The 56,828-nt window shown below is 58.4% G+C and carries 55 protein-coding genes (1 of these 55 running past the window's edge); 22 read left to right on the plus strand and 33 right to left on the minus strand.

The window, feature by feature from the left end; translation table 11 throughout:
• Positions 1–391 precede the first annotated feature (391 nt).
• The 3 genes from G5149_RS13320 to G5149_RS13330 all read right to left on the minus strand — a co-directional run bounded on the left by G5149_RS13320 (position 392) and on the right by G5149_RS13330 (position 2,427).
• Positions 392–1,438 (minus strand): NAD(P)H-dependent flavin oxidoreductase, encoded by a 1,047-nt coding sequence (locus G5149_RS13320; protein ID WP_421212610.1) that lies wholly within the window; start codon positions 1,436–1,438, stop codon positions 392–394.
• Entirely contained in the window at positions 1,435–1,713 is a 279-nt protein-coding gene (locus G5149_RS13325; RefSeq protein WP_058053285.1) for a hypothetical protein, read from the minus strand. Before G5149_RS13325 ends, G5149_RS13320 begins: the two co-directional genes overlap by 4 nt.
• 72 nt (positions 1,714–1,785) lie before the next feature.
• Complete coding sequence (locus tag G5149_RS13330; RefSeq protein WP_005343399.1) at positions 1,786–2,427, minus strand: ribonuclease T2 family protein; 642 nt, start codon at positions 2,425–2,427, stop codon at positions 1,786–1,788.
• 197 nt (positions 2,428–2,624) lie between these two features.
• On the opposite strand from G5149_RS13330, the gene G5149_RS13335 reads away from it, so the two are divergent.
• Positions 2,625–3,185: a carbonate dehydratase gene (locus G5149_RS13335; RefSeq protein ID WP_005343397.1), complete on the plus strand. Its 561-nt coding sequence runs from the start codon at positions 2,625–2,627 to the stop codon at positions 3,183–3,185.
• 189 nt (positions 3,186–3,374) lie between these two features.
• Here G5149_RS13335 and G5149_RS13340 read toward each other — a convergent pair whose 3' ends face one another.
• Entirely contained in the window at positions 3,375–4,283 is a 909-nt protein-coding gene (locus G5149_RS13340; protein WP_019446189.1) for an SAM hydrolase/SAM-dependent halogenase family protein, read from the minus strand.
• Between the two features lie 178 nt (positions 4,284–4,461).
• Between G5149_RS13340 and G5149_RS13345 the strand changes: the two genes are divergently transcribed.
• From G5149_RS13345 to G5149_RS13355, 3 genes are all read left to right on the plus strand, one after another.
• Entirely contained in the window at positions 4,462–4,926 is a 465-nt protein-coding gene (locus G5149_RS13345) for a hypothetical protein (RefSeq protein WP_337073518.1), read from the plus strand.
• A 156-nt stretch (positions 4,927–5,082) separates the two neighbouring features.
• A complete protein-coding gene (locus G5149_RS13350; protein ID WP_421212680.1) occupies positions 5,083–6,558 on the plus strand; it encodes a GGDEF domain-containing protein in 1,476 nt (491 codons plus the stop codon).
• A 97-nt stretch (positions 6,559–6,655) separates the two neighbouring features.
• Positions 6,656–7,906 carry a DEAD/DEAH box helicase gene (locus G5149_RS13355; protein WP_421212611.1) on the plus strand — a complete coding sequence of 417 codons (1,251 nt, stop codon included), beginning with the start codon at positions 6,656–6,658 and terminating at the stop codon, positions 7,904–7,906.
• Between the two features lie 83 nt (positions 7,907–7,989).
• Here G5149_RS13355 and G5149_RS13360 read toward each other — a convergent pair whose 3' ends face one another.
• Positions 7,990–9,261: a hypothetical protein gene (locus G5149_RS13360; protein ID WP_421212612.1), complete on the minus strand. Its 1,272-nt coding sequence runs from the start codon at positions 9,259–9,261 to the stop codon at positions 7,990–7,992.
• Positions 9,262–9,549: 288 nt separating this feature from the next.
• Here G5149_RS13360 and G5149_RS13365 point away from each other — a divergent pair, with 288 nt between their 5' ends.
• The gene (locus G5149_RS13365) at positions 9,550–10,974 is read left to right on the plus strand and encodes a DASS family sodium-coupled anion symporter (RefSeq protein ID WP_124241738.1); all 1,425 of its coding nucleotides are present in this window, start codon (positions 9,550–9,552) and stop codon (positions 10,972–10,974) included.
• 104 nt (positions 10,975–11,078) lie between these two features.
• On the opposite strand, the gene G5149_RS13370 is transcribed toward G5149_RS13365, so the two are convergent.
• The gene (locus G5149_RS13370) at positions 11,079–11,843 is read right to left on the minus strand and encodes a CphA family subclass B2 metallo-beta-lactamase (protein ID WP_245148366.1); all 765 of its coding nucleotides are present in this window, start codon (positions 11,841–11,843) and stop codon (positions 11,079–11,081) included.
• Between the two features lie 964 nt (positions 11,844–12,807).
• Here G5149_RS13370 and G5149_RS13375 point away from each other — a divergent pair.
• On the plus strand, positions 12,808–13,662 hold the full coding sequence (locus G5149_RS13375) for a DUF4238 domain-containing protein (RefSeq protein ID WP_421212613.1): 855 nt from the start codon (positions 12,808–12,810) through the stop codon (positions 13,660–13,662).
• Between the two features lie 164 nt (positions 13,663–13,826).
• Here the strand turns inward: G5149_RS13375 and G5149_RS13380 are convergent, their stop codons facing one another.
• Both G5149_RS13380 and aguA read right to left on the minus strand, forming a co-directional pair.
• Positions 13,827–15,530, minus strand: coding sequence for an amidase (locus G5149_RS13380; protein WP_421212614.1), 1,704 nt, complete (start codon positions 15,528–15,530; stop codon positions 13,827–13,829).
• A gap of 125 nt (positions 15,531–15,655) precedes the next feature.
• On the minus strand, positions 15,656–16,753 hold the full coding sequence (gene aguA, locus G5149_RS13385; RefSeq protein WP_100652914.1) for an agmatine deiminase: 1,098 nt from the start codon (positions 16,751–16,753) through the stop codon (positions 15,656–15,658).
• Between the two features lie 155 nt (positions 16,754–16,908).
• Here aguA and G5149_RS13390 point away from each other — a divergent pair, with 155 nt between their 5' ends.
• Positions 16,909–17,862 carry a LysR family transcriptional regulator gene (locus G5149_RS13390; RefSeq protein ID WP_236767776.1) on the plus strand — a complete coding sequence of 318 codons (954 nt, stop codon included), beginning with the start codon at positions 16,909–16,911 and terminating at the stop codon, positions 17,860–17,862.
• A gap of 106 nt (positions 17,863–17,968) precedes the next feature.
• Here the strand turns inward: G5149_RS13390 and G5149_RS13395 are convergent, their stop codons facing one another.
• On the minus strand, positions 17,969–18,535 hold the full coding sequence (locus G5149_RS13395; protein WP_104016346.1) for a TetR/AcrR family transcriptional regulator: 567 nt from the start codon (positions 18,533–18,535) through the stop codon (positions 17,969–17,971).
• Positions 18,536–18,734: 199 nt separating this feature from the next.
• Between G5149_RS13395 and G5149_RS13400 the strand changes: the two genes are divergently transcribed.
• Entirely contained in the window at positions 18,735–19,772 is a 1,038-nt protein-coding gene (locus G5149_RS13400; RefSeq protein WP_421212615.1) for an alkene reductase, read from the plus strand.
• 121 nt (positions 19,773–19,893) lie between these two features.
• Here G5149_RS13400 and rpoS read toward each other — a convergent pair whose 3' ends face one another.
• The 10 genes from rpoS to putP all read right to left on the minus strand — a co-directional run bounded on the left by rpoS (position 19,894) and on the right by putP (position 28,338).
• Positions 19,894–20,877: an RNA polymerase sigma factor RpoS gene (gene rpoS, locus G5149_RS13405; RefSeq protein WP_005335504.1), complete on the minus strand. Its 984-nt coding sequence runs from the start codon at positions 20,875–20,877 to the stop codon at positions 19,894–19,896.
• Positions 20,878–20,922: 45 nt separating this feature from the next.
• Positions 20,923–21,990, minus strand: coding sequence for a LysM peptidoglycan-binding domain-containing protein (locus tag G5149_RS13410; protein ID WP_005343369.1), 1,068 nt, complete (start codon positions 21,988–21,990; stop codon positions 20,923–20,925).
• Positions 21,991–21,999: 9 nt separating this feature from the next.
• Complete coding sequence (locus G5149_RS13415) at positions 22,000–22,581, minus strand: YqaA family protein (RefSeq protein ID WP_216979432.1); 582 nt, start codon at positions 22,579–22,581, stop codon at positions 22,000–22,002.
• The gene (locus G5149_RS13420) at positions 22,578–23,195 is read right to left on the minus strand and encodes a protein-L-isoaspartate(D-aspartate) O-methyltransferase (RefSeq protein ID WP_005335507.1); all 618 of its coding nucleotides are present in this window, start codon (positions 23,193–23,195) and stop codon (positions 22,578–22,580) included. The genes G5149_RS13415 and G5149_RS13420 overlap by 4 nt, the downstream gene beginning before the upstream one ends.
• Positions 23,196–23,202: 7 nt before the next feature.
• Positions 23,203–23,949 (minus strand): 5'/3'-nucleotidase SurE, encoded by a 747-nt coding sequence (surE, locus tag G5149_RS13425; protein WP_216979433.1) that lies wholly within the window; start codon positions 23,947–23,949, stop codon positions 23,203–23,205.
• Positions 23,930–24,988 (minus strand): tRNA pseudouridine(13) synthase TruD, encoded by a 1,059-nt coding sequence (truD, locus tag G5149_RS13430; protein WP_421212616.1) that lies wholly within the window; start codon positions 24,986–24,988, stop codon positions 23,930–23,932. The genes surE and truD overlap by 20 nt, the downstream gene beginning before the upstream one ends.
• On the minus strand, positions 24,988–25,464 hold the full coding sequence (gene ispF, locus G5149_RS13435) for a 2-C-methyl-D-erythritol 2,4-cyclodiphosphate synthase (RefSeq protein WP_005335518.1): 477 nt from the start codon (positions 25,462–25,464) through the stop codon (positions 24,988–24,990). The genes truD and ispF overlap by 1 nt, the downstream gene beginning before the upstream one ends.
• Before the next feature lie 151 nt (positions 25,465–25,615).
• On the minus strand, positions 25,616–26,302 hold the full coding sequence (gene ispD / locus G5149_RS13440) for a 2-C-methyl-D-erythritol 4-phosphate cytidylyltransferase (RefSeq protein ID WP_337073510.1): 687 nt from the start codon (positions 26,300–26,302) through the stop codon (positions 25,616–25,618).
• On the minus strand, positions 26,295–26,612 hold the full coding sequence (gene ftsB, locus G5149_RS13445; protein ID WP_005343353.1) for a cell division protein FtsB: 318 nt from the start codon (positions 26,610–26,612) through the stop codon (positions 26,295–26,297). The genes ispD and ftsB overlap by 8 nt, the downstream gene beginning before the upstream one ends.
• Positions 26,613–26,820: 208 nt before the next feature.
• Complete coding sequence (gene putP / locus G5149_RS13450; RefSeq protein WP_337073509.1) at positions 26,821–28,338, minus strand: sodium/proline symporter PutP; 1,518 nt, start codon at positions 28,336–28,338, stop codon at positions 26,821–26,823.
• Between the two features lie 322 nt (positions 28,339–28,660).
• On the opposite strand from putP, the gene G5149_RS13455 reads away from it, so the two are divergent.
• The gene (locus G5149_RS13455; RefSeq protein WP_270905580.1) at positions 28,661–29,554 is read left to right on the plus strand and encodes a VirK/YbjX family protein; all 894 of its coding nucleotides are present in this window, start codon (positions 28,661–28,663) and stop codon (positions 29,552–29,554) included.
• A 69-nt stretch (positions 29,555–29,623) separates the two neighbouring features.
• On the opposite strand, the gene G5149_RS13460 is transcribed toward G5149_RS13455, so the two are convergent.
• From G5149_RS13460 to G5149_RS13495, 8 genes are all read right to left on the minus strand, one after another.
• Positions 29,624–30,550 (minus strand): L,D-transpeptidase family protein, encoded by a 927-nt coding sequence (locus tag G5149_RS13460; protein WP_421212617.1) that lies wholly within the window; start codon positions 30,548–30,550, stop codon positions 29,624–29,626.
• Positions 30,551–30,736: 186 nt separating this feature from the next.
• Positions 30,737–31,978 carry a mechanosensitive ion channel family protein gene (locus tag G5149_RS13465; protein WP_270905582.1) on the minus strand — a complete coding sequence of 414 codons (1,242 nt, stop codon included), beginning with the start codon at positions 31,976–31,978 and terminating at the stop codon, positions 30,737–30,739.
• Between the two features lie 143 nt (positions 31,979–32,121).
• A complete protein-coding gene (locus G5149_RS13470; protein ID WP_005354534.1) occupies positions 32,122–33,321 on the minus strand; it encodes an acetate kinase in 1,200 nt (399 codons plus the stop codon).
• 222 nt (positions 33,322–33,543) lie between these two features.
• Complete coding sequence (locus G5149_RS13475; RefSeq protein ID WP_270905583.1) at positions 33,544–34,014, minus strand: YhcH/YjgK/YiaL family protein; 471 nt, start codon at positions 34,012–34,014, stop codon at positions 33,544–33,546.
• A gap of 317 nt (positions 34,015–34,331) precedes the next feature.
• A complete protein-coding gene (locus G5149_RS13480) occupies positions 34,332–35,438 on the minus strand; it encodes a 1-acyl-sn-glycerol-3-phosphate acyltransferase (protein WP_216979439.1) in 1,107 nt (368 codons plus the stop codon).
• Positions 35,439–35,568: 130 nt separating this feature from the next.
• A complete protein-coding gene (locus tag G5149_RS13485) occupies positions 35,569–36,267 on the minus strand; it encodes an aspartate/glutamate racemase family protein (protein ID WP_421212618.1) in 699 nt (232 codons plus the stop codon).
• A 126-nt stretch (positions 36,268–36,393) separates the two neighbouring features.
• Entirely contained in the window at positions 36,394–36,984 is a 591-nt protein-coding gene (locus tag G5149_RS13490; protein ID WP_005335534.1) for a LysE family translocator, read from the minus strand.
• 125 nt (positions 36,985–37,109) lie between these two features.
• Positions 37,110–37,706, minus strand: coding sequence for a LysE family translocator (locus G5149_RS13495; protein WP_040068356.1), 597 nt, complete (start codon positions 37,704–37,706; stop codon positions 37,110–37,112).
• Between the two features lie 116 nt (positions 37,707–37,822).
• Between G5149_RS13495 and G5149_RS13500 the strand changes: the two genes are divergently transcribed.
• From G5149_RS13500 to G5149_RS13510, 3 genes are all read left to right on the plus strand, one after another.
• Positions 37,823–39,199 carry a PLP-dependent aminotransferase family protein gene (locus tag G5149_RS13500; RefSeq protein ID WP_139739831.1) on the plus strand — a complete coding sequence of 459 codons (1,377 nt, stop codon included), beginning with the start codon at positions 37,823–37,825 and terminating at the stop codon, positions 39,197–39,199.
• Positions 39,200–39,253: 54 nt separating this feature from the next.
• Positions 39,254–39,721: a hypothetical protein gene (locus tag G5149_RS13505; protein ID WP_216979440.1), complete on the plus strand. Its 468-nt coding sequence runs from the start codon at positions 39,254–39,256 to the stop codon at positions 39,719–39,721.
• A gap of 124 nt (positions 39,722–39,845) precedes the next feature.
• The gene (locus G5149_RS13510) at positions 39,846–41,507 is read left to right on the plus strand and encodes a hypothetical protein (protein ID WP_216979441.1); all 1,662 of its coding nucleotides are present in this window, start codon (positions 39,846–39,848) and stop codon (positions 41,505–41,507) included.
• A 136-nt stretch (positions 41,508–41,643) separates the two neighbouring features.
• On the opposite strand, the gene G5149_RS13515 is transcribed toward G5149_RS13510, so the two are convergent.
• The gene (locus G5149_RS13515; RefSeq protein WP_005343339.1) at positions 41,644–42,057 is read right to left on the minus strand and encodes a CBS domain-containing protein; all 414 of its coding nucleotides are present in this window, start codon (positions 42,055–42,057) and stop codon (positions 41,644–41,646) included.
• Positions 42,058–42,211: 154 nt separating this feature from the next.
• Between G5149_RS13515 and G5149_RS13520 the strand changes: the two genes are divergently transcribed.
• The 5 genes from G5149_RS13520 to G5149_RS13540 all read left to right on the plus strand — a co-directional run bounded on the left by G5149_RS13520 (position 42,212) and on the right by G5149_RS13540 (position 47,936).
• Positions 42,212–44,122 carry an ABC transporter ATP-binding protein gene (locus G5149_RS13520; protein ID WP_337073507.1) on the plus strand — a complete coding sequence of 637 codons (1,911 nt, stop codon included), beginning with the start codon at positions 42,212–42,214 and terminating at the stop codon, positions 44,120–44,122.
• On the plus strand, positions 44,115–44,576 hold the full coding sequence (locus G5149_RS13525) for a DUF2390 domain-containing protein (protein ID WP_337073506.1): 462 nt from the start codon (positions 44,115–44,117) through the stop codon (positions 44,574–44,576). Before G5149_RS13520 ends, G5149_RS13525 begins: the two co-directional genes overlap by 8 nt.
• Positions 44,570–45,424 carry a 23S rRNA (adenine(2030)-N(6))-methyltransferase RlmJ gene (locus tag G5149_RS13530; RefSeq protein WP_302246311.1) on the plus strand — a complete coding sequence of 285 codons (855 nt, stop codon included), beginning with the start codon at positions 44,570–44,572 and terminating at the stop codon, positions 45,422–45,424. The genes G5149_RS13525 and G5149_RS13530 overlap by 7 nt, the downstream gene beginning before the upstream one ends.
• A gap of 1,516 nt (positions 45,425–46,940) precedes the next feature.
• Positions 46,941–47,372: a hypothetical protein gene (locus tag G5149_RS13535; protein WP_139733651.1), complete on the plus strand. Its 432-nt coding sequence runs from the start codon at positions 46,941–46,943 to the stop codon at positions 47,370–47,372.
• Positions 47,373–47,393: 21 nt separating this feature from the next.
• Positions 47,394–47,936, plus strand: coding sequence for a hypothetical protein (locus G5149_RS13540; protein ID WP_337073505.1), 543 nt, complete (start codon positions 47,394–47,396; stop codon positions 47,934–47,936).
• 191 nt (positions 47,937–48,127) lie between these two features.
• Here the strand turns inward: G5149_RS13540 and G5149_RS13545 are convergent, their stop codons facing one another.
• The gene (locus tag G5149_RS13545; RefSeq protein ID WP_064335507.1) at positions 48,128–48,334 is read right to left on the minus strand and encodes a hypothetical protein; all 207 of its coding nucleotides are present in this window, start codon (positions 48,332–48,334) and stop codon (positions 48,128–48,130) included.
• A 191-nt stretch (positions 48,335–48,525) separates the two neighbouring features.
• Between G5149_RS13545 and G5149_RS13550 the strand changes: the two genes are divergently transcribed.
• On the plus strand, positions 48,526–48,891 hold the full coding sequence (locus tag G5149_RS13550) for a DUF2061 domain-containing protein (RefSeq protein WP_069554950.1): 366 nt from the start codon (positions 48,526–48,528) through the stop codon (positions 48,889–48,891).
• A gap of 132 nt (positions 48,892–49,023) precedes the next feature.
• On the opposite strand, the gene G5149_RS13555 is transcribed toward G5149_RS13550, so the two are convergent.
• Positions 49,024–49,404, minus strand: a complete 381-nt coding sequence (locus tag G5149_RS13555; RefSeq protein ID WP_421212620.1) for a hypothetical protein — start codon at positions 49,402–49,404, stop codon at positions 49,024–49,026.
• Between the two features lie 293 nt (positions 49,405–49,697).
• Here G5149_RS13555 and G5149_RS13560 point away from each other — a divergent pair, with 293 nt between their 5' ends.
• A complete protein-coding gene (locus G5149_RS13560) occupies positions 49,698–50,294 on the plus strand; it encodes an MliC family protein (protein ID WP_421212621.1) in 597 nt (198 codons plus the stop codon).
• 38 nt (positions 50,295–50,332) lie between these two features.
• Here G5149_RS13560 and G5149_RS13565 read toward each other — a convergent pair whose 3' ends face one another.
• Positions 50,333–51,508: an aspartyl protease family protein gene (locus tag G5149_RS13565; RefSeq protein ID WP_421212622.1), complete on the minus strand. Its 1,176-nt coding sequence runs from the start codon at positions 51,506–51,508 to the stop codon at positions 50,333–50,335.
• A 483-nt stretch (positions 51,509–51,991) separates the two neighbouring features.
• Between G5149_RS13565 and G5149_RS13570 the strand changes: the two genes are divergently transcribed.
• From G5149_RS13570 to G5149_RS13580, 3 genes are all read left to right on the plus strand, one after another.
• Positions 51,992–52,420, plus strand: a complete 429-nt coding sequence (locus G5149_RS13570; protein ID WP_421212623.1) for a VOC family protein — start codon at positions 51,992–51,994, stop codon at positions 52,418–52,420.
• Between the two features lie 295 nt (positions 52,421–52,715).
• Positions 52,716–53,939: a hypothetical protein gene (locus G5149_RS13575; RefSeq protein WP_421212624.1), complete on the plus strand. Its 1,224-nt coding sequence runs from the start codon at positions 52,716–52,718 to the stop codon at positions 53,937–53,939.
• A 289-nt stretch (positions 53,940–54,228) separates the two neighbouring features.
• Entirely contained in the window at positions 54,229–55,050 is an 822-nt protein-coding gene (locus G5149_RS13580) for an alpha/beta fold hydrolase (protein WP_421212625.1), read from the plus strand.
• A gap of 62 nt (positions 55,051–55,112) precedes the next feature.
• On the opposite strand, the gene eno is transcribed toward G5149_RS13580, so the two are convergent.
• Positions 55,113–56,414 (minus strand): phosphopyruvate hydratase, encoded by a 1,302-nt coding sequence (gene eno, locus G5149_RS13585; RefSeq protein WP_421212626.1) that lies wholly within the window; start codon positions 56,412–56,414, stop codon positions 55,113–55,115.
• An 89-nt stretch (positions 56,415–56,503) separates the two neighbouring features.
• Positions 56,504–56,828: the 3' end of a glutamine hydrolyzing CTP synthase gene (pyrG, locus tag G5149_RS13590; protein WP_005335584.1), read on the minus strand. 1,313 nt of this gene lie beyond the right edge of the window; the window shows 325 of its 1,638 coding nt (coding positions 1,314–1,638); its start codon lies beyond the right edge, outside the window; the stop codon is at positions 56,504–56,506.

Raw genomic sequence — 56,828 nt, forward strand, 5'->3', positions numbered from 1 at the left:
CAGTTCGTTGCTGCGGGAGTGGAATTCTACTCAACCGCCTTCTCGAGTCAAGCCTTATTTTCAAAGGCTTTTCGAGGTTGCCGACTTGGCTTTCTGCGTTGCCGCTTGCCCTGTCGATGTGGCGCATTATAGAGATCCAGCTCACATTGGCAAGGCTTTACCGCAATAAAATTGCAAAAAAGTGCAATTTCTTGGTTATTCATATCAATACACAGTCTTTATACAGACTTATCCACAGCCAGGGGTGGGGTTAGGACGTTTTACACCGGATAAATGCCTCACAAGGGTACTGGCCTGGCACTCATCCATCATCGCCGCACTGTCGCGTCTAACGCGCAGCGCCCTCGGCATCTTCTATATAAAGAGGCGTATAAGGCATATATAGAAGCGCTTATCCCAATCCAGCCTCTTTGACCCAGCACGCCATCAGCTCGCCAGCGGGAAGATCCCGGCAGCCCGATACATTCTGGCCAGCCCAGAGCGGAGAGAAGCCGCTGTCCCCCGCCTTCTCGGCGGCGGCACGCAGCGGTGCCAGTGCGCCACTGGCATAGGGGAAGTGAGGGGCAAGCTCCGAGAGTAGGCCCAACTCCCTCATCAGACGATTGACGATACCCCGCGCCGGACGACCGCTAAACAGATTGGTCAGTGCCGTCTGCTGGCCCTCTGGTGAATGGATGGCGGCGCGATGCAGCGTCGAGGTGGTCGCTTCATGGCAACAGAGAAAGGCAGTGCCCATCTGCACAGCGCTCGCCCCCATTTGCAACGCGTTGGCTATCCCCTTGCCATCGACGATACCACCTGCGGCAATCACCGGCAGGTCGGTTGCCGCTAGGATCTGCGCCAACAGGGTCAGGGTGCTCTGCTGCAGCGCGAGATCCTCAGAGAGGAAATGACCGCGATGACCACCCGCCTCCAATCCCTGAGCAATGATGGCATCGGCGCCATGGTGAGCAAGCCAAATAGCCTCCGCCACCGTGGTGGCGCTGGCCAAGACCTTGGCCCCCGCATCCTTCACTTGGACAAGCAGCTCGGGCGCGGGCAAACCGAAGTGGAAGCTGACCACCGACGGTCTGAACTCGGCTACCATGGCGGCGTGCACCTCATTGAAGGGGGCACGGCTTGGTGCCGTCATAACAGCTGAATGCTCCAGACCAAACTCTGCGTAGTAGGGTGAAAGGCACTGCTGCCAGCGGGCCAGAGCAACGGGATCCGGTTCCCGTTGCCGATGGCAGAAGAAGTTGATGTTAAATGGCCCAAGGCCGCTTTGGGCAAGTCGCTCCAGTTCGCTGCGCAGCTCCGCTGGCGTGAGCATGGCGGCAGGCAAGGAGCCCAAGCCGCCCGCACGGGTCACGGCCAGCGCCAGCTCGCTTCCCTGCACACCGGCCATCGGCGCCTGAATGATGGGATAACGCATCCCCAGTTCGGTAAAGAGGCTCATCCATTCACCCCGTTTGTCGCATCCGCCGCCAGATGTGCGCGGGCCAGCGCAATGGCGCCGTCGATAGCACTGCGCGCCTGCGGGCTGTTCTGCCAGCAAGTCGAGCCCAGCATGCTGGCCACCAGCTGGACGATATGGGTGGTGTCGGCCTCGGCCAATCCGGCCAGGGTATGGTAGCCCAGCTGTTCGAGCCGCCCGATAACGGTCGGCCCCACCCCTTTCACCCCGAGCAGCAGGGCCCGCTCTGTCGGGCCAAACCGGTTGTTGCCATCCATCTTTCAGACTCCTTTCTGATAACCATGGTTGAACATCAGGCCCGCAAGGGGCCTGATGAAGAGAGTGGAGGCTTAACGCACGCTGCGCAGCAGGAAGTCCGGCTGGCCACAGGAGCGACGCTCACGCTTTTGCATCTCGGCGGAGCAGGTGACCGCATCCGTCCCCTCTTTATTGACGCAGATGTAGATCTCCCGCAGGAAGCGGCCACCATCGGCGCAAGCCACTGTGATGTTGTCGGGAGCCAGCCACTGGTTGGCGCTCGCCAGATCGGCCTTGAGCTGGAAAGTGCTCTTGCGCAGCGGCTCTTCCGGGGATTGATAGGCCGCCGGGATCTTCACTTTCTGGCGCAGGTCGCTTGCCAGCTGATGAAATTGGGGCTGACTCAGGCCGGAGCAGGTGCCGTGCTTCTCCCACTCATGGCGATAGAGGAAACGGCTGGGGTAGAGGCCGGCAAACTTCTGCTCCATGTTGGCGTCGAGCCGTTCGCGGGTGCAGTTGCTGGGGTAACCGCGATCGTACTGGGGCCAGAGCCCGTGCAGCACGAACCCCAGCTTGCGGGAACACTGGTCCCGATCCGCCGGTTTGATGGCACAATGCTCTGGCGACCAGGAGAGCGCCAGCGCATAGTAATCAAAGTCGCCCGCAACCCCTTTGGCCTGTGCGGCCGAGGAGAGCAACAAACCACCCGCCAGCAGGGCAATCATCTTCTTCATCTATATATGTCCATTTCAACCAACTCGGGAATGGCTGCAATGCTCCCATATTCCAGCGCGCGGAAACAGTGCTCCCACCAAGGCTTGCGACAAGGGTCAGACCACTTCTGGGTTTCCCCGGATAATAACGAGGCGTAAGCTGGCATCCTGGCGCCGGGTGCGCCACTGCATCATTTCAAGCAACCACAGGATGTCACATGATCCGCAAGAATCCCTCCGGCCATCTGCCTGTCATCGACGAATCTGCCTATATCGACAAGACCGCCATCATCTGCGGCAAGGTGATCATCAAAGAGAATGTCTTTGTCGGCCCCTATGCTGTGATCCGCGCCGACGAGGTGGATGCCAACGGCGAGATGGAGCCCATCGTCATTGGCGCCAACTCCAACATTCAGGATGGCGTGGTGATCCACTCCAAATCCGGCGCAGCCGTCACCATCGGCGAGTACACCTCCATCGCCCACCGCTCCATCGTCCACGGGCCGTGCGAAGTGGGGAACCGGGTCTTTATCGGTTTCAACAGTGTGCTGTTCAACTGCCATATCGGCGATGGTGCCGTGGTGCGTCACAACTCGGTGATCGATGGCTGCGATCTGCCGCCGGAGTTCTACGTCCCCTCCACCACCCGCATCAACCAGCAGAGCGATCTGACCCATATTCCGCGGGTTTCGGTGGATGCCGCCGAATTCTCCGAGGACGTGGCTCACACCAATATCGATCTGGTCAAAGGGTACAAGGCGCTCTCCAACGAGTTCTGATCCCTCTATTTCCCGCGGGTTTCGGTGGATGCCGCCGAATTCTCCGAAGACGTGGCTCATACCAATATCGATCTGGTCAAAGGGTACAAGGCGCTCTCCAACGAGTTCTGATCCCTTTCTTTACTACCAGGGAACAAAACGGGCGCCGAGGCGCCCGTTGCTATTTCTATCTCTACTTATATATGCGGATCAGGAGCACTTCTTCAGGCTGATATGCCAGTTGGCGCCGGATTGCACCTGATGCTTGGCGGCAAAGCTGTCCATGTTCAGCGCCACCGACACCTGCAGCAGGCTGTTGAGGTAGACCAGTGGCTGACCTTCCGGCACGTCACCGAAGCTGCTGACGTAAGGCGCCTTGCCGTCATATTTGACCACATCCCCTTCGCGGATCTTGATGCAGGCGTTATCCCCCTTGTTGATCCCCGCCTTGGTCAGCAGCGCATCGTCGATGTTGGTCCAGACGTTGCCGTACTGCACATCGAGGATCGGGATGGTGCCCTTGAGGGTGCCATCCTTCTCGGCGACCGCAGGCTGATAGGGGATCTTCACGACCTCGGCGGGCAGCAGCGGGCCGACCTGCTCATAGCTGATGGCGCCGGAGGCGAGCCGTGCGCCGGTATAGGCGTACACATCGCGGCCATGGAAGGTGTAGGACTTCTCGGAGCCCTTGAGGCGGTTGAGTTTCTCGTCAATCTGGCGCACCGCCTCGATGCCGAAGTGCTCGGCCACCAGGGTCAGGGTGCCGTTGTCCGGGGTCACGATGTAGTGGCCGCTCCTGGTCTTGAGCACTACTGACTTGCGCTCGGTGCCGACCCCCGGATCCACCACACTGACAAACACTGTGCCCTTGGGCCAATACTGCAGGGTCTGGTAGAGGCGGTAGGAGGCTTCCCAGATGTTGTAAGCCGGGATCTCGTGGGTCAGGTCATAGAGCGGCAGGGTGCGATCCACCCCGAAGGCGACCCCCTTCATGGCCGACACGGCGCCATCTTTGAGGCCGAAATCGGTCTGGATCACCAGCGCTTCGTTGGCAGCGGCGATGCCGCTGGCCAGCATGAGGGCGAGCGCGATGGCGCGGGGAGCGGTGCGAATATCCATATCTAAACTCCTGAAGCGGAACGGAAATGACAAATGCCACAACATTTAGCCATCCAGACTGCCATTAATAACGATAATTGCAAGAGGTAATCCGCCCAGCCCCACAAATGGCTCGTCAAATCCGTCGTACCGAGCGCAAGATGAAGAGGCAAATTATCGATGCAGAGGAGCCTTCGCGATGATCCAGCCAGTCCCGCAGCAGAGCACACTGCTGCTTGAAATAGGTAAAACCCACAGCAGGGTCTTGCTCGGCCAGATTGATGGTACCACCTTCGAATATATTCTCACCTTCGGCATCGATGCCATCCAACCCGGGCCGTTTCGCCACGCGCCCCCCACCCCGCTCGAACTGGAGCGGGCCATCATGGTGGTAGAAGATGAGCTGATGCGCATCACCCCGCAGATCCCGCCCGGCTTGCAGCTGACCCTGCGCAGCCAGCCCTCGCTGACCGAAGCGCTGGGGGACAACCAGCTCGACCGTGATCTGGTGGAACAAGCCTTTGGCCAGCTGGCCGCCATGGCGGAAGGGGATCCCCTCGCTGCCAGCTTGCTGCCCCGCGACGAGCACTTTGCCGCCGTACTGCTGATCGTCAGGGAGTGGCTGCACCATCTGGCCAGCGAGAGCGTGCGGATAGTGGAGTAGGGGTAAATAAGTGGTGAGGACTTCAGCTTCTGGCAAGGGTTATCGGTGGATCCTGCCGGGATTTCTTTCGCGTATACTTGATTCGCATGGCGCCCACCCCCCTATTGGTACCGCACCCAAAGTCCTATGACCTTACTGTCAGGTAAACCCTCAGCCTTGCGCTGGCCACTGGCGTTTGCCCGCCAGTTCATCCTCAAAGTGATCGGATTGGTCCTGCTCGCCCTGACCGGATTGGGCTGCGTCTTCTATTACACCTATCTCAATATCCAGCACGACATGGATCTCATCACAGCCCGCCAGAAAAATGTGTTCGAGGTCTTCTATCAGCGGGCCAAGATCCTCGAAGTGGAGAACATCACCAGCTATCTCGCCTACCAGCGGTCGCTGGAGATCCCAACCCACCTCATTCGAAACAAGCCGAACACCAACTACCTCTATGGTTACGACTTAAGAAGCAAGTACCGCTTTGCCAATGTTCCCCTGCATTACCCGGCAGCCAATCTCCTCAACACCTTCCGCTATGCCCTCTCCTATCCGGAGGTGATCAACATCTACACCATCTGGAATGACTACCGGCTGATCGGCATGGTGGCCGACAACAATGTGCTGCCCGCCAGACTGGCGCCGATCAAGGTGGACCTGATGACACTGCCCGCCTGGTATCACTACTTCGGTTGCGCCAACTTTGCCCCCGGCCGCCCCTTGTGCAGCGCCGATGAAGCCTTTGTCTCCGATATCGAGATCGACAGCTTCAGCATGCGCAATACCATAGTGATGTACTTCCCCTTCATTCATCAGTCGGGGCGCGGCGGTTACAAATACGGGCTGCTCGGTATCGATATCGCCGTCGATGAAGCATTTAACGATGTACTGCACCCCTTCGACACCATCAACCCGACCCGCACCAACATATCGTTTGAAGCCGCCGAGCCCTGCCGCCCGAGGCACCTCTGCCTGAGCAAACCCTTTATGCGCACCAAGGCGGGGGATGATCTCTATCTGAAGTGGTCCTACAGCTGGTTCGATTTCGTCAAGCTGGCCCTGCAAAGTGCGGCCTTCAAGGTCTATCTCATCGTGCTGTTGCTGGGCATGGTGGCCTGGAAGCAGATCTACCTGCGGCTGCGCACCCTGGCGCACACCGACCACCTGACCCGGCTGCCACGCAGAGATGTGCTCTGCCAGAGTCTGCTCCACGAGCACGACTACCTGATGATCCTCGATATCGACAACTTCAAGTCGATCAACGACACCTATGGCCATGGCGTCGGGGATCTGGCACTGGTCGCCTTTGCCCGCCATCTCAGAAGCAATATCCGCAAGGTGGACAGCGCCATCCGTTGGGGCGGCGAGGAGTTTATCGTGCTGTTCAAGGGGATGGAGGATGACGAGATGATGATCCACTCCGCTGGTCGCCTGCTGGATCGGCCATTGGGGATCCCCGAGCTGCCCACCCCCATCACCTTCTCCGCCGGGGTGATCCGCATTCGCGACTACCTCACCGTCACCGAGGCGGTGCATCTGGCCGACGAGCTGCTCTACCACGTCAAACAGCACGGCAAGCACAACATCGCCTGCTACGAGGGCAAAAAGATCCGGCTGATCCGCCCGTTGCCGGACGACGCAGAGGCATAGCCGCCTTCTGCCGCTCCCCCTGCTTCTGTTACCATCGCGGCCACGATCACTCATTGCATCGTGGCCGCAGGCCGCGATAACCCCGACTGGTGCCCCTATGTCCACAGCCTCCTTTGCCGAACTGGCCCTCTCCCCCCGCTTGCAGCAGACCCTGATCGAACTGGGCTATGCCGCACCGACCCCCATTCAGGCTCGCGCCATCCCGGTCATTCTGGCAGGGCGGGATCTGATGGCAGGCGCCCAGACCGGCACCGGCAAGACCGCCGCCTTTGTGCTGCCGCTGCTGGAGCAGTTGCTGGCGCAGCCGCAAATGGCGTCCCAGCGCCCGATCCGCGCGCTGGTGCTGGTGCCGACCCGCGAGCTGGCGGTGCAGGTCGCCGAGAGCGTGGCGCGCTACGGCCAGGGCACCGATCTCAGCAGCACGCTGGTCTACGGCGGGGTGAGTATCGCGGCTCAGGTGGAGGCGCTTCAAGCCGGGGTGGATCTGCTGATCGCCACCCCGGGCCGCCTGCTCGACCATCTGCGTCAGGGGGCATTGAGCCTTGATAGCCTGCGCCATCTGGTGTTTGACGAGGCGGATCGCATGCTCGATATGGGCTTTATGGACGAGATCAAGGCGCTGCTAAAACAGATCCCGGCGGATCGCCAGACCCTGCTCTTCTCCGCCACCTGCGACGACAACCTGTTTTCCTTGAGCAAGGTGCTGCTACGCGACCCCGAGCTGATTGAAGTGGCACCGCGCAACACCACGGCGGCCGAGGTGGAGCAGCGGGTCTACACGGTGGACAGTGATCGCAAGCTGGCGCTGGTCGAGCACATGCTCAAAGTGAAAGGGTGGGCACCGGCCCTCATCTTCAGCCGCACCCGCCAAGGGGCGGACAAATTGGCCCAGCAGCTTGGCAAAGCGGGCATCAATGCCCTCGCCTTCCACGGCGATCTGTCGCAAAGCGCGCGTGAAAAAGTTCTGCTGGAGTTTCGCGCCGGCACCCTGCAGGCACTGGTAGCCACCGACGTGGCAGCCCGCGGCCTCGATATCACGGATCTCAACTATGTGATTAACCTCGAGTTCCCGTTTGTGGCCGAGGATTACGTCCACCGTATCGGGCGCACCGGCCGTGCCGGCAACAAGGGGCTCGCCATTACCCTGTTCAGCCCGGAAGATGCGCCCCTGCTGGAGAAGGTGGAAGCGGTGCTCGACATCCGTTTGCCCCAGCAGTGGTTCCCGGGCTTTGAGCCGGATCTCACCCGCTTCGAGCCCGAGCCACGCCGCAACAGCAAGGCGGCCCAGAAGCAGCGCGCCAGAAAGCAGGCCCTCGCTGGCAACAAGGGTGGCAAGGGCAAGCGTTAAGCCTCCCCTGCACCGCCAATAAAAAACGCCCGCACGGGCGTTTTTTGTTATCTGACAGGTGTCAGCTCTTGGCGAGTAGCACCCTAGCGGGTCGCCAGCACCAGTGGCAGGGATCGCAAGATCTGCCGCTCTGCCAGGGTCGAGAGGATAAACATCACCATATAACCGAGGCCCAGCGCCACGATAATCGCCACCACGTTGGCGGTGAATTCGGCCACTAGATAGTAGGCGGCAACCAGCGCCACTATGCCAGCCAGCCGGATCAGCAAACTCTGGGTAAAGTGACCGTGAGCCTTGATATAGGCGAGCTGATAGCCGTTAAGCATCATAAAGATAAAGAAGATGGAGAAGTGGAACAGCACGGGCACCGCCCCCACGTAGTCGGCGGGGAAGAACAGCAACACCAGCTGCTTGCCCGCCAGCAGCATCAAGCCAAAGAAGGCCAGACTGACGATGGCGGAGAGACGGAAGATCCAGCGCCGGATCATCCTTATCTGGCGGTGATCGCCATTGCGCAGATTGACCGCAAGCTCCGGCAGTACAAAGCGGTAGATGGGGAAGACAAACAGGGTGGTCATGTAGGTGAAGATGGGACGCACCACCACCTGAAAATCCCCCAGCTCGTCGATGCTGAAGTGGCGGATGGTGAGCAGCACAGTGATGTAGATCATCAGGATACTGGCCCCCGCCTCCAGCGAGGCGGTAAAGCTCTTCTTCACATAGCTCACCATCTCGGGGCCGAGCGCCACCTTGGCCAGCGGCTTGGTGGCGATGGCCCGACGCCGCGAAACATACATATAACCGGCGATGGCGAGCGACGAGAAGGTCAGCCCGTAGAAGAGCGAAGCGAGCGCATCCATCCCCAGTCCGAAATAGCAGGCCATAAACAGCAGACCGTTGGCCAGCGGCTCCAGCCAGGTGACCCGGTTGGAGAGCGCATACATCCGGTACATGGCCACCAGATTGGTGAAGTAGACCTTGAGCCCCAGCCCGAAGATAACCCCCACCAGTTGCAGATACTCCACCCGGATATGGAGCCCGTGCTTGATATAGGGGATCACCGCCCCCCAGGTGAGCAGCACGATGCCGATGAGGAAGTAGCGGAAGATATTGATGATGTCCCGATCGTTCTTGGTCTGGGAGTAGCTCACCACCATGGAGGAGCGAAAACCTGTCATCAGGATAAAAGAGAGGGAGATCAAATCGACCACGCTGTTGAACAGCGCCAGCTCCCCCTTGGCGACCCACTGCGCCAGCCACACCTTGAAGGCGAAGCCGATAACGATGCTGACCAGTGAGGCCCACATCCCGGTGATAAAGGCCTGCTTGAGGCGCGCGAGAGAGGCGTATTGCATAACGAAAAGGGATAACTTTCAGGGAAAAGAGAGAGGGCCATCTTATGAAAGCCCCGCCCCCTTGAACAGCCTTAATCCCGCCAGCCCCCCAGGTCGCAACGACTCCTTCACTCACCCCCCTTCATCAACCCGAGCTCACAAAGCCAAAGACGCCGTTAAAAACAGCCGCAATTAATCGAATACTCATTTGGTGTAATTGATGGATTTGGCATCCACCATTACCCCTCTTATAGTAGGGCCGAAGCGGCCTCAATCGCTCCCTCCCCACTCATTCCGGACAGGAATCTTATGAAAAAACTCACTCTCGCCCAGCTCGCCGCACTCGTGACCGTGCTGCTGGCTATCGTCTGCTGGCAGCTGCCAGCCCCGGCCGGACTGGCACCGGCGGCCTACCACACCGCCATTCTGTTTATCGCCACCATTCTGGTCATCGTCACCAACATAGCGCCGACCGGCTATATCGCCATCCTCTCCCTCGGGCTCTACGCCGTGCTCCATGCCGGTGGCGAAGCGACCCCCAAGGCGGCCATCGAAGGGGCGCTGGTCGACTTCAACCACCCGCTGATCTGGCTTATCGTCATCGCCTTCATGATTGCCAGCGCCTTTGCCAAGACCGGCCTTGGCAAGCGGATCGCCCTGCTGCTGCTCAGCCGCTTTGGCCAGTCCACCCTGCGCTCCGCCTACTGTCTGGCGGTTGCCGACTTTATTCTGGCCCCCGCCACCCCGAGCAACACGGCCCGCGCCGCCATCGTCGCCCCCATTGCCGACTCGCTGGCCAAGACCATCAACAAGGATGACCGCAAGCTGGGGCAGTTCCTGCTCTCCAGCGTCAGCGCCATGAACGACGCCTCGGCGGTCGCCTTCAGCACCGGCTTTGCCGGCAATCTGGCGCTGGTCGGCATTGCCGCCAGCGTCGCCGGGCTGACGGTCGGCTTTCGCGAATGGGCGCTCTATCTGCTGCCGCCCGCCATCGGTCTGCTGCTGATCATGCCGCTGGTGCTCTATATGGTGATCCGCCCCGAGACCCGCGACACGCCGGATGCCCCCCGCTTCGCCCGCGAGGAGCTGGCCAAAATGGGCCCCCTTTCCCGCCATGAGAAAAGCCTGCTCGGGGTCTTTGTCGGTCTGGTGGTGCTCTGGGTCGGCGGCAGCAATCTGGGGCTGGATGCCACCACGGTCGCCTTTCTCGGTCTGGCCGCCCTGCTGCTGCTCGGGGTGCTGAACTGGAACGATGTGAAGGGCAACAGCGCCGCCTTCGATACCCTGATCTGGTTCAGCGTGCTGATGGGGATGGCCGACAACCTGAAACGGGTCGGCTTTACCGGCTGGCTGGGGGATGAACTCTCCGGCTTTATGCACAGCACCCTCGGCGGGCTCGGCACCATTCCCATGCTGCTGGTGGTGATGGGGCTCTACCTCTTTACCTCCTACGCTTTCGCCTCGGCCACCGCCAAGGTGGTGGCGCTGGCGCCGGTCATTGCCGGGGCCCTGCTGGCGGTCGGCGTACCTGCCGAGCTAGCCATCTTCAGCATCGCCGCCATCACCAACGTCGGCTGCAACCTCGCCACCTACTCCCACGCCCGCATCCCGCTGCTGATGGGGATGGGCTATCACACCAGCGCGGAGTGGATGCGCATCGGTCTGGTGATCGCCATCGTGGGCTTTGCCGTGGTGATGAGCATCGGCCTCACCTGGTGGCAGTGGCTGATCTGATAGCAGAAGGGCCCGTAACGGGCCCTTTTGCATAGAGGGTGTGCAGCGTTTCATACCGGCGCTGCGCTTGCCACAAGCTGCGGCATTGTTAAAAACAGCGCGGGTCAGCTCTGCGGAACCGCCTTGATCAGCTCTTCATAGTGATCAATCAGCTCAGGCCCGTGCAGCGGTGAGTCGTGACCGCCGATCACCGTCTTGATCGGCAGCTTCATCGCCTTGAGCCGCTCGATGGTCTGCGGATACTCCTTCACATTGGCAAAGCTCAGGTTGCCCAGCTTCTCCTTGAGGATGCAGTTGCCATAGAGCACCTGCTCATCGGGGAAGTAGACAAAGATGCCGTCCGGCGTATGGGCCGGGCCCGCGTAGAAGGCGCGCACCTTGCCCTCTTGCAGGGTGAAGTCGCCATCGTGCACCACGTTCGGCAGTACCAGCGGCAGATCCGGATACTCCGGCAGCCCCTTGCGGGTAAAGGCGACAATCTCGGCCCAGTCGCTCTTCATCAAATCCCGGGTCTGGCGGGTCGCCACCACCTTGGCCCCGATGGACTTCCAGTAGGCGTTACCACCCGCCCGGTCGGTGTGGTAGTTGGTGTTGATCACCTCCAGCACCGGCTTGCTGCTGACCCGTTTAATGAGCTTGTGCAGCTCGCGGGCGGTATCCGGCGTCCAGGTCGCCCCCACCACAGTCACCCCCTTGGCCCCGAAATAGACCATGGAGTTCTCTTTGACGTAGTAGTTGTCCTCCACCACATAGACAGGGCCGCTCACCTGTTTGAGGGAGATCCCCGCCGCCCGCACGCTGCCGCCCCAGAAACTCGCCATCAGCACCACGGCCCCGGCCAATGTGCACTTCATCCAACTTTTCATCATCTTGCTCCCTCGAACCAACCGCCCCCTCGCCACCCCTGTGGCAAGCCGGGCCTTTTAAGCAGTGGGCAGAAGATACGGGGGATTTGTGAGGGGAAAATGAGGTTGTGTGAAGTCTGGGTGAAGTCAGGGGAAAGTCCGGAAAAATCGGCAACGACCTCATGTTCGCGAACGTCCGAATACGCTGCGCTATTCGAACCTGCAACACAGATAGCAGCCCCTCACCCTAGCCCTCTCCCGAGGGAGAGGGGATGGCCCGGGCCAATTCCAAACCCCCACCCGAACCTCGTACGTAAAGCACAATCAGCGGAGCCTATTTGCCCCCTTCTCCCCTTGCGGGAGAAGGGCTGGGGATGAGGGGGAGGTAACAATATGCCACATCATGTAGGGTCGATTAGCGTAGCGTAATCGTCCGTTTACCGCGAATAGCCTGATAGCAAGAGAAGCAGGAAACCCTGAACATCAGCGTCACCTCAACGCCCTTACTTTCGCGATCGTCCGAATACGCTTCGCTATTCGAACCTACGGCCCTAACCCTCTCCCGAGGGAGAGGGAATGGCCCGTGCCAATTCCAAACTCTCATCCCCACCCGAACCTCGTACGTAAAGCACAATCAGCGGAGCCTATTTGCTCCCTTCTCCCCTTGCGGGAGAAGGGCTGGGGATGAGGGGGGAGGTAACAATAAGCCACATAATGTAGGGTCGATTAGCGCAGCGTAATCGTCCGCATACCGCCGCGCACCGAGTTACGGCAAGACCGACAGGAAACTCTGGATACCAGCGGCTTCTCGGCCACCTTTCGCGATCGTCCGAATACGCTGCGCTATTCAGTTTCTACGGCTCTACGAGATGAGCATATGGCGCACAACATACGAAATGTACATGAGCCGAAATGCTGGGAATCCCTGAATATCCCAAGTTACAATGAGCAGGAAAATCACCTTCAACAGCTTCACTTGGAGATATAGATGGGAAGGCAAGCTGGGCACCATTATATTCCGGCTAGCTATTTAGCTGGATTTACCATGGACAATAATAAAAGTGCACAATTTTGTGTAGTTCCCGTCGATGGAAAAAAAACTTATAAAACTAGCCCTACCAATGTTTGTAAATCAAGAGATTATTACTCCCTGCCTGGATTGGCAGACAGCTTATCAATTGAAAAATTCTATGCCACAGATATTGAACCAAAAATAAAACTTACTTTAGATTTTATGGAAAAGAATAAAGCTATACCATCTAAAGAAGATTTGACTGGCCTATTTTTATTAGGTGCCACTTTGTGGTTAAGAAACCCAAAGAGAAGAAACTTACTAACTGAAAATTTACTTTATATAGAGAACTTCATTGATGATGGCTTAAGTGATGGAATCAAAGTAACTAACAGACATAAACTCATGGCAACAAAAGGTAATATCATATCAGCGGAGCTAACATCGTTAAAAATAGCTATTAACTCCTTTAGTAATAAACACTTTCAACTCTTCATATCTGAGCCTTCACAAAAGTTCATTACATCTGATAACCCATGTTATATCAGCCATCGAGATATGATGAAAGGAATATATTTAGGTCTCGATACACCTGAAAATGAAATCTGTTTTCCTATTAATAAAAACATGGCAGTGATAGCGAGAAATGAACCTTGTAAACAGTCAACATTTAAAGCAGATGAAAAATTTGTTTCGCTATTAAACACAAAAATAGCGGGAACTGCTCAGAGGTATTTCTTCACAGCAGAAGACTCTGTACTTTTGTTAGATAAAGACATGAAAACATATGAACATTTATTTAAGCCATCAGAAGGTTGGCATCAAAAATAACACTTTCCACACATCCATCTAACTATGAAAATTAATTCCAATCACTTGCTTATATTTACTTATTGGGTTGAGAATGGAAAATAAAAAAACCACCCACATAGTGATGGGTGGTTATATTTTCATTATCCCCAGACGAACACGGGCTATTTAGCCCCAACTACCAATCACCCCAACGGCGGCGTGCGCGGCGGCACCATACGCTTGCTGCCGGTGGACTCGAAGGCCGAGGCGAAGCGCAGCAGGTTGTTGTCGTCATAGGCGCGACCGGCGAAGGTCAGGCCTACCGGCATACCGATATCGGCCATCACGCCCATGGGGACGGTGACGGTCGGCACGCCGAGGTGGCGAATGGCGAGGTTGCCGTTGGCCACCCAGATGCCGTTGCTCCAGGCGATATCGGCGGAGGCCGGATTCACATCCGCATCAGCCGGGGCGACGTCGGCGACGGTCGGGAACAGCACGGCGTCGAGCTTGAGCCCGTCCATCCAGTCCTCCAGGTCGAGCTTGCGAGTCTTCTCCAGACCACGCAGGCCATCCGGCACTGTGGGGATCTCGTCCCAGGATTTCAGGCCGCGCTTGGCCATATTGACGTACTCGTCCATGCCCGCTGCCAGATCGCCCTCGCGGTTCGGCAGGGTGCCCGGATCGTGGGGGAAGATCTTCGGCCCATCTGCATCCTCAAGCTTGTTCAACTTGGGATCGCCGTTGGCGCGCAGGAAGTCGTCGAACGCCCAGCCGGAGAGCTCCCACAGTTCGTCGTTGAGAAACTCCGGGCTCACGATGCCGCGATTGAACACGGTCGGCGCGCCGGGTCGGTCCCCTTCGCAGTTGGAGACCAGCGGGAAGTCCACTTCGATGACTTCGGCGCCAGCGGCTTCCAGCGCCTTGCGCGCATCTTCCCAGAGGGCAATCACGGTCTCGCGGGTATGGATGCGCTGACCGGTCGGGCCGCCGATGCCGGGGTTTTCGCTGGTGCCGGCCAGTTCATCCTTGTTGATAAACATGCGCGGCACGCCGAGGCGCTTGCCCTTGAGGGCATCGGCCTTGGCAGCCAGTTCCAGATAGGAAGCCGGACGCACTTCGGAGGCCTTGGGCAGCTGCACCCAGGGCTGCATGCGCCACAGATCGCCACGGGTGTCGGCATCGTCGGCCACTACCACGTCGAGCACTTCCAGCAGGTCGTTCATGGTGCGGGCATAGGGCACCACCACATCCATGGTCGGGGTCAGCGGCCAGTTGCCGCGCACCGAAATCACGCCACGGGACGGGGTGTAGGCGCACAGACCGTTGTTGGAGGCCGGGCCACGGCCGCTCGACCAGGTCTCTTCCGCCAGACCGAAGGCAGAGAAGCTGGCGGCGGTGGCGGTACCGGCCCCGTTGGAGGAGCCGGAGGCAAAGGGCGCGGTCAGGTAGTCGGCGTTGTAGGGGCTCTCGGCACGGCCATAGACGCCGCGCTGCATGCCGCCATTGGCCATCGGCGGCATATTGGTTTTGCCAAGGCAGATGGCACCGGCGGCGCGCAGGCGCTCAACGGTAAAGGCATCGCGCTGGGCCACCAGATCCTTGAAGGCCGGGCTGCCGGAGGCGGCGGTCAGCCCCTTGACCAGATAGCTGTCTTTGGCGGTGTAGGAGATGCCGTCGAGCGGGCTCAGGGTCTCGCCACGGGCGCGGCGGGCATCGGAAGCTTCGGCTTCTTTCAGCGCATCGGGATTGGCGACCACCACGGCATTGAGTTTGGTGGCAGTCTCGGGGCCGTTGTAGGCATCGATCCGGGCCAGATAGGCCTTGACCAGTTCGACCGCTGTGGTGCGGCCTGATTCGAGCGCGGCACGCAGCTCGGCAATGGAAACCTCGGTCACTTCGATCATGGGGATCTCCTGTAAAAGGGTGACTGTTTGTCATGATGATCGCCGCATCAGCGCCGGCGACCATCACACTATCAAGAGATAAAACCCCACGGCGTGGGGTTTTGAATACTCACCGGAACCGGTTCTTATTTGCCGGAGGGGATCTGCTGGGTAATGCAGTGAATATTGCCACCGCCCAGCAGGATCTCGCGGGCCGGCACGCCGACCACGGTGTGCTCCGGGAAGATCTCTTCCAGAATGCGCTGGGCTTCACCATCGGTGGCGGCATCCAGCAGCGGATAGACGATGCGATCGTTGGTGATAAGGAAGTTCACATAGGAACCGGCCAGACGGCCTTCTGCCTCGCGCGGCACACCGGTACCGCTCTCGACGCCGGCAGACTCCTCTTCAGTGCAGAACAGCGGGCCCGGCTGGGGCAGCTTCCACACTTTCAGCTTGCGACCCTTGGCATCGACCGCTGCTTCCAGCACCTTGAGGGCGGCCACGGAGCGGGCGTACTGGGGATCGTTCTGGTCATCAGTCCAGTGCAGGGCCACTTCACCCGGACGCACGAAGCAGCACATGTTGTCGATGTGGCCGTCGGTTTCGTCCATGTAGACGCCTTCGTCCAGCCAGATAAAGCTGGTGACGCCCAGATAGTCGCGTAAGTAAGCTTCGATCTGCTCTTTGGTCAGGTGCGGGTTGCGGTTTTCGTTGAGCAGGCACTCGGCGGTGGTCAGGCAGGTACCTTCGCCATCAACATGGATGGAGCCCCCTTCCAGAATCAGCGGCGCATCGTAGCGAGCCATGCCGTGCTGGGCCAGCATCTGGGCTGCGACCTCTTCATCCTGATTCCACGGGTAGTAGAGACCACCCTTGTGACCGCCCCAGGCGTTGAAGCCCCAATCCACCCCACGGCACTCGCCGGCCGCGTTGGTAACGATGGTCGGGCCGGTATCGCGGGCCCAGCAGTCATCGCTGTTCATTTCGACCAGAGTGACGTGAGCGGGCATGATGGCGCGAGCCTGCTCCATAAACTGGGCCGGTACCCCCATAAAAACCGGGGTGGCGCCACCGATGGCATCCGCCACCTTGGCGAAGGTCTCTTGCGCGAAGCGACCGGCTACGCGCCAGTTGTCCGGGCGAAACGGCCAGATCATCCAGACGGCCTGCTGGTGCGCCCACTCGGCGGGCATGGTGAAGCCGTCGGCGGCCGGCGTGGAGTTAATGGTCTTAATGCTCATCGCAAGGCTCCTTGCATGGATTGAGGCCCCCGTTTACGCCCGATGCGGCGCGGGAACCCGGAAAAATAAGAGTGGGTCGCAGATTAAGACGTTGCGCCCCCATCCATCAAATGAATAGGATGGATTGTCCCATAAACACGGCGAATAATCCCCCCATGAAACTGCACCAGCTCGACCTCAATCTGCTGCTCGCTTTTGACGCTCTGATGACGCAGGGCAGCGTCACCCGCGCAGCCGAAGCGCTCTTTATCAGCCAGCCCGCCATGAGCCACTCCCTTAACCGGCTTCGCACCTTTCTCGGCGACCCGCTTTTGGTGCGCACCCCGCAGGGGATGCTGCCGACCCCGCGCGCCCAGCGGCTGCATCTCGGGGTGCAGCAGGCGCTGCGGCTGCTGGAGCAGCAGCTCACCGAGGAAGAAGAGTTCGAGCCGAGCCAGTCGAAGCGGCGCTTCGTGCTCTGCACTACCGACTACGTGGAATGTGTGCTGATCCCGCCGCTTATTCAGCGGCTCAGACGGCTGGCGCCGGGGGTCACCATCGAGATCCGCATCCTGCGTGACACCCTGCCCGAAGCTGAACTGGCGAGCGGCGAGATCGATCTGGTGCTGGGCTTTGACGAGTATATGCAGGTGCCGGGGTATCTGGGCAAGGAGACCTGGCTCACCGAACCGCTGGCCGGACTGGTGCGCGCCGATCTGCCCATTGCCAAATCGGCCCCCGCCGGTGCCGAGGATGACTCCTCCCAGTGGCAGGAGCGCATCACCCTGCAGCAGCTTATCGCCATGCCCCATGTGTTCCACTCGCCCCTTGGCACCTCGGAGGCGAGCCTAGACCGCTATCTGAAAAGTCAGGGATTTAGCCGCACCATCTCGGTCAACAGCCAGAGTTATATGTCCGCCGCTGCCATCGTTAGCCAGAGCGATCACCTCTTGGTGCTGCCCAGCATGGTGGCCGAGCTGCTCGCCACCCACTGGCCGCTGAAAAGCCTGCCGCTGCCCGAAGACGTGCCGGATTATCATCTCAACTGCGTCTGGCACCCCGTGCACGCCCAGCAACCGGCGCTGGTATGGCTGAAAGATTTGATGAAGGAGCTGGTGGGGCCGAGGTAAGGCCGCGGCGTCTGGCAACAAAGGTTGATGGAAAAGCCCGGCAAGGGCTGAGACCAGAAACAACAGTGGCTCCCGAGGGAGCCACTGTTGTTTCTGCGGTATCGCGTTACGCCCGCAGGGCCCGCATCAGCTGGGCAACTACGTCGTCGAGCAGGGGGCGATCGGGGCGGCACTGGGCGAAGGTGATAAGGCCCTGCAGGTTGATCAGCAGCAGAGCGGTGAGGGTGCGGATATCCCGATCCGGCGCCAGTTCACCGCACTGCTGCGCCTGCGTCAGCAGATCCGCCAGCTCCTGCTCCAGCTCGCCGTAGATCCCCTTGACCCGTTGGGTCAGCTCCTCGTCCTGCTCGCTCAGCTCCATCATGGTGCGGGTCACCAGACAGGTGCCGCAGAGCGCCTCGGTCACCACCTGATCGAGATAGGCAGCAAGACCCGCCAGCGGGCTCGGGTTGTCGAGCAGGGAGCGACGCAGGGCTCGCTTGCTCTCCACATAGTGATCGACAGCCGCCAGCAGCAGACCACGCTTGTTGCCAAAGGCGCCGTAGATGCTGCCCGGGTGCAGGCCGGTGGCAGCCACCAGCTCCTGCATGGTGGTCTTGGCGTACCCCTTGGCGCGAAACGCCTCCATGGCATTTCGTAGCACCTCGTCACGATCAAACTCGGCAATGCGCATGGCTCCTCCCGTCGGAAATGGTTCGTTGCCACGGCACAAAAAGAGCCGCTGGCAACGCGCGCTGGAAAAGGTCGGCAAGTGTACCCCACTCGCAGGTCGGGGCCAACCATCTTGAACGCGCATTCAAAAAAGACTTGCATCGGAACAAAAAAACGTCTTGAATGCACGTTCAAGAATAACCCGTTCAGGACACACTATCATGAATACCCTGTTTCAGCCGTATCGCCTTAATGAGACTCTGACCCTGGCCAACCGCTTCATGATGGCCCCGCTCACCCGCTGCATGGCAGGCCCCGGTCTGGTGCCGACCGAGCAGATGGCTGCCTATTATGCTCGCCGTGCCGACATCGGCCTGATTGTCTCCGAAGCCGTCATCATCCGCCCCGATGCGCAGGGCTACCCCAATACCCCGGGCCTCTTCACCCAGGCGCAGATCGATGGCTGGAAGAGAGTGACCAGCGCCGTACACGCCAAAGGCGGCAAGATCTTCGCCCAACTGTGGCACGTCGGTCGCCTCTCCCACCCCTTCTTCCATCAGGCTGAAGTGCTGGCCCCCTCTGCCGTGGCGCACGAGGGCACTGTGCCCCGCATGCGCGAGCTGACCTATCAGGTGCCGCGCGCCCTGACCGAAGCCGAAATCGCCCAGCTGGTGCTGGATTACGCTCAGGCCGCTGCCAACGCCATCGAAGCGGGCTTTGACGGGGTGGAGATCCACGGTGCCAACGGCTACCTGATCGACCAGTTCCTGCACCACTCCACCAACCTGCGCAGCGACAACTACGGTGGCAGCCCAGAAAAGATGAGCCGCTTCGCACTGGAAGTGGTCGATGCCATCAGCGCCCGCATCGGCGGTGATCGGGTTGGTATTCGTCTCTCCCCGGGTGCCTATGTCCATCTGGCGGGCAGCCCGGAAGATCGCGCCGTGTTCGACTACCTGCTGGGCAAGCTGAATGATCGCCCACTGGCCTATATCCACCTCGGCATCTTCGATGACAACCTCACCTTCGATTATCTGGGTGGCCGCGCCTCCGACTATCTGCGCGCCCACTACAAGGGCAATCTGGTCGGGGTGGGCAACTACGACGCCGAGCGCGCCGCAGCAGCCATCGAGGCCAACCGCTTCGATCTGGTGGCCATCGGTCGTCCGCTTATCGCCAACCCGGACTATCTCGCCAAAGTGAAAAATGGCGAAGCACTGGTGCCCTACGCCGACACCATGCTGGCTGAGCTGGTATAACCGCATCGGCATCGCCAGACGACAGGCAATAAAAAACGAGGGGAGCTGTTGCTCCCCTCGTGCTATTTGGCTGGCGTTATAACCCTGATTAGTTTGTTCCGCTAATCAGTTGGTTCTGGACTCAGTTTGTTCTAAACAGAGCCTCAATAGAGAGCCCCTGGCTCAGCAGGATCTCCCGCAGACGGCGCAGCCCCTCCACCTGGATCTGGCGTACCCGCTCGCGGGTCAGGCCAATCTCGGCCCCCACATCCTCGAGGGTGGCGGGCTCGTAACCCAGCAGACCGAAACGACGGGCCAGCACTTCCCGCTGCTTGGGATTGAGCTCCTCCAGCCAGTGCACGATGCTGCTACGCATATCATCTTCCTGTGACTCCAGCTCAGGCCCCATGCCGCGCTCGTCGGAGAGCACATCCAGCAGCGCCTTGTCGCGATCGCCGCCGATGGGGGTGTCCACCGAGGTGATCTTCTCGTTGAGCTTGAGCATGCGGTTCACATCATCCACCGAACGATCCAGCGCGAAGGCGATATCCTCGGCGGTCGGTTCATGATCGAGGCGGTGAGAGAGTTCGCGCGCAGTGCGCAGGTAAACGTTTAACTCTTTGACCACATGAATAGGCAGACGGATGGTACGGGTCTGGTTCATGATGGCCCGTTCGATGGTCTGGCGGATCCACCAGGTGGCATAGGTAGAGAAACGGAAGCCGCGCTCGGGGTCAAACTTCTCGACCGCACGGATAAGACCGAGGTTGCCCTCTTCGATAAGATCCAGCAGCACCAGGCCGCGGTTATTGTAACGACGGGCGATTTTCACCACCAGTCGCAGGTTGGACTCGATCATGCGCTTGCGGGCTGCTTTGTCACCTCGCAAGGCACGACGGGCGTAGTAGACTTCCTCTTCGGCAGTGAGCAGCGGGGAAAAACCTATCTCCCCCAGATAGAGTTGCGTGGCATCCATCACCTTGTTCAGCTCAGGTGCCAGCAACTCATCGGAGATAGTCTCGTCCGCCTCGGCGGCTACCTCCTGCAACTCTTCTACCTCGTGAGATTCGGGTTCAGCGTCAAACTCTAACTCTGCATCCTGCATTACCAGTTGTTCTTGGCTCATGGTGTGTCTCCCTGACGTTACCAGAGTAAGACGGTCTCTCTGGGGTTAACGCTTTGGCAAATAGCTCATCGGATTGATCGACTTGCCTCTGTACCGGATCTCGAAATGCAATCGCACATCCGGCGCGTCCGTGCTACCCATGTTGGCAATGACCGATCCCCCCTTGACGCTGTCCCCTTCCTTCACCCGCAACTCGTCGTTGTGTGCGTAGGCGGAGAGATAGTCATCATCATGCTTGAGGATAATCAGCTTGCCATACCCCCTTAAAGCACTGCCAGCGTATACCACTTTACCGCTGCTGGCGGCGTAGACGGGTTGCCCCTTCTGGCCGGCTATGTCGATCCCCTTGTTACCCTGTTCTGCAACAGAGAACCCCTCGACAATCCGACCTTTTGCGGGCCAGTGCCAAGCAAGTCTCGACTGGGAGTTGTTTGTTTTTTGTTCTTTGACCTGAGCGTATTCCTTCGGTGCTGCCGGAGCAACGGATTTCTGAGAGATGAACGGCGTGGTCTGACCAGATCCGCTAGGCTCGGCCAACGGACGCGGGCCGCTGCTCGGACGGCTCACGGCCACCGGCGTCACGGTTGTCGGACGAGTCACAGCCACCATCTGGGTTGTGTTGCCACCGGACTGTACATTGAGCACCTGACCCGGTTGCAGCGCATAAGGGGCGCTCAGGTTATTGCTCTGGGCCAGCGCCTGCGCACTCATGCCAAACTGGCGACCGATGCTGCTCAGGGTATCGCCGCGACGTACCTGATAGGTCCCCGTACTGCGGCTGCTGCCAACACTGGCACTGGAGCCATCGAGGCGCAGCCGCTGCCCCGGATAGATGTTGTAGGGCGGGCTGATATTGTTGAGGCTGGCCAGTGAGGGCACATCATTACCGGAGTTAAAAGCGATGGAGTAGAGAGTATCCCCCTTCTTCACCACATAGCTGCCGCCCTGAATAGGGGCGCTGACCTGGGCACCACTCTGGCGAGCCGGAATGGTCGAGACGAACTGATCATCACCGACCCCATCCACCGGAGCTGCAGTTTTACTGGAGGAGCAGGCAAGCAGCAGCCAGGACAACACCACGACACTGCTTCCCTGCCAAATACGCGAACGCATAATGGATCCTTAACGACTAAACCAGAAATAGGCCACCACGGCCAGACCAATACAGAGCCAACCGAGCACATCTACATAGTGCATCAGTTTGCGTTCCATCTTCTCGCCCCCCCAACGCATCAGGCCAGCAACCAGGAAAAAGCGCATGCCACGACCGATGAGGGAGGTGATGATGAAGGGCAGAAGAGCCATTTGCAACAACCCAGCCGTCACGGTAAACACCTTGTAGGGGATAGGGGTGAAGCTGGCAATGAAAATGACCCAGATCCCCCACTGCTCAAACCAGTGGCGGGCGATCTCGATCTTTCCCTGATAGCCAACAGACTCCACCAGTGGCAGCACCACCGGATCCCACAAGGCGTAGCCAAGGGCATAGCCAAACAGCGCACCCAGCACAGAGAAGACGGTAGCCAGCGTAGCGTAGTGCCACGCCTTGTGCGGCTTGGCGAGCGCCATCGGCGCCAGCATCACATCCACCGGGATCGGCCAGAATACCGATTCGATAAAGGCGGTGATGGAGAGATACCAGGGAGCATGCTTGTGGCGGGCCCACTGCATCACCAGTACATACAAACGGGAAAACAACTTCACTCAACATCTCCGTCAATCAGGGGAACAAAACGTACCGGCTCCAGAATTCGGCTGGTCAGCTGGGAGCCGGATCGTTCAATCAGCTGCAGGGTCTGCTGACTGTCACCGACAGGCAACACCAGTCGCCCCCCTTCGGCCAGTTGATCGGTCAGTGCCGTCGGGATCTCGCTCGCCGCGGCCGTCACCAGAATGGCGTCATAAGGCCCCTTGTTAGGCCACCCCAACCAGCCGTTGCCGTGCTTGGCCGAGACATTGTGCAGATCGAGCTGGCGCAGCCGGCGCCGGGCCTGGAACTGCAGCGACTTGATCCGCTCAACGGTATACACATGCTCCACCAGATGGGCGAGGATCGCCGTCTGGTAACCCGAGCCAGTGCCAATCTCCAGCACATGGGCCGGATTGTTTTGCATCAGCAACTCGGTCATTCGTGCCACCATATAGGGCTGCGAAATGGTCTGGCCGTGGCCAATGGGCAGGGCGGTGTTGTCCCACGCCTTGTGTGCCATGGCCTCGTCCACGAACAGCTGGCGCGGCACTTTCGCGATGGTCGCCAGCACGCGAAAATCGCGAATATCCTGTGCAATGAGCTGATTTAACAGGCGCTGTACTATCACACCACCCTCATCCCTGCAGATCTAACCAAGCCCCCAGACCGGCGAGACTGTCATAGGCAGTCATGTCGATGGTCAGAGGGGTAATCGAGACATAGCCCTGCTCGATGGCGGCAAAATCGGTACCTTCACCGGCATCCTGCTGGCTGCCGGGAGGGCCAATCCAGTAGATGGGCTGGCCACGGGGATCCTCGGTATGGATCACCGACTCCGCCCGGTGGCGATTGCCAAGGCGGGTGGTCTTGATCCCCTTGATCTGTTCGAGGGGCAAGTCCGGCACGTTGACGTTGAGGATCTGATCGGCAGGCAGGGGGTGTTTCATCAGCCCCTTCACCAGCAGGGCCGCATAGTGGGCCGCCGTGGCGAAGTGGGTCTTGCCCACCAACGAGATGGCGATGGAGGGGTAACCAAGATGGCGCCCCTCGGTGGCCGCGGCGACCGTCCCCGAATAGATGACATCATCTCCCAGGTTGGCGCCGTGATTGATGCCGGCCACTACCATGTCCGGCTCCGGGCGTACCAGCTCGTTGACTGCCAGATGCACGCAGTCGGTCGGCGTGCCTTTCACCGCATAGTAACCGCTTTGGGCAATGTGTGTGACCCGCAGTGGTACTTCCAGCGTCAGGGAGTGACTCGCACCGCTACGGTTGCGATCCGGCGCCACCACAATGACCTCGCCACAGGCGCGCAGCGCCTCGCTGAGGGCTCTAATGCCCTCGGCATGCACACCATCATCATTACTGACCAGAATTCGCATCGGTCTGATTCCTGAAACCATGATCGGCCTCTTCGGCCTGCATTAACTCGCGCACCACGCTGGTGGCAAACGCGCCCGCCGGCAGGAAGAAGGAGAGGGTCAGCGCCTCGCCGTCCAGCTGCCAGCTCATCTGCTCCGGCTTGAGTAGCAGGGGGCGCCTGTCCTGCTCCAGCCCGGCTTTCTCCAGCCCGTCACACCAATCGCTGTAAGGAGCCAGCACGCCCTGTTCGAACTCGGCAGCGGCACCCTGACTGGCCAGACGGCCACGCCCCCACTGGGGGGCGGTGAGCTGCACGTCGCCGGAGGCAAGACGCGCTTCCAGCTCGGGGGTCACGCTCTCTTCGCTGAAGATGGAGTGGCTACCCTTGAGCATCACGCAATCACCGGCCAGCAGCTGATGGGCCAGCCCCTGCTCGATACGGGCGCTGACGATGGCGTTGAACAGCATGCTGCGGGCGGCAGAGAGGTAGAGGGAGCGCTTGTTGCGATCCTTGATCCGCTTGCCGGCAAACATCGCCTTGGCCGCTTCCAGGTTGTTGCCATCGCGGCCAAAACGCTGCTCACCATAGTAATTGGGCACGCCCTGAGTGGCGATGGCCTGCAGGCGCGCTTCCAGCCCGTCGGCCTGCTCCAGACCGGTGAGACGCAGGGTGAAATGGTTGCCCTTGAGGTAGCCGACCCGCAATTTGCGGTTGTGACGCCTGGCTTGCAGGATCTGGATGCTGTCGCTCTCGATGACCGACAAGTCCGGCTCGGCCTTGCCCGGCAGGTGAATGCCAAACCACTGCTCGGTCACCGCGTGGCGATCCTTCAGGCCCGCCCAGGTCACCGCATTGCGGTTGACCCCGGCCGCGTCGGCCAGCAGACCCGCTACCCAGGCGGTGTTTTCGCCGGTTTTGCGCACCCGGACGAAAATATGCTCCCCTTCCCCGCAGGGCTCGAAGCCGAGATCTTCATTGACCACGAAATCGGCGGCCTCGGCCTTGAGGATACCGCGGGCAGTGGGCACCCCGTGCAGATAGGCAAGTTGTTTCAGCATTATTGTTTCACCAGTAGGACGACGGCTTCGGTGGCGATCCCTTCCTTGCGCCCCGTAAACCCAAGCTGTTCGGTGGTGGTCGCCTTGACGTTCACCCGGTTCAAATCACATTGCAGATCGGCGGCCAGCACGGCGCACATGGCGTCGATATGGGGGGCCATTTTGGGGGCTTGGGCGATGATGGTCACATCCAGGTTGCCGATGGCATACCCCGCCTTCTGTACCCGGGCAAAGACATCCCGCAGCAGAATGCGACTGTCGATCCCCTTGAACTCGGCAGCGGTATCGGGGAAGTGGCGACCGATGTCACCGGCACCAATGGCGCCCAGCAGGGCATCGCTCACCGCGTGCAGCACCACATCGCCGTCAGAATGGGCAACCAGCCCCTGCTCGTAGGGAACCGGCACGCCACCCAGCATGCAGGGGCCAACACCACCAAATTTATGAACATCAAAACCATGACCAATGCGCATCATCAGCGGCAACCTCCCAACATGCTGAAACCAACCCCATCAATTTTGTGTACGTCCACACCATGTCCAATCCGGATCATGCTAACTCCTTGTTCGGCCTGTTTGTTAGAGACACTCTGCTCTGAACGGTCTGTTCTGACTGAGGGGCTTATGCCTACTGGCTTAAAAACAGCCCCGCCAGCGACAAGTCTTCTGGCCGGGTCACTTTGATATTGTCGGCGCGCCCTTCCACCATGCGCACCGCAAATCCTGCCCGCTCCATGGCGGAGGCCTCGTCGGTGATGGTGGCACCCAGCAGCAGTCCCTCCTCCAGCGCCCGCTTCAGGGCACGGGTCGGGAACATCTGCGGCGTCAGGGCATGCCAGAGCTGCTCGCGCTCGACGGTGGCAATGATATTGCCCTCCCCATCGGAGCGCTTCATGGTATCGCGCACCCGACTGCCGAGAATGGCGCCGCCACAGCCCATGGCCGCGACAATCAGCGCATCGAGATCGCCGTGAGTCAGGCAGGGGCGGGCCGCATCGTGCACCAGCACCCACTCTCCCTGCGCCACATGAAGGCCATTGAGGACGGAAAAGGCGCGCTCGGCGCCTCCCTCAACCCGCACAATACGCGGGTTGGCCGCCACGGGCAGAGCCTCGAACCAGTGGTCATGGGGCGCCAGCGCCACGATCACCTGGGCGATGGCCGGGTGTGAAAGCAGCCGCTCCAGGGTATGCTCGAGAATGGTTTTACCCGCCAGTTGCAGGTACTGCTTGGGGCAATCGGCCCCCATCCGGCTGCCGATGCCAGCGGCAGGGACGATCGCCGTCAGGCCGGATACCCGGCTGGCATCAATCATCGTAGGGCTCATCGTCCGTCGCTGTCTCTTTGTCTTTCTCTTTGGGGATGATCCGGTAGAAGGTCTCCCCCTGCTTGATGTAACCCAGATCGTTACGCGACAGCTCCTCGATGGCCTCGAGGCCAGAGGTGAGATCATCTATCTCGCGGTAAATGAGGTCGTTACGATCCTTGAGAGTCTGGTTGTCCCGCTGTTGCTGCGAGATGGCCTCCGACAGGTTCTGATAATCGGATAGCCCGTTCTTCCCCAGCCAGAGGTCATATTGCAGGCCCCCCAGCAGGAGGATCAGGATCAGGGTGAATAGGCGCATGCACTAGGTCTCCTTCAGGCGGCCTAGTGTCCCATATTCGGTGCCAAGACAAAAGAAAGCGAGCCCCCGGCAAGCACAGCTCGAACAGAAAAAAGTGCCCAAGAGTGAATCAGATAGCACAAAGCCCCGCCAAACCGGTGCAAGGATGGCCAATCAGGGCACTCCTTTTCCGGGGGCGGGGCTCTCAATCAGAAAGTGACAAGAGGGATCAGTTCACCGCGACAGGTTCTCCCGCGCTCTCGGCCGGCGTGTTGTACTCCTCCTCGGCATCGCGGAAACGCTCCAGCATCGCTTTTGATGGCGCTTCGCCCAGCAGACTGCCCACCACGATGGCCAGCAGCGCGAACAAGAAGCCTGGAATAATTTCATACAGACCCAGCCAGCCGAACTGCTTCCAGACGATGACGGTGATGGCACCGACCAGCATGCCCGCCAGCGCACCGTTGCGGGTCATCCGCGGCCACAGCACGGAGAGCAGCACCACAGGACCGAAGGCAGCACCGAAACCGGCCCAGGCGTAGCTCACCAGCCCCAGCACCCGGTTTTCCGGATTCATGGCAACGGCGATGGCAATCACTGCGATCAGTAACACCATCAAGCGACCCACCCACACCAGCTCACGCTGGGAGGCGTTCTTGCGCAGGAACGGCTTGTAGAGATCCTCGGTAATGGCACTGGAGCAGACCAGTAATTGACAACTAAGCGTGCTCATCACCGCCGCCAGAATGGCGGAGAGCAGCACCCCGGCTATCCAGGGGTTGAACAGGATCTTGGAGAGCTCGATAAAGACCCGCTCCGGGTTGCCGGTCACACCGGCCGCCACTTCCGGGAAGCGGGCAAAGTAGGCCAGCCCGAAGAAGCCGATGGCCACCGCGCCTGCAAGGCAGAACACCATCCAAGTCATGCTGATGCGACGGGCATTGGCCATGGAGTGGTGGGAGTCTGCTGCCATGAAGCGGGTCAGAATGTGGGGCTGACCGAAGTAACCAAGGCCCCAGGCCATCAACGAGATAATGGCGATCACATCCAGATTCTTGAACATGTCGAGGTTGCTGGCGCTCTTGGCGGCCACTTCGATCATGGCGCTGTCCACCCCGCCGACGGCGATGATAACGAAGACAGGGGTCAGGATCAGGGCGAAGATCATCAGGGTTGCCTGCACCGTATCGGTCCAGCTCACGGCGAGGAAGCCGCCGAAGAAGGTGTAGGTGATGGTGGCAGCGGCACCGACCCAGAGGGCGGTGTTGTAATCCATGCCAAAGGTGCTCTCGAACAGACGGGCACCGGCCACCACGCCGGAAGCACAATAGATAGTGAAGAACAGCAGGATCACCAGCGCCGAGAGGATGCGCAGCACCTTGCTGTGATCTTCAAAGCGGTAGGTAAAGTAGTCCGGCAGGGTCAGGGCATTGCGGTTCTTCTCGGTATGGACCCGCAAGCGGCCCGCTACCCAGCGCCAGTTGAGGTAGGCACCGATCACCAGACCGATGGCGATCCAGCTCTCGGAGATGCCGCTGACGAAGACGGCGCCGGGCAAGCCCATCAGCAACCAGCCGCTCATGTCGGAGGCGCCGGCAGAGAGAGCCGTAACCCAGCTCCCCATCCGGCGGCCGCCCAGAATGTAGTCATCAAAATTGCGGGTGGCACGATAGGCGATAAAGCCGATCAGCACCATTCCGAGGATATACACCAGGAAGGTGATTAACATGGGTGTGCTAGCTGTCATGCAAAACTCCGTTTTGTGTCATGTGTTACCCGCTCTGATGACGGGTTTATCCCTAAAAAAACCGGCCTAGCTTAATCAGCCGTTTGCGCCAGCTCAACCATTTTTAACAAACACAAAACACAATAAAAACCTTATTGCATCAAATCATCTTCTACATCAAGAAGATGGCGCCAGATTTCCTGTCGTGACAGTGGCGTCCATATCGCCGTGCCAGCAACTATTGAGCGTTATGTTTTCACATTTTGTTACTATCCATTTTTTACATCCCGCCCCATCCCTCCTACACTCGCCGCCCTCAATCCAGCGAACAGGGGTCACGCTCATGTCTTCTCATTTATCACACCTGCGCACCCTCGCCCGCCGTCTGCATCCGGTGGAGGAGTCGAGTCATCTAATCAGACGGGCCAAGTATGTGGGGCGTCTCTGGCTCAATCCCGGCGCCCGCGCCCTCTACCGCCAACAGCAGGAGCAACCGCTGCTGGCGCAAGCGATCAGCCGCTTCCCCGATATTCTGGAAAAGCCGATCCACCCCTATCGCCACAAGGGGCTCCGCAAGCGCCTGCGCGCGGGGCTTATCAGCGGCCACTACCAGCAGCTGGCTCGCCAGCTGCCCAAGGCACAACAACTGGCGATCTACAGCGGCCGCGGCCTGCTGCTGGCCCAGTGGCAGAGCGACAAGCTGATGGCACCGCTGACCCTGCAACTCGATTACCAAACCCATATGGGCAAAGAGGGGGAGATGAGCCTGACCCTCAAGCTGGGTGACGCGGCCCTCTATTACATGGCCCTCAATCTGCGCCCCGCGCCGAACCCGACCCTCGAGATCTGTTCGCTGCAGGGCGGCAAGGGGCAGAGTGAGGAGATCAAGCAGGTCACCAAGGCGTGCGGCGGGCTGCGCCCCATGTCCCTGCTGGTCTATATGGCCGCCGAGCTGGCCCGGGGGCTGGCGTGCAAGAGCCTGCTCGGGATACGCACCCAAAGCCACGTCTATCAGAGCAGCAAGCGCACTGCCGATCGGGTCAAGTTCGATCTCGACGGTTTGTGGCAGGAGCATCAGGGCTGCGTGCAGGATGAACTCTGGATGAGCCTGCCGCTGGAGGTGCCCCGCAAGACACTGGAGGAGATCCCCTCCCGCAAGCGGGCCAGCTACAAGGCGCGCTATCAGCTGCTCGATCAGCTCGGCAGCGAGCTGCAGGCAAATCTGCTGCGACGCTGAGTCAACGCAGCAGAAACAAAAAGGGCGAACAGCTTGCTGTTCGCCCTTTGTCATGACGGGGATTTGCCCTTAGCGGTTGATCGCCATCGGCATACCGTTGCGCTGCTCCAGCGCCTGCTTCACCAGTTGGGAGTCGCTGTCGGCGTGGGCAATGAAGCGGGTCACCGCCGGAGTCATCGGCAGCGGTGCCGGTAGCTTGGAGTTGAACTCCTCTTCGCTACGCGACAGCGGCTGGTGCACTTCCAGATAACGAACGCCGTTGGGCTCGAGAGAGGCCTTGATCGGCTGGTTAACGAACTGGACGCGGGTACCGACCGGCACCTGCTTGAACAGGTACTCGATATCGTCGTTACGCAGCCGCACACAGCCGTGACTCACCCGCAGACCGATACCGAAGTTGGCATTGGTGCCGTGGATGGCGTACATCTTGCCGATATAGAGTGCAAACAGCCCCATGGGGTTGTCCGGGCCGGCCGGCCATACCGCTGGCAGGCTCTCGCCACGGGCGGCATATTCGGCATGCATCTTGGTAGTCGGGGTCCAGGTCGGGCCCGCTTTCTTGCGCTGCACGCTGGTCACCCAGTTTTCCGGGGTGTCGGTGCCGAGCTGGCCGATGCCGATGGGCAACACTTCTACCACCTTCTTGCCTTTCGGGTAGTAGTAGAGGCGCATCTCGGCCACGTTCAGCACAATGCCTTCACGAGGGGCATCCGGCAGGATGAGTTGCTGGGGGATCACCAGCTTCTCGCCGGTCTGTACCAACAGGGGATCCGCATCGGGGTTGGCCTCTATCATGTTGGTCAGCCCCAGCTGGAATTTGGCCGCAATGGCCTCCAGCGGCTGGCCATTCTCTTCGGCCGGAACCACATATTCCAGATTTTCCCCCACCAGACGGCTGTTGGCCGCAGGCAGAGCATATTCAACAGCGAAAACCGGCGCAGCGGTCAGCAGCAGGCTGTAGCAGAGTGTTGCCACACTATTGCGAAGGAGCTTCATAACTTTCCCATGATAATGACTGAATTGACATCTCTGAGCTGACGGCTGATCAGCAGAAGATCAGGGGCGCGAAGAGAAGGCCGCCATTTTTCTCCTCTGCTGACCAAATATCAACTGACAAGTGGTGACGGGTCGATGATTAATATGCGGATTATCCAACGCCCTCGACTCGCCCTCTCCCCCAGTTTATCCCCGTTGCCAGAGGCGCATATCATAACCTGTGGGAGATTGATGCAACCGCAGATGAAATTGCTCAATGATAGCGAAGATATGGTCGAAAATATCGGCTTGGATCCCTTCGTAATCAGCCCATGCGGTGGTCGCGGTAAAACAGTAAATTTCCAGCGGCAAACCGTCTGACGTGGGCGCCAGCTGGCGCACCATCAGGGTCATGTCCTTGCGAATGCCGGGGTGAGCACGCAGATAGGCATCCAGATAGGCGCGCAGGGTGCCGAGGTTGGTGAGGTGACGACCGTTGATAGGGCAGCTCAGGGCATCGCTCAGCTGCTGATTGTAGGCACTCAGCTCCTGCTCCTTGCGACTGAGATAGGGAGCCAGCAGTTGCGCCTGCTTGAGCTGCAACTGCTCCTCGGCCGTCAGAAAACGCACGCTGGTCATGTCGATATTGACGCTGCGCTTGATACGGCGGCCACCCGACTCGGTCATCCCCTGCCAGTTCTTGAAAGAGTCGGAGATCAGGGCATAGGTGGGAATGGTGGTGATGGTCTTGTCCCAGTTCGACACCTTGACCGTGGTGAGGCCAATATCGGTCACCTCGCCATCGGCGCCGTACTTGTCCATCTGCAGCCAGTCACCGACGCTCAGCATCCGGTTGGCGGAGAGCTGGATCCCCGCCACCAGCCCGAGGATGGGGTCCTTGAATACCAGCATCAGCACTGCGGTCATGGCACCCAGACCGCTGAACAGGAACAGCGGCGACTTGCCGAGCAGCAGGGCGATCATCAGGATGCCCACCAGAATGCTGCCTACCAGCTTGGCCCCCTGGAAGATGCCGCGCAGGGGCAAATCCCGACCAAGGCGGGTGTAACGGCTCACCGACAACAGGCAGTCGAGCAGGGCGAAGAAGGCCAGCAGCAGGAACAGCAAAATCCAGAGCTGGGCCACCATCTCGATAAGCTTGAGGCTATCCGATTGACGAGGCAGCCAGATCTCCGCCTGACCGAGCAGCACGGCCCCCTGCAACACGAAAGCGAGCCGGTTGAAGAGGCGCTGTTGCAGCTGGGGCGGCAGCCACACCTGCTTGGCCTTGCCGAGGATCCCCACCAGCCGGACCAGCAACACCCGGTGCAGCGCCATGTGCAGCAGCAACGAGGTGATGACGATAAAACCCAGCGCGATCACCAGCGCCATCAGGTTGGTCACTTCCACCCCAAGGCCAGACAACCAGTTAAAAAACGCCTCTTTCATTGCTCTCTCCCGAACCGGGCAGCCCGCTGGCTGCAAAAACAGTGGTGGTCAGGGTACCGCTCCCCTCCCCCATGTCAAATCGGCGTACGCCAGAAATGACAACGCCCGGCACAGGCCGGGCGTTGTTTCAAAGCGAGGTTGACTTAGCAGACCAGGCTCAGGGCATCGCGAGCGATGACCAGCTCTTCGTTGGTCGGGATCACCATGGCGCAACGGCTGTCGGCGGTGGTGATACGACCTTCGCCACCCAGTACGGCAGCGTTGTTCGCCTCTTTGTCCACCTTGAAGCCAAACAGGGCCAGACGGTTCAGCACCATCTCGCGCACCATGGCGGCGTTCTCACCGATACCGCCGGTGAAGACCACGGCGTCCAGACGACCGTCCATCGCAGCAGCGTAGGCGCCGACATACTTGGCCACACGGTAGGTGAAGACATCCAGCGCACGCTTGGCACCGGCGTCGGTGGCGTAGTTGGTGGTGACGTAGCGGCAGTCGCTGCTCGCTTCGGTCATCCCCAGCAGACCGGACTCACGGGTCAGGGTGTGGTTGATCTGCTCCACGCTGTAACCGAGCTGGTCGTGCATGAAGAAGACCACGGCCGGATCGATATCACCGGAGCGGGTACCCATCGCCAGACCTTCCAGCGGAGTCAGACCCATGGAGGTGTCAACAGATTCGCCGTTCTTGATGGCGCAGACAGAGGCACCGTTACCCAGGTGGCAGTTGATGATGTTCAGTTCATTCAAAGGCTTACCCAGCTCTTTCGCGGCTTCTTCCGCGATGTAACGGTGAGAAGTACCGTGGGCACCGTAACGACGGATGCCGTGTTCGCGGTAGAGCTTGTGCGGCAGCGCATAGAGGTAGGCCTCTTGCGGCAGAGTCTGGTGGAAGGCGGTGTCGAACACGGCCACGTTCTTCTCGGACAGCTGCGGGAACACTTTCAGCGCGGCGCGAATACCGATGAGGTGGGCCGGGTTGTGCAGCGGGGCGAACGGAATGGCGGCTTCGATACCGGCGATCACGCCGTCATCAATGCGCACGGAGCGGGAGAACTGCTCGCCACCATGTACGATGCGGTGACCGATGGCCACCAGTTGCTCGGCAAGAGTCGGATCCTGCGGCAGGATATGACCCACGATATGGTCGAGGGCCTCCTGGTGCGCGGCACCCGCGCCCAGCATGGCTTCGCCCTTGACCCCGTGGAGTTTCCATTTGATACGTGCATCATCCAGATTGAAGCATTCGGCCAGGCCGGACAGCATGTCCTCACCTGTTTCGGCGTCCATTACGGCAAATTTCAGGGAAGAGCTACCGCAGTTAAGGATCAATACCAACTTGCTCATTTTCTACATCTTCCTGTGCTTCGGCTTTACGCCGACAGTGTCGTGTCATCCAAAAAGAGGATGGGATTCCCCTGCCGGGGGCTTATGGTCGCAGGAGGGTGCGTCCAATTTTTCAATTCTTGCTCTTGAAAGAGTCATCGCAACTTGTGGTGCGTATCACTGGTTTCAATGCTTGCGAGCCTCAACGCATCAGCTGCGCAGGGCTCGCCTCAATGGGAATGCTCAGGCGATAGCCAGCAGATCCTTGTGCACCTTGACCACCAGCTTCTTCACCTTGGCGGGCTGATTGAAGGTACAGAGCGGGCGGTGCAGCTCGCCCGGCCAGAAGATGGCGAAATCGCCAGGTTGCAGCGCCAGATAGCTGGTCTGCTCGTCATCGACAAACCAGAGGTCGGGATGGGGATGGTCAGCACCTTCATCCGCATACTCATGGGGCCCGACACCTATCCACTCTTCGCCATCCAGCAGCAGCTGAATATCGAGATAGTCGCGGTGAAACTCACCACGGCGATCCGTGGCGGGCTCGGTCATCTCCTCGCTCACCAGACAGAACAGCTTGAGACCGTCGATCTCGCTCTTGCCAAGGGGCGCATCGCGCCAGCGGGTAACACTTTTGACCACCTCGACCATGATGCGATCCAGCGGGGCAGGCAGCGGTGTCCGCTGCAAAGTGTTCAGGCTACCGGTGATCATGGTGCGAGTATCTTCCTGTTAGATATATCTATGCGGCATCTTTTCCGCCCAATGAAAAAGGACCTGTTACAGGTCCTTCGATAATACCCCCGGCGATCCGTGCAGAGGGATTAGAGCTAACGTTCATATTCAGCATATTGGAGCACTGTTACACACTCATCCAGTGATTGCCAAGAGTATGGACTCCATTTTCACGGTGATCGTACCAGCTGAAACCATATTATTCACCACCCTTTTGCCAGCGACTTTGACCAGACGCAAAAACGGGAGCATCAGCTCCCGTTTTTTTCGCAAAACCGTTTAACAACCGGCTTCATTCAAGCCTTTTCGGCGTTTTCCACCGGTTTGGCGTACATGGCACGCCAGATAGCCTTGTGCTCTTGTGGCACTTCTGACTGACGAGTCAGGAAAGCAGCCTGTTCGATGGTATTGGCCTTGCCAGCCACATCTGCTGCCAGATAGTTGCTGGGGAAGAGGCGGTAACTGCTCCATATAGCCTTATCGATCAGCGCGGCCAGTTCGTCCGGATCGCTGAAGCCCTCGGTAATGGGGGCGCCGAAAGAGACATGTACCCGCCCCTTCATGCCGACGATACCGGCGACAATGCTCTCGATATCTTCGAACTCGCCCTTCTCGTAGCTGCCGTTGACCGATTTCTCGTAGAGCTCGCGCGCCTTCGCCTTGTCGGTGGGGTCCAGCTCGTAGCTGATGCTGACCGGCACGATATTGAGGCTACGCATGTAGTCGACAAAGTCGATCTTCTGCTTCTTGCCGTCGACATAAAACATCTTGAGGATGGCCGGATCAGTCTTGTCATCCCCATCCTTGGCCCGCCCCTCTTTCTGGGCGATCCAGATAGAGTGCCCCTCGTGGACCGACTGACCTATATAGGCAGACAGCTCGCCGAGCGCCTTCATCATCTCCCGCGGCCCCTTGGCGGAGCGTTTGACGATAAAGCTCTTGTTGAGCTTCATCAGCTCGGTGGCGCAGGGTTTGCGCAGCAGGTTGTCACCGATGGCGATGCGCACGGTATCGAAACCGTGGGTGTGCAACCCCCAGTTGACGAACGCCGGGTCCATGGCGATGTCTCTGTGGTTGGAGACAAACAGGTAGCCCTGCTCCTTCTTCAGATGTTCGAGCCCGGAGAAGGTCACCCCCTTGGTGGAGGTGGCGATCATGCGGGACATATAGCGGGTCACCCCCATCTGGACCTGATGCACCGTGGTCACTTTTGACCATTTACGGCGCAGGAACAGGCGGATCATCGGGCGGATGGCCCAACCCAGCCAGCTCATCAGGGAACCGAAACGATACTTGGCGATGGCGCCGATAAATTCATCATCCTGGATCAGCCGTTCGATGGCTGCCGGCACTTCTTCATCGCGGTAGGGGCGAATATCCGCGAATCTATCTACTTCAGTCACAATGTCAGCCTTGCATGCTAGGAAACCGCAGCCAACCCTTGTTGGCCGGGGAAAATTCAGGGCGCAATTTTACACGCTTTTATGGCAAGGGGTATGAGACAAGCATGAATAGTGAGATCTGACCAGTTAATTAATCGGAGCAGAGCGCCAGTGCCACGGCGGCCTCGGCATGGATGGCAGTGGTGTCGTAGAGCGGCACCGCCGCCTGGGCATCGCCCACCAGCAGGGCAATCTCGGTGCAACCGAGGATCACCGCCTCGGCACCAGCATCCGCCAGCGCCTCGATGATGGCCAGATACTCGGCCCGCGACGATTCGCGGATCTTGCCCAGACAGAGCTCGTCATAGATGATCCTGTGTACCCGCTCCCGCCCTGCCTCATCGGGTACCAGCACAGTCAACCCGAAGCGCGCCTGCAAACGCCCCTTGTAGAAATCCTGCTCCATGGTGAAGCGGGTGCCGAGCAGGCCGACTCGGGTGATCCCGTAAGCCCGCAATTTGGCCGCGGTGGCATCGGCGATATGGAGCAGCGGGATATCGATGGCGGCCTCAATCTCGGGGGCGACCTTGTGCATGGTGTTGGTGCCGATCAGCAAGAAATCGGCGCCGCCGGCCTGGATAGCCTGAGCTTCGGCCACCAACAGGCGAGCGGTGGCGGGCCAGTCACCAACATGCTGCAGCCGCTCTATCTCGGCAAAATCCACACTGCTCAATAGCACTCGCGCCGAGTGCAAACCGCCGAGCTGTGCTCGCACCCCGCGGTTGAGCGCCTGATAGTAACTGACGGTGGACTCCCAGCTCATGCCACCCAGCAGACCGATACATTTCATATGAACTCCTTTCATCCCAAGGGAGGGCAGAACCACGCCACCTTGCAGGCAAGGTCACGCGGACGAGATAAAAAAGGCCCCGCAGGGCCAACAAGACAGCCGGTAAAGGCCCGGGTCAACCCCGGGCTAAATCCAGATCATCCCGACACAGGCGGCCGTAGCCAGCCCCATGCCGAGGTTGAAACGCCGCCAGCCCCGAGCAGTGCGGATGATTTGCCGCACCTGGGCACCAAAAAGCACCCAGAACGCCCCGGTGTAGAGGCCGGTAATAAAGAAGATCACCAACACCCAGAGCGCAGAGGGCCAGTAAGCCTCCCCCGCCAGAGTGAAACCGCTGATGGCGGAGAGCGCCATCATCCATGCCTTGGGGTTGAGCAGTTGCAGCATGGCCCCCTGATGAGCGGGAATGAGCGGACGGTTGCCCTCGGCCGGGCCGCTGGCGGTCGCCACCTTCCACGCCAGCCAGAGCAGATAGGCCGAGCCGATAAGCTTGAGGCCGTCGTGCAGCAGCGGCACCTTCTCGAACACCACGCCAAGCCCCAGCGCGGTAGCGAGGATCATCAGATTGATCCCCCCGACCACCCCCACCAGCAGGGGAATCGTGCGGCGAAACCCCTGCGCCGCCCCGGCGCTGGTGAGCAACATATTGTTGGGCCCCGGCGTGCCGCAGGTAACCAGGGCAAACCCCGCCAGGGGCAGTAACCAGTTCAGATCCATCTCAACCTCTTGTCGATGCAACGCCCCCGTTATGGGGAAAGCCTTCTAATATGCAGAGCCAACCCCTTGGCGACAAGTCAGAAATGCCTCTTTCCAGGCCACCTCCCCCATCAGCGCAGCATGGCTCAATACCAGAGCATCACTACACAGAGCGCCGTCAGCAGACCGAGAGAACCGTTGAGCCGCCGCCAGCCCCGATCCGAGCTGATCCAGTTGCTCAGCTGATGGCCGAACAGTACCCAGACAAAGCAGACCGGCAGGGCCACCAGCGCAAACATGACCATCACCGCCAGCTGACTCGACCAGTAACTGGCGCCGGGCAGGCTGAACAGACTGATGGCGGAGATCCCCATCATCCACGCCTTGGGATTGAGGAACTGAAAGCCCAGCCCCTCCAGCATGGTTAGCGGACGGGCCCTCCGGGCCGGATCCCCGGGCGCCCCGGCCACCGCGATACGCCAGGCCAGCCACAGCAGATAGAGGCTGCCGAAGATCTGCAAACCGAGGCGCAGCAGGGGCCAGCGCTCGAACAGCGGATAGAGCCCCAGCGCCAGCACCAGTTGCAGCACCGGCTGCCCCAGCCCCACCCCGAGCAGATGTGGCAGGGTGCGACGCACCCCGAAGTTGGCGCCGGAGGCCGTCAGCATCAGGTTGTTGGGCCCCGGCGTACCGCAGGTGAGTACGGCAAAGCCAAACAGGGTGACATACCACTCCATCGTCATATTGTGACTCCTTCCTTGCCACATTGTATCGATACAATGCGTGCTATTTGGTTGTTATCAGGTTGAAATTCACGCTATATTGACAACAAATTTTGATCAATGGATTTATTGTCACCATGACAATCTGGACACCAGACCTTGCAGCCTTCGATGGCCCCCTCTACCTCAAGCTGGTCAAAGCGATCGAACAAGGGATCGTGAATGGCGAGCTGCCACCGCAGACCCGATTGCCCACCCACCGATCCCTGGCGGATCGTCTGGGTGTCACCGTCGGCACCGTCACCCGCGCCTACAGCGAGGCGGAGCGGCGCGGCCTGCTGGCCGCCAGGGTAGGTCACGGCACCTGGGTCAAGGGAGCGAACACGGATCCCGCCAATGAGTGGGTGATCCGCCAGGAGGAGGGGCACCGCATCGAGTTGTGGCAGAACCTGCCGGTGCAGCTGGATCGGGCGGCCATCATTCGCCCCATGCTGGGGGAAGTGGCGGACGGGGATCTCAACGCCCTGCTCGGCTACGACAAGGAGGCCGGACGACCGGATCAGCGCCAGCAGTTCGTCAACTGGCTGGCGGAGCAAGGGGTGGCCTGCAGTGAGGATCGCCTGCTGTTCAGCCACGGCGCCCAGCACGGCATCATGCTGGCGCTGCTGGCGACCGGCTGTGTGGGGGAAACCATCCTGTGCGAGGGGCTGAGCTACCCCGGTATGCTGGGCAATGCCCGTCAGCTGAAGAATCAGGTGGTGGGACTGGCAATGGATGAGGAGGGGCTGCTGCCCGAAGCGCTGGACGCCGCCTGCCGCACCCGCCGGGCCAAACTACTCTACCTCACCCCGACCCTGCAAAACCCCACCACCGCCATCATGAGTCTGGCGCGGCGGGAGGCCATCGTCGCCATCGCCCGTCGCCACGATCTGCTGATCATCGAGGATGACGTCAACGGCCTGCTGCCCCAGCAACCGGTGATCCCTCTGGTCAATCTGGCGCCGGAGCGGGTCATCTATCTGGGCAGTCTGGCCAAGATCGCCTGCGGCGGTCTGCGGGTCGGCTTCGTGCTGACGCCCCCTGCCCTGCGCAGCGCCTTCGCCCAGACCATGCGGCTGTCGAGCTGGATGGTGAGCCCGCTGCTGATCGAGCTCGCCTGCAAAATGGTCAGTCAGCGCCAGATCATGCCGCTGGTCGAGCAGCAGCGGGAGATCCTCAAACGCCGTGGCGAACTGCTGCGCCACCTGCTGCCTGCCGCCCGCTGGCAGCCGGGCAGCATGCACGCCTGGCTACCGCTGCCGGAGCCCTGGCGCAGCCAACAGTTTGCTGCCGCCGCCGATGCTCTTGACGTTGGCGTGGCGAGCGGGGAACACTTCGCCGCCGGTCAGTTTGCCGCTCCGCAAGGGGTGCGCCTGAGCCTGAGCCAACCCGCCACCGATGCCCGGGTCGGCGAAGGGCTGGCCCGTCTGGCGCAGCTGCTGCAGGGGACGCCCCCGAGCAATCCCCTGCTATAGTCAGGGCCAGCCGACCTGACCTTCACGCTTCATCGTCATTGCCAAGGAGATGCCGTGCCCCCCATCAGAGCCGCCCTACTGCTTGCCACCCTGTTGCTGGGTGGCTGCGCCTCGTCAACGACCCACCAGCAGCTGGGGGCCGCGCTCAATGGACTGGAAGGGGAGTTGCAACGGCTGGAAGAGGAGCTGGCGGCCATGAACGGCCTGCACTATCAAAAGGCGATCGATGCACCGCTCAGTTTGCGCCGTGCGCTCGGGGCGCCGCAGCCCACGCCAGAGGGGCTGGTGCCGGTGGCCAGCAAGCTGGAAGATGGGCCGATCCTGCGCTATCAATACCGCCTGCCAGCGGGTATGACGAGTCTGCCCCAAAACAACCTCTGCCAGCGCTACGAATTTGAACTGCGCCATCTAGGCCGCCTCGGCAAGCTGGAATTAAGCTGGCAGGGGGAACAGGGGAGTGGCTCACACCAGATCCGTCAAACAGAGTGTGTCTTTCTCACCGAAGCACATAAATCCCGGTAACCGCCTATAATGCCCTTCCTCGTCTCGCGCCGACTACTGTCACTTTTCCTCCCCCGCAGAGTTGTCGCCATGTTCCTCTTGGGTCTAATCTGATCTACTCGTGGAGTATTGAAAGGACGCGTGCATGACGATACTGCTGCTCGAAGAGGATCCACTGCTCCGTAGCGCCATCACCCGGGAACTGACCGAACAGGGTATCCCTGCTGAACGGATCCACCACCACAGCCACCCGGGTCAGGAACGCAGCGGTCTACTCACCCTGCTGCAACAACAGCCATTCGATGCCATTATCTGCCAGCAAAATAGACAACTGGGGCATGACGGCGCCCGCCTGCTGCATGAAGCACACTACCTCGGCCTGCTACAACCCGCCTGCGTACTACTGTTGATGGATGCAGACCAGAACGAGCAGGATTTTCTCCCCTCGGACCTCTACTTCTCCCTCCATCTGCCACTCCCCTTCATGACCGGGGAGCTCACAACTGCGCTCAAGCAGTTGACACAACTGAGCAGGATGACCCACACCCTCGCCCCTCCAACCCTGCTGCGGGAGTGGAAACTGGCGACCGCACTCTGTGAAGACCTGCTCTATCAACGGGACAACCGACCCCTTGCCCCCTGGCTGGATCGGTTCAAGGGTTACCTGCTGCTGCAGTCCAGCGAACAGCTCACTGCCGCCCAGCATTATGCCCTGTGTGCCAACGAGTATCGGGCAAGCTGGCCGAGGGCCGGATTGTTCTACGCCATGTTGGGACTGGGCAAACTGCAGAGTGCCGAAACCGACTTGCAGCGTCATCAAACCATATTGCCGACCGCCACCCGACTGGAGCTGCAACTCGCCAGTCAGTTGCACCAACATCAGTGGCAGGCAGCCTGGGAGACCATGGTGCAGTTGCAACAAGTCCGCCCCCATCAACCCCGCTGGCATCAGCTGGCCATGATGCTGGGACTATTACAGCAAGACGAGAGGAAGGTGCTGGAACAAGCCAGTACCCTGAATCTTCACCATTTCAGTGAACAGCGCGTCCGGCTGGCCATCGACCACTTCATGATCAACGCCATGCTGGCGGTGCTGTGGCATACACCATCCAGCAACCGGATCCGCTCCCTGCAACAGGAGTGGGCCCATCTGAAGCGAACAGTAAACCTGCCCGCGCAGGAGTTCGAGCTGCTGCAGGCACTGATGCAGGGATTGGATTACCGCTTCGACGAGGCGCTGATCCTGATCGCCCACCATCAACCCAGCCAGGCGAGCGAGAACCATCTCACCCTGTTATTGGGCTTTGCCGTCTGTCAGTTTTGTGGCCTGCCCCACCATGCCCAGCGCTATCTGGCGCAGCTGACACACTACCGTGACCGTGTCGCCCCCCACCCCCTGACCCGTCAGCTGTTTCACCATCTGCTAACGGAACTGGGCCAACAGTTGACGGCGCGGGAGCAGCGCCTGACCAGCTTGCGCCAAACCCGTCATCAAGGGATACAAAAAGGTGACTATCAACTGGCACTGCAGGCCGGCTTGCAACTGCTGGAGGAATTTCCCGCCCTGCCCGGCGATGCCTGGCAATTACTGGAGCTGCTACAGCACAGCTGGCCGGCGGGCATGGCGGCCCCCAGGGTTGCGCTGCTGGTCGATACCCTGGAGCGGCGCCTCAAGCACAGCCCTGCGTTTCTGGATCAACATGCCCAGCAGTATCAGCGTACTCTGCACGAGATCCGCACTCACTTGCAGCCGCACCTCTCCGGCAGCGCCCCCGCCAGCCTGGGCAAGGGGCCCCCGGAATCATGATGAGGCTGGCCTGTGCCGCCAGCCACATAAGAGAGAGGGGAGCCTTGGCTCCCCTCTATTCATTTCGTGTAACCTTATGGCCCTCAAGAACGGGCACAAGCAGATACGGTGACAGATGACTGTTAAGTCCCCGGGCTCAGCCCAGCGCGTCACTCTCCAGCGCGACCTTGAGAAAATCTTTCCAGCTGATGATGCCGACCAGAGCGCCATTCTCCAGCACCGGCAGGCAGGAGACCCCCTTCTCCAGCATCAGCTTGACGCCGTCGCGCACGGTGAGATGGGGAGCGATGGTGACGAGCTGACGACTCATGATCTGGTGGGCCCGCTTGTTGAGGGTTTCGGTATCGCGGCTCATCTCGGCTTCGGAGTCGAGATAGGGGCTGATGGCGCGGAACAGATCCCGATCCGAGATGACCCCCACCAGCTCCTCCTCTTCCAGCACCAGCAGATGGCGAAAGTGTGCCTGCTCGAAGATATCCCTGATGACTCGGAGTCGATCATCCATTGAAACGGTGGCGACCCGGGTCGTCATAATATCCCTGATATGCATGCTAACCTCCCGTAACCAAACTGGTTTCTCTGTTATGGCATGTTTTTACGATGCCAGCCAGTGGCAAGCCCCTCACCAAAGTGCAAATCTGCGTCATTTCACGTAAGATCCGCGCCAGTTTTTCTCCTCCATTTTGAGCAAGCAGATCCCACCCATGATAGTTGCCAGTCAAATCGAACTGATCCGCGGCGGCCGCAAGCTGCTGGACAACGCCTCCGCCACCATTCACCCCGGCCACAAAGTGGGTCTGGTGGGCAAAAACGGCTGTGGCAAGTCCACCTTTTTTGCACTGGTACGGGGCGAGCTGGCCATCGACAGCGGCACCTTCAGCCTGCCCGCCGGTTGGCAGATTGCAGGCGTCGCGCAGGAGACCCCAGCGCTGGACTGCTCCGCCCTCGACTACGTGATCGACGGCGACAAGGAGTTCCGCTCGCTGGAGGCCCAGCTGGTGCAAGCCGAGCAGGATGACAATGGCCTGTTGGTGGCCGAGCTGCACGGTCGCCTCGATACCATAGGCGCCTACAGCATTCGCGCCCGCGCCGCCGAACTGCTGCACGGCCTCGGTTTCAGCGACGAGCAGCTCAGCTCGCCGGTGCGCAGCTTCTCCGGTGGCTGGCGCATGCGTCTGAACCTCGCTCAGGCGCTGCTCTGCCGCTCCGATCTGCTGCTGCTCGATGAACCGACCAACCACCTGGATCTCGATGCGGTGATCTGGCTGGAGAAGTGGCTCAAGGGCTATCAGGGCACGCTGGTGCTCATCTCTCACGACCGCGATTTCCTCGATTCTGTCATCAGCCGCATCATCCATATCGAGAACGGCAAGCTCAACGAATACACCGGCGGCTACTCCGACTTCGAACTGCAGCGCGCCGAACATCTGGCCCAGCAGCAGTCGATGTACGAGAAGCAGCAGCGGGAGATGTCCCACATGCAGGCGTATGTGGACCGCTTCCGCTACAAGGCTTCCAAGGCCCGTCAGGCCCAGAGCCGCCTGAAAGCCATGGAGCGGATGGAGAAGCTCCTGCCCGCACACGCCGATTCCGAATTCAGCTTCGAGTTTCGCGAGCCGTCGGCCCTGCCGACCCCGCTCATCGCCATGGAGAACCTCTCTGCCGGTTACGGTGACAAGGTGATCCTGGAGAAGATCAAACTCAATCTGGTACCGGGTTCACGCATCGGTCTGCTCGGTCGCAACGGCGCCGGTAAATCGACCTTTATCAAGATGCTGTCGGGCTCCAACCCGCCGCTCTCCGGCAAGCTCGAAGTGAGCGCCGGGGTGAGCATCGGTTACTTCGCCCAGCATCAGCTGGAGACCCTGCGTCTCGACGATTCCCCGCTCGATCATCTGGCCCGCCTCGCGCCGGACAAGACCGAGCAGGAGCTGCGCAACTATCTGGGCAGCTTCGGTTTTCACGGTGACAAGGCGCTCGACAAGGTGGCCCCCTTCTCCGGCGGTGAAAAAGCGCGGCTGGTGCTGGCGCTGATCACCTGGCAAAAGCCGAACCTCCTGCTGCTCGATGAACCGACCAACCACCTGGATCTGGAGATGCGCCACGCCCTGACCATGGCGCTGCAAGGCTTCGAAGGGGCCATGGTAGTGGTCTCCCACGACCGCCACCTGCTGCGCACCACCACAGATGACTTCTATCTGGTGCACGGTGGCCGGGTCGAGCCGTTCGACGGCGATCTGGACGATTACCACAAGTGGCTCGGCGAGCAGGAGAAAGAGGCCAACGCCAAACCGGCGGATGGCCCCGTCTCGGCCAACTCGGCGGTGGCGCGCAAGGATCAGAAGCGGCGCGAGGCGGAGTTCCGCCAGCAAACCCGTCCGCTGCGCCAGAAGCTGGAAAAGCTCGAAGCGAGCATGGAGAAGCTGCAGGGCAAGCTGGCCGACATCGAGAGCCAGCTGGCCGATCCGGCCATCTACGAGGAGAGCGCCAAGCAGAAGCTCTCCGAGCTGCTCAAGTCCCAAGGCCCCATCAAGGAGGAGCTGGAGAACGTCGAGATGGAGTGGATGAGCCTCTCCGAAGAGCTGGAAACCATGGAGCAGGAATTCCTTGCGTGACGAACAGCTGATGGCCAGCGAGCGGGTCGCGGTCCACGAATTGCCGACGCCGATCGGCTTCTGGCACTGGAGCGGCAAGGTCTATGGTGAGCGCAGCCAAGATTGGCTCACCGTGCAGGAGCAGGGGGGCAACGTCAATCTGGCGCTGCTGCTGCACCGGCTCGATCAGCTCGGCATCGTGGTCGATCTGACCGACCTGCAACCGGCGCTGGTGCAGACCGAAGCGGTGCTGACCCCGTGGCGCGCCCTGCGCCAGAGCGCCAAGGCGCGACTCGACGAGCAGCATTATCAGTCGATGCTGGCCCACGAGCTGGAGCTGGAGCGGCTGCAACAGGGCGTCCTGTTGCAGACCCTGCGCAGCCTCTCCCTGTTTCGCGGCAACAGCCGCAATTTGTTGAACTATCTATCGTTACTGGGTGCCCAGCAGGGCCCCCTCAGAGATCTAATATGCTGAGCTACCGCCACGCCTTTCACGCCGGCAACCATGCCGACGTGCTGAAACACGCCGTTCAGGCCCTGATCATCGAGTCCCTCAAGAAGAAGGAGAAACCCTTCATCGTGCTGGACACCCATGCCGGTGGCGGTCTCTACGACCTGCGCGGCGACTGGTCCCAGAAGAAGGCCGAGTATGCCGACGGCATCGGCCGCCTGTGGGACGAGCGGGCCCAGTGGTCTGCCATGGCCCCCTATCTCGGCGTCATCGAAGAGATGAACAGCGATGGCCAGCTGCACTACTACCCCGGCTCGCCAGAGCTCTCCCGTCGCCTCACCCGCGAGCAGGACAAGCTGGCGCTGATGGAGCTGCACAACAACGAGGTCGAAGATCTGCGCGCCAACATGGGCTATGACCCCCGCGTCGCCGTGCACCACCGTGACGGCTTCGAGGGGCTGATCGCCCTGCTGCCGCCGACCCCGCGCCGCGGGCTGGTGCTGATCGATCCGCCCTATGAGCTCAAAGAAGATTACTTCGCCGTGGTCGACACCCTGAAAAAGGCGCAGAAACGCTGGGCGACCGGCATCTACGCCCTCTGGTATCCGATCCTCGGGCAGGAGGCGGACAAATCCCGCGACATGCTGCGCGCCATCAAGCGGGAAAACTTCGGTAACGTCTTGGTGGCCGAGCTGGAAGTGGCTGGTCAGACTGCCGACTGGGGTATGAACGGCTCAGGCATGCTGATCATCAGCCCGCCCTGGATGCTGGACGAGCAGATTGAAGCCTTCCTGAAACCGCTCTGTGCCAAACTGGCGCAGGGTGCCGGCGCCCAGTACAAGGTGGAGTGGCTCAACAAGGCCGCAGAGTAGGCCCGCACCAGCTCGCTCTGGCGCCCGGCCAAGGCGCCAGCAAGTCGCTCACCCAAGCCGTTCACAGTGGCGGCATGGCCAGCAAAGAGAAGCCCCGTTCAGGGGCTTCTTGTTTTTTACCCGCTACCGCTTTACCCACTAACTCTTTTCCCCACTAACTGTTTTCCTCACCAATGGCAGCACCCGCCCCATCTGCACACCAGATCAGTCGTTATTGACTAATTAGCCGATCCAGATCAGAAATCGGCCATCTGGCCCTTTCCCTCCGCCTGCCCGCCGCTAATATACCCGATTGGCAACAAAGCCTCGTAGGAGTCACCCCATGAGCCATGCCGACCCCATCCCGTTGGTGAAATGCAGCAGACTGGAGGCTGAAATTCAGGGGCGGTAGCCATGCCAGATGGAATGGATAAGCGAGGGTTGCCTACGACCCACTCAACATGGTGACGGCCCCATTTTTATTTCTGACCTGCTCATGCTGGCGTGATCTGGCGGCGCTTGCCAAGAGTGCGCTGAGCACTGATTTTTCACACAGTAGTAACGGTGGTGCAAAAAGAGGAAGTCAAGCGAATACGCCCAGCATGCGAAGAAAGCTGATGACGTTATGATTTAATGGTTGTTTTTACTTGGCGGCAATGAAAATGTTACGGAGTTATATGGAATACTCTGCTAATGGATTAATGCCGCCTTCTATCTAATCACTGTTAGAGCGGAGAAGATTATGATTTATCCATGTAAGGGCCGTGTTTGGTTCTATATAGGCAGCATCTTAGCTTTGGCCTGCCTCGCTACGTTTCTATGGTTTATCTTGCACACTCCGTATAGCAGCATCGGCAATGTCTACACAGTATTTCTTCCCTGCTTTCTTGCTGCGTGCATGCTCAGAATTTATGCGGTCACACCGCTTATGAATCCAAAGCTAGGTGTCCTTATCGTCATTGCGCTATTTCTAGCATCGCAAGTCTTTACGGTTTTCTCTTGGTTTGGGCATTTGCTGCTTGGCTACGTTGTCGGCCACTTTGCCGAGCTTGGCATTTTTGCTTGGGCATATAACAAGTCGCGTCGCCTATATGAGCAACAACCGCTCTAACAAGGCATTCAAGCGGACGGGCTACGCCCGCCGCTTAACTTGAGCGTTATGTGATTTATTGGATGGTCGGCATAAATGAACGAGAATATAGTAGAAATCATAAAGCTAGGAATTCACCTGGATTTGAACGCCTATTGAGCTATGCATTATTGTTCCATACTTGAAACACTATATGAACAAAAGACAATGACTCATAGTTTTAACCGCCCTTATATGGATACTGTCGAACCTACATTGGGGAACTTGGCCTCAAAAGCAGGCTTTGCTTTCTTCAACCAAATCTGGGACACCCACCTTTTTGAGCAAGGCGTAGCAGAGCCCGACCCAAAAGATGGGTGTCCAAGGTCTTTAACAAATCATTCCAACGGACGGCTTTCAGCCGCCGCTGAATTCAAACGTTAGGCATCAACAGAAAAGGAAAACAGGATGTCAGAACGAATAGGCTATGCAGTTTACAGCGAGATAGAGGCTGGTTACTTGGCAACCGCATCTCCGAGTAATTATCTATGGGATCCAGCAGCTGCGATAATCTATGAAACTGCTGCAAAAGCGTGGGCATCAGCCAAACGTAGAGGCGCAGGATATGCTATTGCTGTTGCAATCAATCGTAATGAAAATGGCAATTTTGAGCATGAGCAAATTCCACCTCCCATGAAGGCCCCTCCAGGGAGCTGGATCGTTAAAATCGAAGACCACGGACTTCCCACGGGGCCACTTTACATTACGAGTCTGAGTAAAGATGGCAAACCTCGCGCATCATCAGAAATTCATGAGGCCCGAGGATTCGACCATGAGCAAGCAACCGAAGTGGCATCAAGAATGAAAGGTACGGTTAAAGTAGAGCAAATAGCCTCATGACCGAAATGCGTTGAAATGTGCATGATCGAGGAAAAAATGAAGAACCAGATACCGGTAGTTGCCAGTGCATTTTTGATAGCTGCTTGCCAATCCAACCCTTCCCAGAACACACCTGCATCGGGAATTGAGTTCGCACATGACAAATTCAGCGTTCTCATGGTTTCGGTTGATGACACATTTGATTTTCCGAGAGGTAAGTTTTTCCGCTCCTCCTATGCTATCCAGGAAAAATTAACGGTCAAATTGCCTGGTGTTGTGGGCATCTATGCTGACTTCTTCGACCACTGCCTGAATACCGGCAATAAACCGCAGATTATCGATGGCATCGCGCTAGTCTGCCGATCTGATCAGGTCAATCTTTATGCCGTTATCGCTGTAGAGGCTGGCAGGACAGCGTGGCTGCAAGTCGTAGAACCGAGTGACATGAGTTTACAGATAAGTGCACAAGAGCTTGCTGACTATGCCATGAATAATTTTGCCAATTATGTTGAGGCTGATGTGAGCAGTACCAAGCGGCTGCTTGGCACCAGCTCTCTTTACAAAAACGTTCCCAATTGGCCGTAACAAAGTAACGGGAGTATAAGAAATGCAGCAAATCTGGGACACCCACCTTTTTGAGCAAGGCGTAGCATAGCCCGAACCCAAAAGATGGGTGTCCAAGGTCTTCTGCTCACCGAGTTCAAATGCAAAAGCCCCATCACGGGGCTTTTGCTATTGGTGCGGCCGGTGTGTAAGGCAACCTGAACCTGCACACCCTATGAACGGGTGGGTAGATCCTGTTTCAGCGCAACCAGCAACAGGGCCAGCAGGCCAAAGGGCGGAAACAGACAGAGCAGGGAGCAGATAAGGGTGATCAGCGCCGGATGCTCGCTCTTGCGGCGCGCCAGTCGCCAGGCGATGAGGCCGACGATGACCATCAGCAACGCAATGAACTGGCCAAGCAGGGTGGCATTGATATTCATGAAAGATCCTTTTTCATGGGCAAGTGTGAAGAACCTGTACTTTATCGCCTTGGTTGCGATTGGCAACCGCTGAACCACACCGGCCACTCGCCCGTTGATAGGTTCTCTCTATTTTGGTAATAGATGAGAATAGTTTTCATTTAATCTCGTTTCGGCGGATACTCTCATCATCAACAGAGGGAGCCGCCATCATGAAAAAGACCATCAGCTTTGCCATCCTGCACTTCGGTGTCGCCTTTACCGTGGCCTACCTGCTGACCGGTGAGCTGCTGACCGCCAGCCTGATCGCCCTGATCGAGCCCGCCGTCAACACGATCGCTTTCTACTTTCATGACCTTGGCTGGCACAAGCTCAAACCAAATCACAGCCTGCAGGCCAAGACCAGCAGCTTCGCGGTGGTCCACTTCTCGGTGGCCTTCGGGGTGGCCTTCCTGCTGAGCGGCGAGCTGCTCACCGGCGGCGTGATGGCGATGATCGAACCGGCCATCAACACCGTGGTGTTCTTCTTCCACGAGCGGCTGTGGCGCGCCCGCAGTCAGCAACTGGCGCTGGCCTGATCAACCGGGCAACCCGCCTCCCCCCTTTATCGCGGCCACAAAAAACCCGACATTCCGGCCAGGAGTGTCGGTTTTTTCACATCAGCAAAGATCTGTATCTGGATGCATCACCCGATGCCCCATCCATAACGATCAGGCTTTCTTGCAGATGGGGTCAACGATAAAGGCATTCTGATCAAACTTCTGCCAGGCTCCGGTGCCGACCCCATCGACCACCAGAATGGAGACCACGCCGAAATCGACAAAGATCCCGAGCAGAGTGGTGGCATCGAACGACTTTGAGACCGGCACTGTCACCGAGTAGCAATCTGCACGCCTGACCGTGATGGTGTAATTCTCTTTCTTCTTGAACGAGGTGATCACATTGCCGTGGCCCAGCAGCATATCGTTGACGTAGATCTCCGCATCGGGATCCTTACTGCGAATGGAAACCTGCTGACTTGTGCCGTTAAACATGGCCGCACAACCGGACAGCATGATGGCCAGCAAGGCCCCCATCATCAACCTGAACATAGCTAACCTTCTTGTTATTAAGAAAAGGCCGCAAATCTAGCACGCCTCTAGAACAGGAGTGAAAGTACAATGCTGCAGGCCTGTCTGAATGCTCAAAATAGCGACCACTGCTGACCGGTTTTCAAACAAGCTGGCCTCATCCAGCAACAGTTCTCTTCCCCACTGGAGTAGCGCGGCAAAACCGGTCGCCAGCACACGCTGCAGAGCAAAATGCGCTCGGCTCCCCTGCTGCATTGCCCTGTAGAGTGTGCTGTAGTAGGCAGATATGCCCTCTTCATTGCAGGAATCTATCGATGAACAAGACCTTGCTTGCCACCCTGCTGTTTGCCCCTCTGCTGGCCTGTGCCGCAACCCCCTCCTTTGACTGCACCAAAGCCTTCGGGTCGGTCGAAACCCTGATCTGCAAGGATGCCGGACTGGCCGCCCTTGATAACGAACTGGCGGCCCTCTATCCCAAGGCGATTGCTGCGCTCTCTCCCGAGCAGCTCAAGACCGAGCGCGCCATGCAGCGCGGCTGGATCAAGGGTCGCAACGACTGCTGGAAGGGGCAGGATCTGCGCCAGTGTGTGGAGGATAACTACCTGCTGCGGATCACCGAACTGCAGATCAGCGGCGGCCAGCTGATGGTGCCGGCACCGGTCAACTACCAGTGCGGCAAGAACGTCACTCTCTCCACCTACTTCTATAACGATGCCAAGCTGCCCGCCGCGGTGATCAACCTGAGCGAGGGCGACAAGCAGCAACAAGTGCTCGCCTATGAAGCCCCCAGCGCCAGTGGCGCCCGTTATGAAGGGCAAAACCTCACCTTCTTCACCAAGGGGGACGACGCCACGCTGGAGCGTTACGGCCAGCCAACCCTCACCTGCATGGAAAATCCGACCAAGGGCTGAGGCTCATGGGGGCGGCTCGTCTTGCCGCCCCACCTTGACTAGATGGCGATATCCAGCGGTTTTCCTTCCCGCACAATCCGCAACTTGAGCGACCCCGGCTTGCCGGTGCTGAGCAGTTCACGCACCTTGTCGATCTCGAGGGGACGGTAAGCCACCCCGTTGATCTGTTCCAGAATGTCGCCGTTGGCCAGACCATAGGGGGCGAGATCCCGTTCGTCGCTGTAGTAGACCTGCAGATGCTCGCCATCAAAACGCACCCCGATATTGCGCAGGATTGGCGGCACTTTGCGCGCCAGGCTGTCGGCGTCGTAGCAGAGCATCATCCGCCCGGGCATGATCGCAAAGCGATTGAAGCGGTTAACAAAATCCAGCCCCAGACCATACTGCTCATTGCTGTTTTCCGACACGCGCAGCTCACCGAGCTGGCGCTCATCAAAGTGCAGGCCGGTGAGGATATGTTCACGCCCCTCCACCATACCGCTGGCGTCCACCCCTTTGCGTGGCATCGCATCTTCGCCAGAGATCGCCTTCTGGCTCGCCATAAAGTCGATAAAGGCATGGTCGGCATAGCTCTGATCGGCCCCGGTATCCAGATACATGCGCACGCTGCTCTCGCCATGGGTCAGATAGACTGCCGGGGAGCGGTTGTAGCTATCTTCATAGCCGATGCAACGCTCGAACGTAGCTGCCGACGGTGCCGTCAGCGAAGCCGTGAGCTGATGCTTGTCGCGATCAAACTCCCAGTTGAAACGGCGGATGGTGTCGATCCCGAGGATGCCATCGATACGGCTGCCGAGAGACTGGGAGAAAAGATCGAAATCAATAGTTGCCCACAGCTCGCTGTCATCAATGGTGACCGACCCCACCGAGAAGGGCTGCGGCTCAACAAAACCAAGCTGCTCGCTGCCCAGTTGGCTCGAAACGCTGTTCACAGTGGCAAAATCAGCCTGATAGGCCCTGGGCAATTCGCTTAAGGACAGCGCCTTGAAGCGGCTGGCCAGACGACGATCGATAAAGGTGATACTGGCCCCGGTATCGAGCAAAAACTGGTACTGCTCACCGGCGATGGTGACGGGGATCAGGGGGGCACTTTCGTAATGCACTGTCAGCACCGGGCCGGGTGCATTGCGTTTGGCGGATGAATCCGGGGCTGTGCAGCCTTGGACGACGAACAGGGCCAACATGGCCAGCGCCACTTTTAACTGCGACTTCATAACTCTCCTTTCCGATAGCAGATGCCCCCCGCAACGCCACCACATAATGCTATCTTGTTGATTTATAGATAAATAAGCTATTTGGGCGGGGAATGCGGACAATAACAAAGAGTTTTATGCTGGTTCAAGCCGGATATGACCATGAATATTCTATGGTGATAGTTCAAGAATGGTTGTTCACGCTATGTCGGCGCGTCATCAATCGTTGGCGAGATTTGATTAATTTATTGATCTTGCACAGAAATTCTCAATATTGAGCTTTCTCTCCACAGCGCCATGGTTAATATTGCCATTTGGCAACACTTGCCTCGTCGGAGTCTCCCATGAGCCATGCCAACCCCATCCCGTTGGTGAAACGCAGCAGACTGGAGGCTGAAATTCAGGGGCGGTAGCCATGCCATATCTCGCCCGGTCCCTTTTTGATCCAAACAAACTGACCGGCAAGCCGCTGACTCATCCACAACATGCAAATCAAGGTGGTGTATGGAAACACAAACCCTGCATCGTGGTCGCTTGATCGACCATATCCAGCTGGTGGTCAAAGATTTGGTAGCCAGCCAGCGCTTTTATACGGCCATTCTCACCACCCTCGATATTCCGCTGGGCGGCACAGGTGAGGGCTACTTCTGGGCAGACGAACTGTTTGTCACCTCTGTCGATAGCCCCGCCGCGCTGGGGGCACTGACCGGTCGCCATCATCTCGCCTTTCAGGCGCAAGACTGCGCCATGGTGGATCGCTTTTATCAGGCCGCATTAGCTAACGGCGGCAAAGACAACGGCGCCCCCGGCGAGCGTAATTATCACCCCGGCTATTACGCAGCCTTTGTCCTCGATCCGGATGGCAATAATATCGAAGCGGTTTATCACGGAGAGGCAAAGCGTAGTATGGGGTCAGTAGAAATTCGATTTTAAAAAATAATGACGTACCAGTGAGGTAACCTCGTTATAGCACAACGAGGTTACATCGCCTCGCTAAAAATATTCACACTTTGGTTTTACATTACTGTTTTTACCGTGGTGAAGGTAATGTAAAAAGAGGACGTTATACGAATATGGATAGCCACTGAGTCAAGCTAACCGTATACCCACTTTAGATACCCCTTCCGAGACAGAAATTAAATTGGTACAGATTTATACGGAATGCGTCATTATCAGCTTAGTACCATTGGCGATCTAGTTATTATTGATTACTTGAGAGAGCATATTAATGAAAGCATGGGAACGAAGATTAAAAGACCTATCTCATATACTTGTAAGCTGTGAGAGGACATATTTCGAACCAGAGTTATTTAGAATGAATTTAAACCAGTTCTTACAAACAGCGAGAACAGTCACTTTCATTATACAAAAAAATAAAAATGATATACCAAACTTTACTAGTTGGTATGACGATGCAGTTATTAAAAATTGGAACAATGATGTTCTTATGACTTGGGCCAAAGACTCAAGAAATAAGATTGAAAAAGAAGGTGATTTAGAATTACATAGTAAATTATCCACTACTTTATTGTTTTTATATGATGAAAAACATGACATTCATTTAGAATGCGGTAGAAATGAACTAATTAATTATAATGTTAAAAAGTTAATACGCCTTGCACAAAAAAAACTTCCCACCGGGTTTATGGATTCAGCCTCGATAAAGATTGAACGTCGCTGGGTTGCAAATGAACTTCCTGAATGGGAACTCCTTAACGCAATAATTTATATATATGGTAAGATACATACTTGCTGCGTTAGTTTATCCCAACATTTAAACAGTCACTTTGATGATAGCATTGCTTCTCCTTCTCAATTCACTTCATCACGAATCAACACCGTTAAGACTAACTACGTCAAATTATCTGACTTACATTTATCTTCAATAAAAATATCAACCTTAAATATAAATGACGAGATAAAGCCACCTGAGGACTTCATAAATATATTTAAATGCTCTGAAAAACCAAACTCTTTAAAAAACCTTGTAGAATTTCACGGCGAACTAGCAAAATCATTATTCAATAATGATGGTTATCACATAGCTATAATTTTCTTTTATGATGATAATTTCAATTTGATTCATGCGTTGTCAACAACATTCAATGACCAAGCAGACAAGATAATATTTTGGCGACAAGTGGCAGAATTAATACCCCAGTTTAATATTCATGAAGTGATTTTTGTTTCTGAAGCATGGCAGAGAATGCCAAGTTACGACCTAACCACCCCCATAAAAAACATGCCGATAACTGGTGAATCACTTAACATTTTTGGTTTGGACATAAACAAAAATTGCATTGTTAAAGTTTATGAAATAATAAGAGATAATGACACGGCATTAATAAATGAAAAACCCTCAGTGGTGGGGGGAGTAAAAGATGGCATACCTAATTATTTTATCCCCGTTATCACTATGTTTGATAAATTGTCAAAGATGAAAAAAGACTAACAGAAAACTAGCCCGCAAGTTCGAATAGCGAAGCGGATTCGGACAATTGCGAATATCCCCGCCAATACATCACCAAGGATCGGAAGATCTCCTTGCGGGGTCGATATCGACCATCTGGGCATGACCCAAGGCTCGTCGGTGCCACTATAAGCTGGATTTATGGGTTTTCCGATAATGACCCAACTTTTGCTTATAGTGGCTAGCGCCAGCCTGAAAGAGGCTACTTACCGGCCGCAGGGCGCTTGTCATATACTCCTCCGCTCTTATGACACGCCGGGGAGGCGTTGATATGCAATCACAGACTCACACTTTTATCGTCAATGGCAGCGCGCAGCCCTGCCTGCAGGCGGGCAGCGGCGAGCCGCTGTTGCTGATCCATGGCGCGCTGGCCAACCACACCCTCTGGCTCGAACATATCGAGCAGCTCTCGCAGCACTACACCGTCTATGCCCCCACCCTGCGCCACTTTGGCGAGGCGGGCAGAGAGGGGCCGTTTGGCCTTGAGACCCATGCCGGCGATCTGCTTGCCCTGCTGGAGCAGTTGCCGTGCGGGCCAGTGCATCTGGCGGGCTGGTCATACGGGGCGGATGTCGCCCTGACCGCCGCCCTGATGGCGCCCGAACGGTTTCGCTCACTCTGTCTGGTGGAGCCGGGTTGCCCCGGCGCCCTCGATGAGCAGGGTCTTGCCGCCTTTATGGCCGATGCAGGCGCCATGTTCGGCCCGCTGTTTGCACAGGTGCAGGAGGGCAAGTTGCCACAGGCTGTCGCCAGTTTGATCGATGGCTCGGGTGGCCGCGGCGGCTATTTTGCCAGCCAGCCCGTCAAGTGGCAGCAGGCGCAGTTGGCAGAAGCCGATAGCCTGCCCAAACAATTGAGCCAGAGCGAGCGACCAGATTGGTCACCCGGGCGCCTTGCCATGCTCAACATGCCCACCTGCATCGTGCAGGGCGCAGATACCAGAGCGCTGTTTGCGCTGGTCTGTGAGGCTATTGGCAACGCCATTCCCGTCTGCGAGCGCTTGCAGGTGCAACACGCCGGGCACCTCTACCCCATCGAGCAGCCCGCGCTGTTTGTGCAGCATCTGCAACGCTGGCTCGAACAGCAGGCATAAAAAAACCGGAACCCAAGGGTTCCGGTTTTTTTCATTCCAGTCGAAGCTGGCAAACCAGCAAATTAAGCCTGGTTTTTAACTTCTTTCAGACCGCGGAAAGGAGCTTTGGCACCCAGAGCTTCTTCGATACGGATCAGCTGGTTGTACTTGGCAACACGGTCAGAACGGCTCATGGAACCGGTCTTGATCTGGCCAGCAGCGGTACCAACAGCCAGGTCGGCGATGGTCGCGTCTTCGGTCTCACCGGAACGGTGGGAGATGACGGCAGTGTAGCCAGCGTCTTTGGCCATCTTGATGGCAGCCAGAGTTTCGGTCAGAGAACCGATCTGGTTGAACTTGATCAGGATGGAGTTGGCGATGCCGTTGTCGATACCGCGCTTCAGGATCTTGGTGTTGGTTACGAACAGGTCGTCACCCACGATCTGGATTTTCTTGCCCAGTTCAGCAGTCTGGTAGGCGAAACCTTCCCAGTCAGATTCGTCCAGGCCATCTTCGATGGAGACGATCGGGAACTTGGTGGTCAGGTCAGCCAGGAAGTCGGAGAAACCGTTGGAGGTGAAGACACGGCCTTCGCCTTTCAGGTTGTACTCTTTCTTCTCTGCGTCGTAGAACTCGGAAGCAGCGCAGTCCATAGCCAGGGTGATGTCGGTGCCCAGTTTGTAACCGGCAGCGGCAACGGCTTCAGCGATAACTTCCAGCGCTTCGGCGTTGGATTTCAGGTTCGGAGCGAAACCACCTTCGTCACCAACTGCAGTGTTGTAGCCCTTGGACTTCAGCACTTTGGCCAGGTTGTGGAACACTTCTGCGCCCATGCGAACGGCTTCTTTCAGGGTCTTGGCGCCAACCGGCTGGATCATGAACTCCTGGATGTCGACGTTGTTGTCGGCGTGCTCACCACCGTTGATGATGTTCATCATCGGCAGCGGCATGGAGTAAACACCCGGGGTGCCGTTCAGCTCGGCGATGTGGGCGTACAGCGGCATGCCTTTGGCAGCAGCGGCAGCTTTGGCGTTAGCCAGGGAAACAGCCAGGATGGCGTTGGCGCCGAACTTGGATTTGTTCTCGGTACCGTCGAGGTCGATCATGATCTGGTCGACAGTGGCCTGGTCCTTGGCATCTTTACCCAGCAGAGCTTGAGCGATCGGGCCGTTTACGGCTTCGATGGCTTTCAGCACACCTTTACCCAGGAAACGGCCCTTGTCGCCGTCACGCAGTTCCAGCGCTTCGCGGGAACCGGTGGACGCGCCAGACGGAGCGGCTGCCATACCAACAAAACCACCTTCCAGGTGAACTTCGGCCTCAACGGTCGGGTTACCACGGGAGTCGATGATTTCACGACCGATCACTTTAACGATCTTGGACATGTGTATTTCCTCAGGTTTCGTAAAAAAACAACAAAAATATGCCAAAAAAAGCGGCTGTGGCACAGTGCCCCAACCGCATTTATTTTCAATTACTTCAAATTACGCTTCTGATACTCGCCTGCCGCCTTCACAAAACCGGCGAACAGAGCGTGGCCATCACGAGGAGTAGAGGTGAACTCCGGGTGGAACTGCGCAGCCACGAACCAGGGGTGATCCGGGATCTCGATGATTTCCACCAACTTCTTGTCAGCGGAGAGACCGGTCACTTTCAGACCTGCCGCTTCAATCTGCGGCAGCAGCTTGTTGTTTACTTCGTAACGGTGACGGTGACGCTCGTAAATGGTCGGGCTGCCGTACATCTGACGCACTTTGGAATCTTCGACCAGGTGGCAGAGCTGGGAACCCAGACGCATG

The sequence above is a fragment of the Aeromonas sp. 600479 genome (assembly GCF_049175515.1).
In the GTDB taxonomy this organism is placed as follows: Bacteria; Pseudomonadota; Gammaproteobacteria; order Enterobacterales; family Aeromonadaceae; genus Aeromonas; species Aeromonas veronii_A.

Bases quoted from the DNA above. Each gene is read 5' to 3' on its own strand.
- putP (WP_337073509.1), bottom strand. From the start codon at position 28,338: ATGACAGCTAGCACACCCATGTTAATCACCTTCCTGGTGTATATCCTC.
- G5149_RS13455 (WP_270905580.1), top strand. From the start codon at position 28,661: ATGTCTTCTCATTTATCACACCTGCGCACCCTCGCCCGCCGTCTGCAT.
- ftsB (WP_005343353.1), bottom strand. From the start codon at position 26,612: ATGCGCCTATTCACCCTGATCCTGATCCTCCTGCTGGGGGGCCTGCAA.
- G5149_RS13545 (WP_064335507.1), bottom strand. From the start codon at position 48,334: ATGAATATCAATGCCACCCTGCTTGGCCAGTTCATTGCGTTGCTGATG.
- G5149_RS13490 (WP_005335534.1), bottom strand. From the start codon at position 36,984: ATGGATCTGAACTGGTTACTGCCCCTGGCGGGGTTTGCCCTGGTTACC.
- G5149_RS13535 (WP_139733651.1), top strand. From the start codon at position 46,941: ATGTCAGAACGAATAGGCTATGCAGTTTACAGCGAGATAGAGGCTGGT.
- aguA (WP_100652914.1), bottom strand. From the start codon at position 16,753: ATGAGCATTAAGACCATTAACTCCACGCCGGCCGCCGACGGCTTCACC.
- G5149_RS13395 (WP_104016346.1), bottom strand. From the start codon at position 18,535: ATGCGCATTGCCGAGTTTGATCGTGACGAGGTGCTACGAAATGCCATG.
- G5149_RS13345 (WP_337073518.1), top strand. From the start codon at position 4,462: ATGATCCAGCCAGTCCCGCAGCAGAGCACACTGCTGCTTGAAATAGGT.
- G5149_RS13410 (WP_005343369.1), bottom strand. From the start codon at position 21,990: ATGCGTTCGCGTATTTGGCAGGGAAGCAGTGTCGTGGTGTTGTCCTGG.
- G5149_RS13510 (WP_216979441.1), top strand. From the start codon at position 39,846: ATGACGATACTGCTGCTCGAAGAGGATCCACTGCTCCGTAGCGCCATC.
- G5149_RS13580 (WP_421212625.1), top strand. From the start codon at position 54,229: ATGCAATCACAGACTCACACTTTTATCGTCAATGGCAGCGCGCAGCCC.
- G5149_RS13320 (WP_421212610.1), bottom strand. From the start codon at position 1,438: ATGAGCCTCTTTACCGAACTGGGGATGCGTTATCCCATCATTCAGGCG.
- G5149_RS13335 (WP_005343397.1), top strand. From the start codon at position 2,625: ATGATCCGCAAGAATCCCTCCGGCCATCTGCCTGTCATCGACGAATCT.
- G5149_RS13565 (WP_421212622.1), bottom strand. From the start codon at position 51,508: ATGAAGTCGCAGTTAAAAGTGGCGCTGGCCATGTTGGCCCTGTTCGTC.
- G5149_RS13380 (WP_421212614.1), bottom strand. From the start codon at position 15,530: ATGATCGAAGTGACCGAGGTTTCCATTGCCGAGCTGCGTGCCGCGCTC.
- eno (WP_421212626.1), bottom strand. From the start codon at position 56,414: ATGTCCAAGATCGTTAAAGTGATCGGTCGTGAAATCATCGACTCCCGT.
- G5149_RS13495 (WP_040068356.1), bottom strand. From the start codon at position 37,706: ATGACGATGGAGTGGTATGTCACCCTGTTTGGCTTTGCCGTACTCACC.
- G5149_RS13560 (WP_421212621.1), top strand. From the start codon at position 49,698: ATGAACAAGACCTTGCTTGCCACCCTGCTGTTTGCCCCTCTGCTGGCC.
- G5149_RS13555 (WP_421212620.1), bottom strand. From the start codon at position 49,404: ATGTTCAGGTTGATGATGGGGGCCTTGCTGGCCATCATGCTGTCCGGT.
- G5149_RS13325 (WP_058053285.1), bottom strand. From the start codon at position 1,713: ATGGATGGCAACAACCGGTTTGGCCCGACAGAGCGGGCCCTGCTGCTC.
- G5149_RS13515 (WP_005343339.1), bottom strand. From the start codon at position 42,057: ATGCATATCAGGGATATTATGACGACCCGGGTCGCCACCGTTTCAATG.
- G5149_RS13465 (WP_270905582.1), bottom strand. From the start codon at position 31,978: ATGAAAGAGGCGTTTTTTAACTGGTTGTCTGGCCTTGGGGTGGAAGTG.
- G5149_RS13570 (WP_421212623.1), top strand. From the start codon at position 51,992: ATGGAAACACAAACCCTGCATCGTGGTCGCTTGATCGACCATATCCAG.
- G5149_RS13375 (WP_421212613.1), top strand. From the start codon at position 12,808: ATGGGAAGGCAAGCTGGGCACCATTATATTCCGGCTAGCTATTTAGCT.
- rpoS (WP_005335504.1), bottom strand. From the start codon at position 20,877: ATGAGCCAAGAACAACTGGTAATGCAGGATGCAGAGTTAGAGTTTGAC.
- truD (WP_421212616.1), bottom strand. From the start codon at position 24,988: ATGCTGAAACAACTTGCCTATCTGCACGGGGTGCCCACTGCCCGCGGT.
- ispF (WP_005335518.1), bottom strand. From the start codon at position 25,464: ATGATGCGCATTGGTCATGGTTTTGATGTTCATAAATTTGGTGGTGTT.
- G5149_RS13330 (WP_005343399.1), bottom strand. From the start codon at position 2,427: ATGAAGAAGATGATTGCCCTGCTGGCGGGTGGTTTGTTGCTCTCCTCG.
- G5149_RS13575 (WP_421212624.1), top strand. From the start codon at position 52,716: ATGAAAGCATGGGAACGAAGATTAAAAGACCTATCTCATATACTTGTA.
- G5149_RS13370 (WP_245148366.1), bottom strand. From the start codon at position 11,843: ATGATGAAAAGTTGGATGAAGTGCACATTGGCCGGGGCCGTGGTGCTG.
- G5149_RS13355 (WP_421212611.1), top strand. From the start codon at position 6,656: ATGTCCACAGCCTCCTTTGCCGAACTGGCCCTCTCCCCCCGCTTGCAG.
- G5149_RS13540 (WP_337073505.1), top strand. From the start codon at position 47,394: ATGATCGAGGAAAAAATGAAGAACCAGATACCGGTAGTTGCCAGTGCA.
- G5149_RS13520 (WP_337073507.1), top strand. From the start codon at position 42,212: ATGATAGTTGCCAGTCAAATCGAACTGATCCGCGGCGGCCGCAAGCTG.
- surE (WP_216979433.1), bottom strand. From the start codon at position 23,949: ATGCGAATTCTGGTCAGTAATGATGATGGTGTGCATGCCGAGGGCATT.
- G5149_RS13460 (WP_421212617.1), bottom strand. From the start codon at position 30,550: ATGAAGCTCCTTCGCAATAGTGTGGCAACACTCTGCTACAGCCTGCTG.
- G5149_RS13550 (WP_069554950.1), top strand. From the start codon at position 48,526: ATGAAAAAGACCATCAGCTTTGCCATCCTGCACTTCGGTGTCGCCTTT.
- G5149_RS13530 (WP_302246311.1), top strand. From the start codon at position 44,570: ATGCTGAGCTACCGCCACGCCTTTCACGCCGGCAACCATGCCGACGTG.
- G5149_RS13340 (WP_019446189.1), bottom strand. From the start codon at position 4,283: ATGGATATTCGCACCGCTCCCCGCGCCATCGCGCTCGCCCTCATGCTG.
- G5149_RS13485 (WP_421212618.1), bottom strand. From the start codon at position 36,267: ATGAAATGTATCGGTCTGCTGGGTGGCATGAGCTGGGAGTCCACCGTC.
- G5149_RS13365 (WP_124241738.1), top strand. From the start codon at position 9,550: ATGAAAAAACTCACTCTCGCCCAGCTCGCCGCACTCGTGACCGTGCTG.
- ispD (WP_337073510.1), bottom strand. From the start codon at position 26,302: ATGATTGATGCCAGCCGGGTATCCGGCCTGACGGCGATCGTCCCTGCC.
- G5149_RS13500 (WP_139739831.1), top strand. From the start codon at position 37,823: ATGACAATCTGGACACCAGACCTTGCAGCCTTCGATGGCCCCCTCTAC.
- G5149_RS13360 (WP_421212612.1), bottom strand. From the start codon at position 9,261: ATGCAATACGCCTCTCTCGCGCGCCTCAAGCAGGCCTTTATCACCGGG.
- G5149_RS13390 (WP_236767776.1), top strand. From the start codon at position 16,909: ATGAAACTGCACCAGCTCGACCTCAATCTGCTGCTCGCTTTTGACGCT.
- G5149_RS13475 (WP_270905583.1), bottom strand. From the start codon at position 34,014: ATGATCACCGGTAGCCTGAACACTTTGCAGCGGACACCGCTGCCTGCC.
- G5149_RS13400 (WP_421212615.1), top strand. From the start codon at position 18,735: ATGAATACCCTGTTTCAGCCGTATCGCCTTAATGAGACTCTGACCCTG.
- G5149_RS13470 (WP_005354534.1), bottom strand. From the start codon at position 33,321: ATGAGCAAGTTGGTATTGATCCTTAACTGCGGTAGCTCTTCCCTGAAA.